This window comes from Helicobacter sp. NHP22-001 (assembly GCF_030270165.1).
Taxonomy (GTDB): Bacteria; Campylobacterota; Campylobacteria; order Campylobacterales; family Helicobacteraceae; genus Helicobacter; species Helicobacter gastrofelis.
This window is the reverse complement of the sequence record NZ_BSWS01000007.1, coordinates 1-57,671: the sequence shown is the minus strand read 5'-3', so window position 1 is coordinate 57,671 and position 57,671 is coordinate 1. Positions and strand designations below refer to the sequence as shown.

Genomic DNA, 57,671 nt, shown 5'->3' with positions numbered 1-57,671 from the left:
TTGGCCGCATTGAACTGGACACTGGTGTGGTATTCTAGACCAGAATTAGCAGTGTTGATCGTGCCTCCTGTGGCGACAGCCTTTTGGTTGTTGCCAATCACTAAGGTCGCATTGTCCCCGGTGATGTTGACAGTGGCACTAGAGTGTGTGCCTCCGCTATAAGTGGAGAGTGTGTGGTTTTTACAACCCTCATCGCCGGAATTACAAACATTGGGATTGATGTAGGCAATGCCATTGCCCACATTGTAGGTGTGCGCACCATTTAGCGGATACACCCCCATCCACACATCTTGGGGTGGCCTGCCTGTTAGAGTAAGAGAAAGGGCATTGTTGCTAAATTGTTCCTGAAATTGATAAGTTTGCCCATTTAAATTTAAATTAACCAAGTATGTGTCGTCGCCCTCACTTTTATCCAAAGTGGTGCTTGCTTGGCCAAAATGCACCATTTGCCATAGATTTTTAGCGTACTCTGTATCGCTAGCATAGTTAATAGAAGTTCCGCTTAGGAGCTGGTAGGCCTGGCCCACTTGAAACCCACTCAAGGCCTTCTTAATGTCAAAGCGCGCACCATTGCTAAGGGTAATCGCGCCTAAATGTGCTAAGGGAGACTGGCCGTTGTTGGTGTTGATTGTGGTTGTGCCCTGAAAAGTCGTGTTTTGTGTGCCGCCATCGCTGCTAAAATTATAATTGCTAAGCCCATTAAAGGTATCGTTGTTGAAGGTTAAGTTGTTGACTTTAAAGTTGCCCGTGCCATTTGTGGTGGGGTCTAGCTCAAAGGTGGTGTTGGTAAAGCTTGCCGTTTGGGCAGTAACATCGATGTCTTTAGCATGGAGAGTACTAGTGCCTGCATCGCTCAAGGTGTTGGTTGCGTTTAAAGAGACACTAGCCATACCATCGTTAAAACTGGTGTTGGTGAGGTTCAAACTTTGGCTAGCAGAAAGGCTGATGTTAGAGTTGCCTGTATTGTTGAAATTAACCCCTGTAAGAGCAATGCTCTTTGCTTGCATAGCAACTGAGCTTAGATTCCCTGTAAAGTTGGAGTTTTGCATGGTGATGGTGGGGTTTTGGCTTTGGTGATCGGAAGCATCAAAAACAAAATGGCTACCAGCCCCGTTAAAAATGCTGTTATTAAAAGTGCTGCTCACATCTCCATTAAAAGTAAGTGTGCCTCCGCTATTGGCATCAAATTTGGAATTTGTAACACTTAAGGCTTTATTAGCGGTAAAGTAATCCGTATCGTGATTGTATATAGCTGTGATGTGGTTAAAAAAGTGCAGATCGTTTAAGGTCAAATTATTATAGGCATGGAAAGTCATGTTCACCGTACCGCCCGCATGCCCTCCCCACTTATTGCCGGTTTGAAAGGTGTTTGTCATGTAAATATCATGGGCATTAAAAGTGCCGGTTATGCTGTTGGTATTCCAATCGTTTTCACCCAGCCAAATGCTTCCACTATTTTTTGTATAGTCTACAGGAGTGGGAGTTTGGTTGCCTAAAACTAAAGTCCCATTTGCAAAGTTTTCATTAGGATTAATATTGATGGTAAAGTTGTGGTTGTATGCCCCCCCAAAACTCTCAAGCTCATGGTTGTTTGAATCCACATAGCCTATCCCACCTCCTACCTCATAGTTATGTGTGCCCTCAAGGGAATACACCCCATCCCAAATGCTTTGGGGCGGACCAATAAAAGAGATCAAATGCATACTGATACTATTATTGTTAAAGGTTTCGCCAAAGATGTATTCTTTATCACCGACGGTGTAAGCGACATGGTAGAGCCCATTACCAGAAGTTGGGTTAGCTCCATCACCAGTATAGAGACTTCCTGTTGCATTTTGGTAGTGGATGAGATTCCATAAATGGCTGGTGTAGCCATTGTAATTAATCGTCTTTGAGGTACCTAGTAGGTTATATATGCTACTACCTAGACTTTTAGTAATATTAAAGATCGCATCATTGCTCAAAGTAATGGTACTGGCTAGATTGTTTAGGGGTGAATTTTGTTGCAGAGTAATGTGGCCCTGCAAACTAAGCGTGCCATTATCTGTAATGGTGCTGTTTGCGCTATTATTAAAGGTTACATTGTTAAAGGTAATGTTGCTGCTATTAAGATTAATTGCTCCGCTACCACTAAAGGTGGTGTTGGTAAAACTCTCATGGCTACTATCGTTGATATTGATGATCCCACCATTGGAAGTTTCTAGGGTGGCGTTATTGGCAGTTGTGCCGTGGTTGCCATGGGTGGTTAGGGTGGTGAAAGCTACGCTTAATTTGCTGGTAAAACTTACACTTTGGGCATTCCAATTATCTGTAAAATGTGTGCCATTATAACTTGTGATATTGACATTTGGAGGACTTCCCCCACCCCCTCCAATAGAGAGCTCTCCACTGCCTCCACTCCCATTAATTTGTAAATTAAGGTCACCTCCATTGTATTGGAGCTGGTGTAGAGTGTAGGTTCCTGCTTGGTTGCCTACTAAAGTAACCGAGCCATTACAATCCCAATTGGTGCAGTAGTAGCCATCAATACCACCACCACTATGGTAGTAGAATTTATTGTACACATTATGTGAGCCCCAACTCCACTGCCAAGTTTTTTTTTGGCTAAAGCTATTGCTTGACATATAGCCTAAAATGTTGTGTTGGCTATTGAGATTATGCGAACCAGAAATCCAATAAACAGTCCCTGCCCAGGCTTGCAACACCACAGGAGACATAGCTAACCCCCCTACTACAAACGCCCCCTTAGAGAGGGCTTTAGAAATGGACGAACTTTTGCGCTGGGTCTTAGGGACTTCTTCTTTAAACGCCAAAACGCCGGCGCGCTCGGCTTGGTTTGCCTTGATGCGCCTAGCGATGGCATGGACGATTTTAGATTTAAGAGAACTGGGTTTTTTCATGCACAGCATTCTAGTCAAAAATAACTTTGTAAGACTTAATGCAATAGAGTTAACGCAATATTGCTAGATTAATTTTGACTTTAGCTAAATCGGGTACAATAGCCCCCGTGGTGGGCAAGCACCCCTTAAACGGGGTGCCCCCGTTTTGGTTTAGTATAGTGGCAGTGGAAGTGCCATTATAACCACGAGAGCTGTGAGTATTTTCATATTGGCTTCTCCTTTCAGGGAAGCCACCACTACCTCCCTCAACCCTAGCTTACGCTATGCTCCAAATGTTCCACAAAGAAGTAGCCAACATGGTACCCGAAGTCCGCATTCTAACACAGCATCCTTTAAGCATGGCTTGAAAAATGACCATACATCATTCCCTTTGATGTCTCACAAACCCCAAATTTGGAATAAACTTTGCTTAGGATTTGGTAATTCAGTTAAAGGATCACCATGCTCCGCTCTTTATGGTCTGGCGTTAACGGGATGCAGGCGCACCAAATCGCCCTAGATATTGAAAGCAACAACATCGCCAATGTCAACACCACGGGCTTTAAATACTCTAGAGCTTCCTTTGTAGACATGCTCTCTCAAGTTAAGCTCATCGCCACCGCCCCCTATAAAAACGGCCTAGCAGGGCAAAACGACTTCTCTGTGGGTCTTGGTGTGGGCGTGGACGCAACCACTAAGATTTTCTCACAGGGCAATTTGCAAAACACCGATGTGAAAACCGACCTTGCCATTGAGGGCGATGGCTTTTTTGTCATCAGCCCCGATCGGGGCGTTACGCGCAACTTCACCCGCAGCGGGGAATTTCTCTTTGACGCACAGGGCAGCCTTGTAACTACGGGTGGGTATGTGGTGCAGGGCTGGGTGCGCGACCCTAAGGACATGGGCTCTAAGGGGAGTGAAACCGACTTGCTTAAAATTGACAACACCAAACCTTTACAAAATATCCGCATCGATCCGGGGATGGTGATGCCCGCACGCTCGAGCACAAAAATCTCCATGCGTGCCAACCTCAACGCCGGTCGCCACGCTGACCAAACGGGCAGTATCTTCATGCTCGACTCTTCTAGCCGCACGCCCTCTGATGGCGTGAAGCCCCAATACGACTCTTCCACGAATTTAACCCAAGTCGCTGAGGACATGGGTTCTTTGTTTAACGAAGATGGGGATGCGTTTTTGCTCAATGAAGATCAGGGCATTTGGGTGAGCTATAAAAACGCCACCATGAAAAGGGACATCACCGCCACCAACCAAAACAGCACCGTCGAGATCAATGGGACAAAAATCTCTTTTACCAACGACTCGGCTGTGTCTAAAATCAGCACCCTCTCCGCCGCCCAAAATGCGATCAACGCTGTAAAAAACAAAACAGGGGTAGAAGCCTATGTAGACAATGGGCAGTTGCGCCTCGAGAATAAAAACAATCTTGAGGGCGACAAACATGTGAAAAACATTGTCGTTACCGGGGCGGGCACGGGGGCGTTTTCTAAATTTGTTAAGGGGGATCAAAGTATCACCGCCTTTAGATACCGCTACACCAAGGGCATCGATGCCGACTCGACCACAGGGCAATTTAAAACCACGGAAGATTTGCGGGCGTTGATGCAACACGATGCCAACATCGTCAAAGACCCTAGCCTCAAAGCCAACTATAAAGACTCCACCGCCTCCGTGTCTGTCAAAGTGAATAAAAATGGCATGTTTGAAATCACCAATAAGGACGATGGTAAACCCCAAAAAGACAATTTAAGCATTTTTGTCACCAACTACACCTCTGCCAAAGTGACTAAAAATGTCCTCTTTGGCAAGACCATGGGGGCACTCAACACCGCTTCGCTCATTGAAGGCGGCATCTCCACCTCCACCTCCAAGCTCACCCACGCCACGCACGCAAGCAGCGTGGACTTAGTGGATAGCTTAGGCACCAAGCACACCATGCGCTTAGAGTTTTACAAAGCAGGCGGGGCAGAGTGGCGCTTTAGAGTGATTGTGCCCGAACCCGGCGAAATTATCGGCAGCTCGCCCGAGCGCCCCAATGTGTTTGAAAATGGGGTCTTGCACTTTAATAAAGACGGTTCACTAGCAGGCATGAATCCCCCCCTCTTGCAATTCAACCCCCACAATGGCTCGGATTCGCCCCAACGGATCACGCTCAACTTTGGTTCAGCCGGGGCCTTTGATGGGATCACTAGCGTGGATAAAATCTCTGAAACCTATGCCATTGAGCAAAACGGCTATGTGGCGGGGGATTTAATGGATGTGCGCTTTGACAATAACGGGACCTTGCTCGGGGCCTTTAGCAATGGCAAGAGTTTAGCCCTAGCGCAAGTGGCACTAGCGAACTTTGCCAACGATGCGGGCTTACAAGCGGACGGGGGTAGCGTGTTCTCAGAAACGAGCAACTCGGGTAAGGCCCTCATTGGGGCAGCCAACACGGGGCGCAGGGGCGGGGTGTCTGGCTCTAAGTTGGAGTCGAGCAATGTGGATTTGAGCCGCAGTTTGACAAATTTAATCGTGGTGCAGCGGGGTTTTCAAGCCAACTCTAAGGCGGTAACGACCTCAGATCAGATTTTAAACACCTTGTTAAACCTCAAGCAGTAGTTAGGGCATGCACGAGTATTCGGTCGTTTCTTCTTTAATGGATTTGTGCGAAACGCATGCCAGAAAGCACAACGCCACCAAAATCGAGCGGGTGGTGGTGAGCATTGGCGAGCGTTGCGGGATGGACAAACAACTCTTCATGAGCGCATTTGAAACTTTTAAAGAGGAGCTAGACATTTGCAAGGAAGCGATCTTAGAAATTGTGGATGAAAAAGTGGAGTTGGAGTGTTTGGAGTGCAAACAAACCTATGCCCCGCCCAATTTGGAGTATGGGGTGTGCGGGCATTGCGGGTCGCAAAAGGTGCGCCTAAGTAAGGGGACACAAATGCAGCTGCTGTCTTTGGAGATGGTGTGATTGATGCGATTTTTCAAGAATTTATCAAGAAAGCCCCTGAGATGAAAGAGAGTTGGGAGGTGGTGCAACTCTTTGAGGAGGAGCGACAGAAATTTCAAGAGGAGTTACAAGCCTATGAGGAGGAGATTGAGAACGCACGGGTGGCACTAAGGGATTTGCGGGCGCAAATCGTGCAGACCAAAGATCAGATCAAAGAGTTGCAGACCCTCCAAAAAAGCAAGGAAGAGGAAATCCAAGAAATCCGCCAAGAGTTGTTGTCGCATAAAATCAAGCGGGATTTATGGCAACTAGAAAAAGACAAGCCCGAGCTGCAAGACATCGATGAGCCCCTGCCCCAAGCACTAGAGGTCGTGGAGATTTATTTAAAAGACCACTCCATCGCAAGGGCACGCCCGGCCAAGCGCTATTTTGCCGACAATCTCTACCGACAATACCGCGTGCTTTTAAGAGAAAACCATGTGCTCAAAGACCGCGTTTTTGGGCTAGATTTAGAAAACAGCACGCTCAAAATTGAGCTAAGGGATCGCCAAACTCAAGACAAATTACAAGTCAAAGACCCCGAAGATCCGCAATGAAAATCTTAGTCAGTGCTCTAGAAGTGAGCTCCAACATCCATTTAAAAGCCTTGCGTCCCCACTTGCCTGAAGTGGAGTGGCTGGGCGTGTATGAACCCCTAAATGCAAGGGACAAGCCCATTTTATCGCCTAAAAATTTTTCTGTGATGGGTTTTAAAGAGGTCTTTGGGCGCTTGTTCTTTTTCTACAAGGCTCTAAAAACCATGGCACATTTAGCCGAGCAAGCCGACCTAGTGCTACTCATGGACTCATCCTCGTTTAACATCCCCCTAGCCAAGCGCATTAAAAAAGCGCAACCAAATAAGCCCATTTTATACTATATTTTGCCCCAAGTGTGGGCGTGGAAAGCGTATAGAGCTCCAATCATTGAAAAGTATTGCGACAAACTCGCCGCGATTTTGCCCTTTGAGCTCAGTTACTACCAAGAAAAGGCGCAGTTTGTAGGTCATCCGCTCTTAGATGAGATCAAATACCAAAAAACTGAGGTGGGGGGCGAGAGTGTGGTGTTTATGCCCGGCAGCCGCAAGCAAGAGATTGAGCGTATTTTGCCCATTTTCGTGCAGGTGGCGCAAAAAATTAGGGGTAAAAAAGTCTTGGTCGTGCCCGCAAGCTTTCAAGGGCAGGATTTAAATGCCTTGTATGGGGCGCATTTAAAGCTCTTTGAAGTGTCCTTTGACGCACACAAGAGCTTATACGAGGCGTCCTTTGCCTTTATTTGCAGCGGCACCGCCACACTAGAGGCCGCACTCATCGGCACGCCCTTTGTGTTGGCTTATAAAGCCCGCCCCCTAGATTTTTTCATCGCCAAAAACTTGGTGCATTTAACCTGCATTGGGCTTGCCAACATCTTTTATAATGCCCTGCACAATGAAAGCCCAGGCAGAGGACAAACCATGCTGCACCCTGAGATTATCCAAGACGACCTCAACGCCCCCAAACTCTTGGAGATTTACGATACATTAGATCGAGGGAAATTTTTACAAGAGTCGCAAAAAATCCGGGCGTATTTGCAACACGGAAGCGCACAAGTGGTTGCCGAGTGGATTAAACATGGCCTAAAGCCTTAAATTCTTGTATAATCATCGTTTTAGCACGCACTAGGAGTCCTTATGGCAGTTACCCCCAAAAAACCCGCTAAAGCAGCCCCCCAAGATGTCCCAAAGAGGCTACGTCGCGTAGGGCTGTTTGAAACCGCCCAAAACACGCAGATCGTGCCGGCGCGGGGGTTGTTGCAAGGGATCAATGACATCGGGCAATTCATTGTTAAAATGAAAAAGCATGTCAAAATGGGTGAAAAACCCGAAGTGGAATGGATCATCGATCAAATTTGTAACCATTGTGGGGGCAAGTTGCAGCACAACAAAGAGCTTGCCACTTGCCCCTATTGCCATTGGGCTCTGCATATTGAGAGCCTGACTTACCAAAATGGCACGCCCAAAAAGCCCTTAAAATGCCGTGTAGAGGGGCGCTCTTTGGTGGTGGACACTTCCATAGACCTAAACAACCCTTACCAATCCAGTTTTAAGGGGGATTTTAAAATCCGCTATTTAAACCACGCTTGTCTTTACATTGAGGCGGGGGGGGTGAGCTTGATCACCGATCCGTGGCTTTTAGGGCCTAGCTTTCTTGGCAGTGGGTATTTAGAAAAGGCAAGCTGCAAAGAAGCCGTGCATGCGCTTATGAAGGCAGATTTTATCTTCATCTCCTCGAACCGCTCCAGCTGTTTACACCCCCAAACTTTAGCCTTCTTGTCTAAAACAAAGCCCTTCATCGTGCCTAATTTTGCCTCTAAAAGTGTGGAAAAAAGCCTAAAGGGTCTAGGCTTTAACAACATCTACTCGCTGGAGTTTACCGAGATTTACGAGTTTGGCTCATTTTTCCAATTCAGCGTATTCGCCCCCCCCGATGGCACAGAAGAGAGTGGGCTGTATTTATGCTTGTCCGGGCACGATGTCATCGTCAACGCCTATGGGGGCTATCTCAATTCCTTTAATTTGCCAAGCGATTTGACCTTGCTTTGCACCGCCTTTAGTGGGGGAACTTCCGGCTTTCCCTTTTGCGTCAATAATTACGATGAAGCCACGCAAAAGAGCCTACACGCCAGCCATTTGGAGGGCTTTAAAAATCAACTAGAGAATTTAATTGCAGCCACTAAGCCCGCCTATGTGATGCCCATTGCCACGCCCTACAACCAAGACGCCACTAGGGATAGCGCCATTAAAGCCCTGAATTTAAAAAACCCCTTCAAAGAGGGGCAGCAAATTTGCGAAACCTACAGCCGCAGCCACAAAGAACAACCCGTGAAGTGGTTGCCCCCCGATGACAGCCTGACTTTGGAGTTTAAAGAGAGCGACTTGGTGCAGTGGAAGGAGGATGTCCATGCCTTAAAGAAGGAGACCCCACAGGCGTATGTCAATTTTTACACACAAAAATTCACCTACGACCCTACGGGTTTGATCGAGTATCTCAAGGCATCGGGCTACAAGGCAAAACAAATTGTAACCTTTGTGCCGATGAACGAAACCTTTGAGCGGGTGGTTGCCCCCATTGTGCAGGCCAATTTCGGCACACAAACTTTCCGCATTGTGCCCGTGCGGGCGATCGTTAGACAACAGGAGGGCTACCGCACCTTAGTGCTCAAGGTGCGGCCCGAGATTTTAGCCTGTGTGATAGCTCATGGGCTCTCCTTTGCCGAGATGGTTAGGGGCTTTCATTGCCGCCTAGAGCGTAGCCCCAATGTCTACGAAGCCCATTTTTGGCATCACTTCAGCCATCAATACATCGCCCCCAAACCCTACACCATTGAACTTGCCAAAGGATAATGTATGTTTTTAGCCGACACTAGGGGCGGGGGCGAGTTGCCCCTACTGCAGGCCCTAGCCCACCCCGCTAGCCCCACTAAGGGGCTTTACACCCTAAAGACAATCCCCCAACTTGACTTTGCCCCATGTCTAAATTACAGCTATCAAGAGCTCGCTGCCCACATTTGCGCCGCTTTGGGTTTAAGTGGAACAATGTTACAAAGGGCCCTAGAGCGTTACAACGCCTTTGCTCAAACCGCGCCTTTAAAGATTTTAAAGCCGAATCTAGCGGTGCAAGAGCTTTACCACGGCCCCACCCTTGCCTTTAAAGACATGGCGTTGCAGCCTTTGGGGGCTTTGCTTGGTTCTTTAGCAAAGGAGAGCCAAGAGAAGTTTTTAATTTTAGTGGCGACCAGCGGGGATACGGGTCCTGCAACTTTAGCTAGTCTAGCTGGGCTAGAGAACATTAAAGTCGTGTGTCTATATCCTGCCAAGGGCACAAGCCTCGTGCAAGCCTTGCAAATGCAAACCATGGACGCGCCGAATTTAAAGGTCTATGGCATTGAGGGTAACTTTGACGATGCCCAGAGTGCGCTCAAAAACTTGCTAAATGACCCTGAGTTTAACACGCAGCTGCAAGAAAAGGGTTTTTCTATTGGAGTGGCAAACTCGGTAAACTTCGGGCGGGTGCTCTTTCAAATCATTTACCATGTGTGGGCTTATTTAGAGTGGGTGCGCTCCAAAACCCTTAAGTTTGGAGATTTTATCCGGGTAGTGGTGCCTAGTGGCAATTTTGGCAACGCTTTAGGGGCGTTTTATGCTAAAGAAATGGGTTTGCCTGTGGCTAAAATTGCCATTGTGTCTAACGCCAATGATGTGCTTGCTGAGTTTTTTAACACAGGAGTGTATGACATCAGCCATAGGACACTGCAAAAGACTTACGCCCCCGCAATGGACATTTTAAAAAGCTCCAATGTAGAACGCTTGCTTTACGCACTTTTTGGCCATGAACGCACCAAAGAGTGCATGCAAAATTTAGACACCCAAAAGCGCTACACACTCGGCGCAAGCGAATTAGAGAAATTACGGGAGCATTTTGAGGCGATTAGTTGCACAGATGCAGAATGTCTAGGCTACATCAAACAAATTTATAAGGATTTTAACTATCTCATTGACCCACACACCGCCACCGCTTTTAAAGCCCTTGAAAGCCTAAAAAGCCCCTTGCCTAGCGTGATCGTCTCCACTGCTTCGTGGGCTAAGTTCCCCAAAACCACTTGTTTAGCTTTAGAAAACAAGCCTGCCAAAGATGATAAAGAAGCCCTAGAAGTTTTAGCCAAACAAGGGATTGTCCCTCCAAGCTGTGTTACAGACCTATTTAAGAAGCCCCCCATCCACACAGAAGTTTTAAAAGTCACTGAAATTGCTAGCCACATTAAAGCGTGGCTTTAATTTAGGTGCGTGTGCTTTGGGTGAGCGCATAGCTCCACACTACACGCCCGATCAGTGCACCTCTCTCCACACTTTTTGTTTCCAAAAGTAGGCAAGTAGGGTCATCACCGCAAAGAAGAGCATGATTTGGATACCTAGCCGGTGGCGTTGGTGGTGTTTGCTATCCCCCGTTTGCTCCAAGTAGTTGATCACTTGCTCTTGCGCTTTTTTGGTAAGACCCACTCTAGGCATGGCTGTGCCGTGCAAGAGTTTTTGTGGATCATTGATGAAAACTTCTAGTTTTTCACGCCCTAGTGAGCGGATCATCATGGACAAGTCGGGGGCGTTAGAGCCTAAGTAGCGGTGCAAGTCTTTATGATCGGTGATGGCGTAGAGCTTGTCGTATTTAATGTCGTGGCATCTTTGGCAGGCTTGCATAAAGACTTGTTTATCGCTTAAGTTTTTAGGCGCAATCGAAACCAAGTAGGCCACAATGTCTGCCAAATCCTGATCGCTAAATTGGGTAAAAGCGGGCATGGGATAGGGGTGATCGTCCTTATACTTGTGGGTGAGCAAAGCCGCCTTTGTGGGGTCCTTGATGAAGTGGGCTAAAAATTGCGGGTTAAGCACGCTGGCGATGTGGGAAAGATCGGGGGGCACCACACCAAAGCTTACCCCGGCTGCAGCCTTGTCCATGGGGGCGGGGATTTTTTGGCTTTTAAGGCTATGGCACGCCACACAATTTTGTGCCACCAAGTCCTTGCCCTTGCTCGCCACGCCCCTACTCAAGTCAATGGGCTTTAAGTCTTTAAAAGCAAAGTCAGCGGGCGCGGTTTTGGGCTCCATAATGGAGTGGGCGTAGGGTTCTACCCCATAGTAAAGTGCCCCGATGACAATGATCAAGATCGCCAAAATTTTTAATTCTTTCACCTTAAGCTCCTTTCTTTTCAGCCCGACTGATGAGGGGCAAAATGACAAAGAAAAGGGCTAAGAAAATGAGCGAGGCAACGAGGCCGACATATCTATTATTGCCCACAGGCGGGAGCTTGCCATAGATCGTCAGCACCACCATATCCACCACCAAGAGCCAAAACCACACTTGGAAGGCTTTGCGCTGGTGGGCGGGTTTAACTACGGGGCTGTTGTCTAAAAGGGGCAGTAAGAAAAAGATGATTTGCACGATGCCAAAGACCACAAGCCCCAAGTTGCCATTAAAAAAGAAGCCGCGTAAGACCTCATAACTCCACAAGAAATACCATTCGGGGTAAATGTGTGTGGGGGTTTTTAGGCTGTTGGCACGCTCAAAGTTGATGGGGTCCATGGCAAACTCATAATGGTAGCACACCAAGTAAAAGAAAAACACCATGAAAGCGCACACCACGAAAATATCTTTAGACAAAAACACGGGCCAAAAGGGGATGACTTTAGATTCTTTTTTATTGCCCTCTTTGTATTTTTTCTCCTCGGCTTCAAAGTCTAACACCTCACCCTCTTGGTTATTGACATGGGGGATGCGCAGTGAATAAAAGTGCATGCCTATAATCATAATAATGACAACGGGCAACAAGAACACATGCAACATAAAGAAACGGGTTAAAGTCGCGTCCGCCACCACATAGTTGCCCCGAATCCACATTAAAAGATCAGGCCCAATCACGGGGATTTTGCCAAAGAGCCCGGTGATCACCGAAGCCGCCCAATAGCTCATTTGCCCCCAAGGCAGCATATACCCACTAAACGCCTCGGCGCTGAAGATCACAAACAACAACATGCCGCTGATCCAAATCATCTCCCGCCCTCTTTTGTAAGAGCCATAGTAAATCGCTACGAACATGTGGATGTAGATGATGACAAAGATCATGCTCGCGGCGGTGGCGTGTATGTGCCGCCACAGCCACCCAAAGGCGACCTCTTGCATGATGGTGAAATTCACGCTGTCGTAAGCTAGTTTGGCATCGGGCTTGTAATACATCAAAAGAAAGATGCCCGAAACCACAAGGGCGGTAAACAAGGTGAGTAAGACCACCCCCATCGCCCACAAGAAGTTAATGTTTTTAGGAATCCAATACTCGGTCATCAAAACCTTGGTGAGTTTTTTGATCCCAAGTCTCTGGTCCAACCAATCCACAACGCCCTCTGCTTTTTTCATCTCCGCCATGTGTGATCCTTACGCCTTCATCATTGCTTGATACTCTTTGCCCACAGCCCCAAAGGTGATCTTTGTGCCCTCTAACTTGAAGGGGGGGATTTCAAAGGGGCGGGGGGGCGGCGTGCCTGCGATATTCACGCCATCGCTTGTGAAACGCCCCCCATGACAGGGGCATAAAAAGCCCTTGTCAATGGACTCAAAATTAGGGATACAGCCCAAATGTGTACAAATCTGCACCCCCACGGTGAAAACCCCATTGTTGAGCTTAAAATCCCGCTTTGTGTCAAAGGGCATGTGGAGGGTTTTGCGGATGATGTAAACGGGCTTGCCCCGCCACGCCACGCTGCTAAACTCCCCGTCCTTCATGTTGGAAATGTCCACGGTCGTAAAGCCCGCCGACACCACGCTAGGCAAGGGGTCCCATGTCTTTTTCATGGCAACCAGCCCTGCAAGTGCGCCCGCGCCCGCCACGCCTGCAAGCGCCATGCTCAAAAAATCCCGCCGATTCATCTCAGCCATCATCGCTCCTCTAGCATTTTTACAAAACATGTATTCTACACTGGAAAACTTAATATAGTGTCTAAAGTGGGGCTTAGGCCTTTAAATCCGCCCAGTTTGTCCCCAAACACACATGGCACTCTAGGGGGACTTTAAGTGGGTAAATCTCTTGCATGAGCGTTTTAAGCTCTTTGGCGAGCGTGTCCGCTTGGTCTTTAGGCACTTCTAAAATAAGCTCGTCATGCACTTGCACGAGCATTTTAAGCTCGGAGTATTTGTCCTTCACCGCCAACATAGCCAGTTTCATTAAATCGCTTGCGCTGCCTTGAAAAAGCGTGTTTGCCCCCTCTCTTAAATAGTCGGCGACAAGTTTTTGGCTTGCTCCTTGAAAGTTGAAGGCACGCACATGCCCTAGCAAAGTTTGCACCTGCCCTTCCTCTAAAATCCGCTCTTTCAAGCCCTCTAAAAAGCCCTTAATCGTGGGGAAGGCCTGAAAGTAGCGCTGTATGTGCTCCCTTGCCTCTTTGAGGCTGATATTGAGTGTGGTGGCGAGCCGGTTAGCCCCCATGCCATAAATGAGCCCGAAGTTGATCGCCTTGGCTAGCGGTCTTTGCGTGGGGTCGTTAAAAAGGGCTAGGGCGGTGTTTGTGTGGATGTCTTGCCGCTCTTTAAAGGCAGTGATGAGATTTGTATCCCCACTAAAATGGGCGAGTAGTCTTAGCTCCATTTGCGAGTAGTCTAGACCTAGCAACATGCAATTTTTAGGGGCGATGAAGGCTCGGGCAATCTGCTGCCCTAAGGGGGTGCGCATGGGGATATTTTGTAAATTGGGTTTGCTCGAGCTTAACCTTGAGGAGGCGGTGGTGGTTTGGTGGAAAATTGTGTGGATTTTGCCCTTAACTTGGCGCTCTAAGAGGGGCTTAACATAAGTGCTTTGCAGTTTAAAAAGCTCGCGGTATTCTAAAAGCGTGCTTAATAATTTAGACACCTCAACCCCCTGAATGCTCTGCCCCGTGTAGGCTTGCTGTAAGGCTTTGAGGCTGGCTTCATTGGTGGAGAGCCCGGTTTTAATCTTTATGGCGTGCTTGCTCTCAAGCCCTAAATGCGTGTAGAGAAACTGCGCCCATTGTTTGGCGGAATTGGGGTTAATGTCTGTGTGGGCTTGGGCGTGTATGCGTTGTTCCAGCTGCGCTAAAGTCTGTTTAAACTCAGCGTCTAAGCCTTGTAAATACTCTAAATCTAGCAAAAACCCATGCCCTTGCATTTCGCATAAAAGTCTAAGCAGGGGGTATTCTAAATTGTGGGCGAGCTCCCACAAGGGGGGGGTTAAATGTGCCTTGTAATGCTCATAGGCTTTTAAAATGATGGGGGCATTGTGGCGCATAGCGGCGGCGATTTGGGCTGTGTCACCCTCTAGGGGGGCTGGGGTTTCAAGGCGTAGGCTCAAGGCTAAGGCGTTTAAAGAGTTGTCCAAATAGCAATGATCGAGCCACGCTAATAGGCTAATGTCTTCAAAGTCCACGCCCTCTAAAACACCCCCTAGCAAACTAAAGACTTCTTTTAAGTTGTAGCCAATGAGCGCGCAAGTGTAAAGCTGTTGCACCAAAGCCGGGGCGAGCAAATCATTTAGTAGCACCGCCCTAAACTCCCCCTCAAAAAACACCCCAAGCAACACCCCCTCTTTAAGCCTTTGTGCTTGCACCACACAAGTAGGGCGGTTTGCTAGCTTGTCTAACAACTCTTGGCTAGAGCTTAAAGGCGTGCTTAAGGAGTTTAAATTGACCTTGGGCTGTATTTGCTTGAGTAGAGCAAACATTTCAAACTCCGCCAAAGCGTCTTGGATTTTTAGTAGGGGGTTTTGTGTAGGAAAATCAGGGGGGGTTTTAAAGTCTAGGGTTAAATCACTTTTAAGTGTGGCGAGTTCTTTACTTAAAAAAGCTTGTTCTCTATCCTCTCTTAGGGCGTTTTGCAATTTGGCGGGGAGTTTGTCTAAATGGGCATAGAGATTTTCTAAACTCCCCCACTCTTGCAAGAGTTGCACCGCCCCCTTAGCCCCAATGCCCCTAACCCCCTTATAACCATCGCTGCTATCGCCCACTAAGCCTTGATAGTCGGTGAATTGTTTGGGGTGTATCTTGTATTTTTCTAGGCAAAAATCCACGCCTTTGGTGCTTTGCGTGCTTAAATCAAAGAGCACCACCCGCTCGTTTACAAGTTGGAAAAAGTCCTTATCTGCGCTAAAAATACGGATTTGCGGCGCGTCAAAGTGCTGGCATAAGCTGGCAATGACATCATCGCTCTCATAGCCCGCCACGCTCAAAGCACACAGCCCCATGCGCTCGATCCACTCAAAAATAATAGGGAGTTGTTCGTCTAAATGGGGGGGGGCTTGGCGGTTGGCTTTGTAGTCTTGGTGTAGGTCTTTGCGGTGGTTACTCCCACTCTCTAGGGCGAAAATTAAACCATCGGCTTTGAAGTTGTAGAGCCTTTGTATAATGCGACAAAAGGCATTGAGCCATGCGGTGTTAAAGCCCTTAGAAGTGTGTAAGTCCTTTAAGGGATAGTAAAACTTAAAGAGTAGGCTAAAGGTGTCAACAAGGTGTAGAGTTTTCATGTTTTAGGCAATGGGTGAATAAATAGCGGTGATCTTCAGGCAAGGCTTCGTAAATCTTTAGGGCAAGGGTGCGGATCTCCCAAAGGGCTTTGCTATCCGTGCGTAGACTCAAAAAGTTTTGCAAACTGCGGGCATTGAGGCTAAAGGCGAGGCTGGTTTTATAACTCTCTGGCATGGCAAATTTGGCGTAATCGTTTTTAATGTTCTGCACGATCAAAAGGCGCAGATTTTCTAAAGCTTGCACGCTCGCCCTATCCACCGCCTCTACACCCGTAAAGACTAAAAACTTTTGTGCCCGCTCTAGGTTTTGTGGCTCTAGGGGGGTAAAGCTCTCTTCGCTTTTAAGTTCTCTTAGCGTGTAACGGCTGGATTTGACCGAAAAACTTGCCATGCGATGCCTTGCCAACTCTTGCAAGCACGCCCGAGAAATGCCCTGTATGTCAAAGTTATAGAATAAATGCTCTAAAGTGGAGTTGTGGCGGTATTTGTTTGCCACGCGGTCAATGAGCTCTAAATCTTTGCGCCCCCCTTGATCGCTGTAACCAAAGCTTTGGTAACAGGTGCGGATGGCTTCATAGCAACAAGATAGGGGCGTGGCGTGTTTTAAAAGCACTTGCATGGATAGCCTTAGTTGGAATAGGGTGTGAAGCCTAGATATTTAGGCGTGTAAAGGGTGTTGGTGTAAAGGATTTGCTGATCTTGCAAGGGTTCTTTAAAGTAGCGTTGCAAGTGAGGGTAAAAGTACGCAAGCATATTTTCTAAGCAATCCACACTCGCATAGCCCACCCAATCGTATTTTAAATCACTGTTGAGTAAAGCCGCCGTTTGGTTCAAATAAGGGTTAAGCTCGGCTAGGGCGTTTGTGATGAATAGATTTTGGCGATCTTGCGGTTGTGTCAACATAAACATAGACAAATTGAAATTGATTTGTGAGGAAAGCAACATTTGTGGGCGCTCACGGCTAGAGAGTGTGCCAATTTGGCTTAAGAGCATGCCCGTTTTGACAATGGAGGTGTTGAAAAGCACCACGCCATTTTTTAAATAACGCTTTTGGTGCTTGATCTCACGCCCAAAGGTGCTCGCTTTTTTAAAGGTGATTGTGTCCTCATAAACGACATTCGCCCCCAAATCCTTGAGGCTCTTACTCAACATTGCCCCCCTAAAGCTGTCATCGTCATAGACCACTAGGGGCTTGTGCTGACTCAAGTCTAAGAGCATCGCCACTTGTTTAGGAAAGTCGATCCCCCCAAAAATGAGAGTGGAGGGCAAGTCCATGCGCTTTTCTAGTTGGTGTTTATTCACCGTAGGGACAATGGTCGGCAAGGTTAGGGGGGTCTTTGCTGCCAAATTTTGCACACCCTCTTGGGTCAAAAGGGCGATGACGAAGGGGAAACCCTCTTGGATGATGTCTTGGTAAGTTTTTTTTAAGCTATCGGGGTCTTCACTTTGGCTGTCAAAGACTTTCAGCGTGAAGTCGTGGTTTTTGAGAGCCAAATAAGCCAAAAGGGCGTTGGTGGAAGTGTCGGCATAGCGCCCCACAACTTTTTTAGGCACGAGCAAAGCCACTTTATAAACTTCTCTTTGGTTTTGTGCATCCTCCTCTTTAGGCTTTTGTGCGCTCAAAGTGGGGTTTAGCAGATCGTCTATGATGGTGTAATTGTCCTGCAGCTGCGCATCCTGTGTGTCGGCGGCGTAGTGCGCCATAAACGAAAAGATTTGCCCGCTGGCATAGAGATTGTGTAAACACTTAGGGCTGCAGGGTTCTAAATTGATCACCATTTGGCGGGCAGGCGGGATGGGTGAGGGTAGGCGAGGGTGTGCCTTAGCCCCTAGTGTGCCCAAAAACACTAGGCTTAAGAGCAACCCCAAAGGTCTAATCTTTGTGCTTCTTGAAGACATGAGGGCTTAGCATGTTGGCGGGCTGGAAAATTTCATCCAACTGTTCTTGTGTTAAATACTTGCGTTCTAACACAATTTCATGGACGGATTTACCGGTTTCTAGGGCTTCTTTGGCAATAGAGGCAGATTTTTCATAGCCAATGTGGGGATTGAGCGCGGTAACAATCCCAATGCTGTTAAACACATAATCGTGGCAAATTTTTTCATTAGCGGTGATGCCTAAAATGCACTTATCGACCAAAGTATGGATCGCACGATCGAGCATTAAGAAGGAGTGGAAGAGTTTATAGGCGATCACGGGCTCGAAAACATTGAGTTGTAACTGCCCACCCTCAGCCGCCATCGCCACAGAGAGGTCGTTGCCAATCACGGAGAAGCAGACTTGATTCACCACTTCAGGGATCACGGGATTGACTTTGCCGGGCATGATGGAGCTGCCCGGTTGCATTTTGGGTAAGTTGATTTCATTTAAGCCCGCTCTAGGACCTGAGCTTAATAAGCGCAAGTCGTTACAGATTTTAGAGAGTTTGATAGACACTCTTTTTAGGGCTCCGCTCACTTGCACATATGCCCCCGTGCTTTGGCTGGCTTCAATGAGATTTTGGGCGATCGTGAAAGGACGCCCCGTAACCTCTTGGATTTTCTTTTCCACAATACCTTTGTAATCGGGGTGGGAGTTAATGCCCGTGCCAATGGCTGTGCCACCTAAGTTAAGCACCCTTGTCCAGTTGCGCGCATCCAGGACATGCTGGATGTCTTTTTCAACCATGCACGCAAAGGTTTCAAACTCTTGCCCCAAAGTCATAGGCACAGCGTCTTGTAATTGCGTGCGCCCCATTTTGAGGACATGGGCGAACTCTTTAGCTTTTGTGGTAAAAGCGTCTTTAAGGATTTTTAGGGTTTGTGTGAGTCTGTCTAACCTTTCATAGATAGCAATTTTTAAAGCCGAAGGGTAGGTGTCGTTGGTGGATTGCGAGCGGTTGACATGGTCGTTGGGGTGGCAATATTGGTATTCGCCCTTTTTATGCCCCAAAAACTCCAAAGCCAAGTTGGCGATCACCTCATTGACATTCATGTTTGTGCTCGTGCCCGCTCCGCCTTGGATCATATCCACCACGAACTGATCCACATGCTCGCCATCGATGATCCTATCGCAGGCATTGCAAATTGCGTCCTTGATCTTCACATCAATCAGCCCTAATTCGGCGTTGGCAAGTGCGGCTGCCTTTTTCACCTGCGCGAAAGAGCGGATAAACACGGGGTAATTGCAGAGGCGATCGTGCGTGATGTTGAAGTTCTCCACCGCCCGCATGGTTTGGATGCCGTAGTATAGGTCGTCTTCAATCTCCATCTCTCCGATAAAATCGTGCTCTCGTCTAGTTGCCATGAACTCTCCTTTGGGTGAAATAAAGTGGCATTGTATCCATTTAAAATTAATATTAACACTTTAACACCAAATCATGTTATCATAATCTCAAACCGAGCAACTCTATTTTCAAGGACCATTGGTATGCAAGTGAGCGACATCCAAGAGCTGATGGCGGCTTTTGATAAAAGCCAAATCGGCTATTTGAAACTCAAGGTGGAGAGTGTGGAATTGGTGCTAGACAAGTCGGGTAAGAAAGGTGTCTCTACCCTTGTGACAGAAAGCACCCCCCACCATTCCTTACAAACCCCCACGGCTAGCGCATGTGCTATCAACACTACGGCTGGAGCAGCCAGCGTGGGACAAAAAACAAAAGAGGATTATATTTTATCCCCTATGGTGGGTACTTTCTACCACCGCCCCAGCCCCACTGCTAGCCCCTATGTGCAAGTGGGCGACACCATTAAAAAGGGGCAAGTGATCGGCATTGTGGAGGCGATGAAAATCATGAATGAGATTGAGGCCGAGTGTGATTGCAAGATTTTAGCCATTGAGGTGGACGATGCAACCGCCGTAGAATACGGCACGCAGCTCATTAAGATTGAGAAACTTTAAGGTGCGGCATGGAGAAAGAGATTCAGCGCATTTTGATCGCTAATCGGGGGGAGATTGTGCTAAGAGCGATACAAACCATCGCCCAAATGGGCAAACAATCCATCGCCATTTACTCCAGTGCCGACAAGGACGCACACTATCTAAACACTGCCGATGCCAAGGTGTGCGTGGGTGGGCCCAAATCGGCAGAGAGCTATCTTAATATCCCGGCGATCATCAGTGCTGCCGAGCTCTTTGAAGCGGATGCGATTTTCCCCGGGTACGGGTTTTTAAGCGAGAATCAAAACTTTGTGGAGATTTGCACCCACCACGGACTAGAATTTATTGGACCGAGTGCAGAGGTGATGGCGTTGATGGGGGACAAATCCAAAGCCAAAGAGTGCATGAAAGAGGCGGGCGTGCCCGTGATCGAGGGTTCAAATGGGATTTTAAAGAGCTATGAAGAGGCTTTAGAGGTCGCCGAACATATCGGTTTTCCCATCATCATTAAGGCGGCCAATGGTGGGGGTGGGCGGGGCATGCGTGTGGTGGAGAAAGCCAACGCACTTAAAAATCTTTACTTGGCCGCTGAAACCGAGGCACTGAGTGCTTTTGGGGACGGGAGTGTATATATCGAGAAATTCATTAAAAACCCCAAGCACATAGAGGTGCAAATTTTAGCCGACAAACACGGCAATGTGATCCATGTGGGCGAGCGGGATTGCTCCACCCAGCGCCGCCAGCAAAAGCTCATTGAAGAAACCCCTGCCCTAGTCTTGCAAGAAGAGGTACGCCAAAGACTCTTAAAGACCGCTATCAATGCCGCCAAGCATATTGGCTATGTGGGGGCGGGGACTTTTGAGTTCTTGCTAGATACGAATGGACAGGATTTTTATTTTATGGAGATGAACACCCGCTTACAAGTGGAGCACACGGTGAGCGAAATGGTGAGCGGCTTAGACTTGGTGGAGTGGATGATTAAAATCGCTCAAGGGGAGAAGCTCCCCCCTCAAGAATCGATTGTTTGTAAGGGGCATGCCATAGAGTGCCGCATCACCGCCGAAGACCCCAAGACATTTACGCCCAGTGCGGGTAAAATCACCTCTTGGATCACTCCCGGGGGGATGGGGGTGCGCTTTGACACCCACGCTTATGCGGGTTACAGCGTCCCACCCCATTACGATTCGATGATTGGTAAACTCATCGTCCACGCTCCCACCAGAGAGCAAGCCATTTCTAAGATGAAGCGGGCTTTAAAAGAGTTTTATGTCGAGGGGATCAAGACGACTAAGGATTTTCATTTAGGCATGCTGGATAACCCCGACTTTAGACGCAACGCCATCCACACCAAGTATTTGGAAACCCAACAAAAGGAATCTTGATGTACGCAGACAGAATCACGAAAATTGCCCCTTCACAGACCATTGCGATCACCACGCTGGCACAAGAGTTAAAGGCACAGGGCAAGGATATTTTAAGTTTCAGTGCGGGCGAACCTGACTTTGACACCCCCCCTTGTATTGAAGAGGCGGCCAAAGCGGCGATCGACTCGGGCTTTAGCAAGTACACAGCTGTGAAGGGTATCCCCGAGTTATTGCAAGCCATCGCAAAGAAGTTTCAAAGCGAAAATGGCTTGGACTACAACGCTGACGAGGTCATGGTGAGCAATGGGGCGAAACAATGTCTTTTTAATGCCTTTCAGGCTCTCATCAACCCAGGCGATGAGGTCATCATCCCCACCCCCTATTGGGTGAGTTACCCCGAGCTCGTCACCTACAGCGGGGGTAAGAATGTCTTTTTATCCACTAGTGCCGCCACTGAGTTTAAAATCACCCCCGATCAGTTGCAAAAAGCCCTAACCCCCAAAACCAAAATATTAGTGTTGACCACCCCCTCCAACCCCACAGGGATGATTTACACTAAAGAGGAATTACGAGCTTTAGGGGAAGTGCTAAAAGACACTAAAGTTTGGGTTTTGAGTGATGAAATTTATGAAAAGCTCGTGTATGAGGGCTCTATGTTCTCTTTTGGGGCACTAGAGGGGCAATTAGAGCGCACGATCACGATCAATGGGCTAAGTAAGGCGGTGAGCATGACCGGTTGGCGCGTGGGCTATTTAGGCACGAAGGATAAAACCTTGCTAAAGCACATGCTTGCCTTGCAAAGCCACAGCACTTCTAATATTAATTCTATCGCCCAAAAAGCCGCTCTAGCCGCCTTGCAAGGTTGCGCTGACAAGGACATTGAAAACATGCGTCTTGCCTTTAAAGAACGCAGGGACACCGCTTATGCTGGGCTCAATGGCATTAAGGGCTTGAGTGCTTTAAAACCGCAGGGGGCGTTTTATCTATGGATACAAATCCCCGGGCAAAATTCGATGGAGTTTTGCCAAAAACTCTTAGAAGAGCAAGGCGTGGCCTTGGTGCCCGGCATTGCCTTTGGGGTTGAGGGCTTTGTGCGCATGTCTTATGCCTGCTCTTTGGAGCAAATCCACGCCGGTCTAGAGCGGCTTAAGAAATTTATGGCTTGAGTTTCTACATGTATCTTACACCAAGAGTGCTTTTGTTGGTGGTTAAAGCTAGAAAAGTTTTGGATATACACGACTTTTTTAGAAAGTAAGCAAAAAACCAACGAGGGAACACACCGAACCCACAATAACACAGAAACACAGGATAATAACGAGAGAGATCGAGCGGATAAACTTAGATAATTAAGCCACCCCGGCAAAGCCGGGGGTAAGGGTTAACCCTCGTGTCCGTTGTGGTGATGGTGGTGTTCACCGTCTCCGTGATGGTGGTGATGATGGTGGTGGTGATGCCCACTGTAGTAGTGGTGATGGTGGTGATGGTGGTGGTGTTCACCATGCCCTTCGTGATCGTGGCAGCACCCACCCTCAGCGTGATCGTGACAGCATTCGTCTGACATAAAATCCTCCAAAAAATAAATTTTACACTAGATCGCTCTAGGTGGGGTTATTCTACACTAAAAAAGCCACTCTTTGGTAAATCGTTTAAAAAAGCCATGCATTCTTTTTCAAGGGTATAGAGTGTGTAGCGCAAGGTTTTAAAACTAGGGGCTTTAGGGTTGGAAGGGTTCAGGTATTTAAAACACTCTTCAAGCACCCGTGCACTCTCCTGCGCGCGTTTAAAATTGGCCTGCAACATATGCAAACATGAAGACCCCTTGGGAGGTGAGTTGTCGTAAGGGCTTAGGACATCATTTAAACTATCGCGCTGGGCGTAGAGCCATAAAAAACTGATGCCATTTTGGATAAAAACTGCGGTGGCTTGGTGACGGACTTGTTTTAAACGGAAAGCCAAATCCTTGTTATCATAGAGATAGCGCAGAGTGTCCTCGACCACCCGCACCCCCTCTTTAAAGCGGTTTAAGTTCGCGTCTAAAAGACGGCCGATGGGCTCAGTCGTTGCGCCCTCCCATGATGCCTAGGATTTGCAAGAGGGACACAAAGATGTTTAAGAAATCCACATATAAAGCCACCGCCGCTTCTACAGGGCTTTCATAAGCCCCTTTGATGATATTTTGGGTGTCGTAAGCCACAAAGAGGCTAAAGAGCACCACACACACGCCCGCAATCGCCACTTGCATCATGGGCGAGCCTAAGAAGAGGTTGATTAAAGAGGCCACCATCACCACAATCACGGCGATGAAAAGCATTTTGCCCATGCTCTCAAAGTCGCTCTTGGTTTTAATGGCGTAAATACTCATCACGCCGAAAACAATGGTTGTCATGCCAAGAGCTTGCCAAATGGCACTCGCCCCTGAGCGTGCGATCACAAAGCCTAGCAAAGGCACCAAGGTGATGCCCGATAAAAAGGCGAAAGCAAAGAGCATGAGCAAGTTAACCGTGGGCATTCTGCGGGTGAACATGAGTCCAAAGAAAGCGGCGATTTCGCCGATGAAAAACGCCCACTTATATTGCACGACCACCTGAAAGTGCATCATGCCAATGAGCGCACCAATGGTGGCCAAGAGTAGGCTAGCGGCAAAGAATTTATAAGTGGTTTTGACAAAATTAACTAAGGCAGTTTCATTTTGTTCTGCGTAAGACGATGACACGCCTTCGCGTACTTGTCTGTCGTACAAGGCCATGGAGGTCTCCTTTTATATCAAAAAAGTAACGGGATTCTAGCTAAACACCCTTAATACCTTGCTTAAATACGGATTCTTACAACATAAAGATAATTTGCTAGAAGGAAATTGCTTGGTAGTCGCTGATTAATGGTTTTAGGTGAATCTGTCGGCGCGCAGCACGGATTTTATACGCTAAACACCCATAGGGTCTTGGCAACAAACAATGATCTCACTACCTAAATACCTTAAACTATCTCTTTTAAATGCGACAGCATGCATGGACTCTACTCCTCAAGAAGTGAAAGCCAAGAGAGGGGCAGCTGGTTGTGGGTAACCAAAAACCGCCTTCCCTTTGATTGTGCGCACTAAAAACTAAGAATTAGACCCATCATAGGGACACACTGCTAGAAACTCTTTGGTGTTTTTATATCCCAAAGGCTTTAATGACCTTTCATACCACTAAAGAGTGTTGAGACTCTCCATCATGGAGGGATGGGTGTAAATCATCTCTTTAAGGGTAGAAAAGCTTAGATTTTGGTTTATGGCGAGGCTAAATAGGTTGATGTATTCATAAGATAGGGGGCAGTGTAAACTTGCACCCAAAACGCGTTCTGTGCCTTCTTCTACCAAGACTTGTAGTAGCCCCGTGGTGTCCTCTAGCACCCTTGCCCCGGGGATGGCTGTCGTCTTAAGGCTGTGGGTGTCAAAAGTCTTGTCTTTGATTTCATGTGCCCTTAAGCCCACATGGCTATAGGGGGTTTCAATGTAAAGCACTTCGGGTAAAACATTACGGTTATGGATCGATCGCCTTTTTGCACCAAAAAGGTGATCGTAAACGATGCGGTAGTCGTCTAAACTGACGTAAGTGGTGAGCATTGCGCCACCTTTGACATCACCGATGGCGTAGATATTGCCTTCACTTTGGGCGTTTGCCACCAAAAACTCATTGGTTAAAATTTCTTGTTGTGCCCCTAGCTCAATACCCGCCCGCTCAAGTTGTAAGGTGGCGGTGTTGGGGGTGCGCCCTATGGCGAGTAAAATTGCATCGGCTTCTAGGGTTTTTTCTTGGTCGCTTTGGGTGTAGTGGATACAATCGCCTTCAATCGTTTTGAGATCAGCACCACAGAGGATTTTAACCCCCTTTTGGCTCAAGGATTCGTAAATGCTCTCTCTAAACGCGGGGTCTTCTTTGGGCAAAAGGGTTGCCCCGCGCACGAGCACGCTCACTTTAGTGGTGTTTTTGCTAGGGGTGCGTCCAAACAAATTGAACATGCTGGCAAATTCTAAGCCTATGTAGCCCCCACCAACCACAACTAAATGCGCCGGCAAGGTGCTCAGTTGCATTAAAGAGGTGCTGTCATAGACTTTATCGGAGTGGATGGGCACTTGGGGGGTGATGGGGAGCGAACCCGTGTTAATGACAATATAATCTGCACTGATTTCTTGGCAGCTGTCATTGTGATAGAGCATTAAAGTGTGGCTGTCCTTAAAGCTTGCCGTGCCATCAATCACCTGCACCTTCGCGTCTAGCAGGGCTTCATAGTTTTTTTGGCGCAAGAAGGCAACCATTTTATTTTTGGCTTCTATGGCTTCCTTGTAGCCACTCGCCCCCTTTTTATGGGTCGCTAAATGCAAGAGGGCTTTAGAGGGGATACACCCGATATTAATACAAGTCCCGCCATACATTTCCTTACTGGCTTCAACGAGAGCGACTTTTTTGCCTAGCTTTGCGGCGGCGGCAGCTAAAGTCTTGCCCCCTTTGCCAAACCCGATCACAACCAAATCATACGCAAATCGCATTAAATCTCCTTCGTTTTCACAATGCTAGCATGCTTGTTACAACCACTGGACTAAAGTTGCCCCCCATGCAGGTATTGTTAAAAACCCCTAAATCGTAATATCTAGGACATGCGGGTCTACAAGCTGCTCGAGCTCTTCGGTGTTCTCCACCGCCCGCTCCAGCTCGCTGTCGCTGTAATAATGCCCATGGTAGCAATGCTCTTTGTCCTTGTCTTTTTGGTAGCGGGTGTCGGCATCGCCTTGGGTTGTGCTTTGCTCTTGGGACTCCTGCTCTTGTTTGGGGGGTTGGTGGGGGGGGTTTTCCTTGTCTGGGCTGATGGCCTTGTTTTCTTCAAGGGCGCGGGTGGCTTCCACTTTTTGCAGCCGTTCTAAAAAGACCTGCTGGTCGATTTGGGAGATTTTAGGCAAAGCGTTTTGGTTGACAATGGAGCTGTAGGGGGCGTTTTGGTTGATGTAGGTTAAATTACCGGGGATGGATACGGGCATGCAAACTCCTTTAACTAGGTCAAGCCTAGTTTGGCTAACGCCTAGCTTTATATCGGCAGTTTGCTTTAGCGGTGGACTTTGCGCAAAATAAAGTTGAGTAAGTCGTAGCTGTCTAGGGACACGGTGAAGTAGACTTGGTAGGAGGATTGCGTGGTGTGGTAGTTGCTCATGGTGTTGTAGACAAATTGGGTTTTAATGCTGGCAAAGGAGCTTCTAAATTCGTAGTAAATGTCCAAGCGGTTGTAAAGCGGGGCTTGGAAAAAGGCGACCCCGCGGTAAATGGGTGTGGGGCAGTAGTTTTTAGAGGCCGTACAAATTTCGTCTATGTAGAGATTGTTGTATTTGTCCTCGTAGGCGTTTTGTCCATATTTGCTTGCAAAAAAGAGATCGCTGATCCCAAAGCCCTTGAATTGCATGTTGGCTTGGGCGAAAAAGCCATTGCTTATCTTAAAATCGGTCGACATCTCCATTTTGCGCAAGCGCTCTAGATTCGCAAGCACCCCTAGAGAAAAATCTAATCTATCCATAAAGGGGGCAGCGTTTAATAGGTCGCTCTTGGCGTAGAATTGGTAGTAGAGACGATCAAGCAAGTAATGCCCGCCACGGGGGATATTGCCCGAAGTGTTGGGCCAATTTAACAAGAATTGGTCTTCCACATGGAAATACTCGGCATTGCCTCCCAAAATCAAAAACCCCTTTAAAGTCTTTAATTCGCTATAACCCATAAAACTAAAGCGGTCCATGCCATTGTGTGCATCGTTGTGCCCGAACTTACAAGTGTAGCAGTTGCCCCCAAACCAATCGAGCATGAACTCGGCTTCTAGGTGGGTGGATTTGTAGGGGTTTTTGGGCGGTCTGTATTGCAATAAAAAGCCCCGTGCATTGGGGTCTATGAACCAATAGTAGGGCGCAAAAACATTTAAAGGATAGTGTCCGTTGAGGTATTTTCTAGGGAAAATCCCCCCATAGAAGTTAAAAGAATGTCCCCTTGCTTGGTAATAGAGTGTGGGGCCCCACTTGGAGGGGAAGTTCATCTGGTAGGTGTGGATGTTTTGGAAAAAGAACGCCCCCACCATGAGCTTTTGCTCCACGCTTTTGGTGTTGAAAGCAAAGCCAAATTCGGGGGTCAGGCGGGTATTTAGCGTGGTGTTGGTGTCCGGCCAATAGGTCGTGTAGCCCTCGTGGTCCATGATGAATAAATTAAAGCCCAAATTGTAGCGCAAGTGTTCAGCGATATTAGAAGCGTGCAGACTAAGGCACAAGAGAGAATAAAAAAGCCAAAAAATGCGGGGTTTAAGGGAGAACATGGCAATCCTTTAAGCCGATAAAAGGCACGCTATACTATAATGACTAACCTTATTAGTTTATTAGAAAGGAGAAAGAGATGTTCCACGAGTATAGGGAAGAAATCAAGGAACTCAGCAATAAAAACCCCCACTTCCATAAGATTTTTGAGGAACACAATGCCCTAGATGATGAAATCAGTGCTTTAGAATCGCACAGCACCGATGAACTCAAGGTCGCTGCTCTCAAAAAGAAGAAATTGCACCTGAAAGATGAGATCTACCGCATGATCCAAGAACATAAGGGTGCGAACTAGCTACAAGTTCTTCAAAACTTTGTAGGCTTCCGTCACTTCTAAAAAGCGTTGTCTGCGGATGTTGTGGTGGGGCTTTTTGGAGGGGGCAGTGTCGGGGTGGTAGAGCTTGGCCAACTCTAAATAGCGGCGTTTAATCTCTTCTTTAGAGTGCATCACACCTAGCCCTAGCGTGCGCAGAGCTTTTAAAATTAATTCTTCTTGTTTTGTCAAAAAAAGCTTTTGCGTGGGGTAGATGAATTGTATGTAAGCGTGCTTGAAGTGCGGGTTTTTCAGCGACATCAACACCTGCAGGGCGTCCAAATGGGCGTGGGTTTCGTGTAGAAAGCTCTTTTTATTGCTTTTATCTTTGAAGGGGGTTTCAAGCAAAATAAAGGGTGCGAACACGCTATGTAAAAACTCCCGAGCCAAAAAATGCGTGTAGTAAAACACCAATCTAGAGTGCATATAAATGGCTTGTATCTCCACTTTTGGCACGAGGGCCAATAGGGATTTAGACTTGATTTTAGAGGTGTAACTCTCTTTAAACACCACGGGCAAATGGGCGTTGCTTAGAATTTTCTCTAGTAAGAGGTTAAACATATCAGGGGAGTTAAAGGGGTGCAAGGCGTATTTGGCGTAGAACAAGCGGTTGAGCAAGTAGGCTTTTTTGAGACCTGCCTTTTCAAGTAAAATCAAGGTGTGCTTGAATCTGACATGCTCGGGGAAGTGTTTTCTTAGATACAAGCTTGTTTTGGCATACAAAGAGGAGTCTAGGCACACCTCAATAAACTGATTAGCAGACGTGGCTCTTTGGGGAGCTGGGAGGGTTTTTGCTAACTTCGTTTTGATTTGCATGGCGTATTATAACATGTTTTTTTCTAGGGTGTTTTTGTGAAAGGTCCCCCTTTGGCGTTCATAACGCACCACAAATACCGCTACGATTAGAGCCAAGAATTGCGAAAGCGGGTAGGCGACCCAAATCCCCTTAAGCCCGTAAAAATAACTTAAAATCGGCAACAAGAGCACGACAAACACGATGGTTTCGCAAATGGTGATAAGAAACGAGCTCTTGGTACGCTGTATGGATTGAAAAAAGATGGCAGAAAAGAGGTTGACTCCTAAGAAAATATGCCCGAAATAATAAATATCCATGGCACTCTTGGTGTCGGCTAAAAAGGAAAAATCTTCTAAGAGGCGTGTTTTATCCACATAAAACCTAATGAGGTAGCTGTCAAAAAAGTAAAACACAATGTAAAGCCCCACGCCCGCGCACAGAGCCACCTTAAGCCCAAAGCTAAAGGCAGCACGCACACGATTGAGCCGCCCCGCCCCATAGCTAAAGCTAGCGATCGGTTGTATCCCCTGCCCTATGGAAAGCAGGGTCGTCCAAAACACAATCCCATTATACATGATGATGGCATAGATCGACACCCCCCGCTCCCCCGCAGTGTGCATGATCATCCAATTAAAGAGCAACATCACCACAGCGGCGCTAAACTCGGACACACTTTGGGGCACACCGCTTTTGGCTGAAGAGATCACGCTCGCCCAGTTGAAACGGCGCACAAAGTATAATTGCCCTTTTTTTAAAAGAAAATGCGAAAACAAAACAAAGAACCCCACCGCATGCCCGAGCACCGTGGCGATCGCACTCCCGTGTATGCCCACTTCAAACACATAGAGCAAGAGGTAATTAAACAGCACATTCGTAAGAGAGCCCACCAGCATGGCGACCATCGCCAAGATGGGGCGTTTATCATTCACCACAAAGACATCGGCTAAGGGGTGCAAGACCATAAAAACCGCCCCCATTAAAATCACCTTGAGATAGATCGACACCATCGGTAAGAGCAGATTAGAGCTACCTAGCATTTTGGCGATATGATCGGTGAAGGGCACGAGAGTCCAGCTAATGACAACAATGCTGATCGCCACAAAATAAAAAACCGAGCTAAAGACCAAGCGGGCGTGCTTGATGTGATCTTTGCCTAAAAAATACGAGGCGATCGAGGCTGCCCCCAGTCCAAAGAGCAACTCATAGGCGATCAGGGTGGGGAAAATGGGCCAACACACCCCGATCGCAGCAAGAGCATCTTTACCCAGCTTGTTGCCCACAAACATACCATCGATCATGGAATAGGTAGACAAAGAAATCATAGAAAAGGCGAGGGGGATAAAATAGTAGAAAAAAAGCCTAGGGATCGGCGTGGTTTTTAGATCAACAGCCACACACCCCCCTTGTGTGCTCCCTAGCGTTTAGAGAATTGTGGGCTGCGGCGTGCCTTGTGTTTGCCATATTTTTTGCGCTCCACCACGCGAGAATCCCTTGTGAGTAAGCCTTTGGGTTTTAAAATTGCCCTAAAGGCACTGTCGTAGAGATTCAAGGCTTTAGAAATGCCATGCCTTAAGGCTTCAGCTTGTGCACTGTAACCGCCCCCAAAGACCACCGCTTTCACGCTCACCAAGCCCTCTTGTTTGGTGAGCACTAAGGGCTGCATGACCTTCATTTTAATGGACTCATGCCCACCTAGCCAAGTGTTTAAATCCATGCCATTGATGTCTAGCTGCCCGTCCCCATGCGTGAGCCAAACTTTGGCGATCGCGCTCTTTCTTTTGCCTGTGGCGTAAATTTTTGTCATCTACTTAATCCTTCTTGCCCACTTGAGCCGTGTGGGGGTGTTTTTCATCTTTATAGACCTTGAGTTTCTTGATCATGGCACGCCCAAGTTTCGTCTTAGGCAACATGCCCCGCACCGCTAGATAAAAGAGTTTTTCGGGGTTTTTTTCTAGCATTTCTTCTAGGGTTTTGCTTTTCGTGCTACCAAAATAGCCCGAGTGGGTGAAGTACTCTTTATCTTTGAGCTTGTTTAAACTTGAAAACTTCACATGGCTGGCATTGACGATCACCACAAAATCCCCACAATCTACATTGGGGGTAAAGCAAGGGCGGTGTTTGCCCCTAAGTAGGGTCGCCGCTTTGGTGATTAGTCGCCCAAAAACTTGGTCTTTTGCATCCAGCACGACCCAATCGCGCTTGATGTCTGTATTTTTCATGGACTCAGTGAGTTGCATCCCGTATTCCTTGTCAAATATCAAAAGAGCCTATTCTAGCCTTTTTACCTTAAGATAACTTGAATTTAAGCGAAATTAAAGCTACTTTTTAAACAAACGCATTTGATAGGTCAACGCTCTTTGGCTCTCAGCGTCTAGGCTATAGCGTTTGTCGTAGGCGTTTTGCACAGCGATTTTTAAGATGTCTTTTTGGTCTTGATAAACCTCATTGTTCCACATGTCTAAAACAATGTGGTAAAGCTGTATGTTTTGCACCAACAGCTCAAATACCCGCATGCGGTCTTTCAAGTACAAGTGTTCATCTAGGGCGTAATCGGCGATGTTCACGCAAATACGCTCAAAAACCCAAGTCGCCAAACGACCATTTAGCATGCTTTCGAGGTAACTTTTAGCCTTCTCCAATTGCGCTTGCAAATTGCACCGATCTGAAAAGAGCAGCACGGATAAGATTAGAATATAAATATTTAAACGTTTGCCTAAAGAGCGGGTTTTCCACTTGACAAGCCATTTTCTGACCTTAGACATTTTATTAGAAGGATTTTGCATGCATTGCCTTTTTGTCTATCTTAGCATCTTATTGTAGGGTTTATGTAGCGAAAGTAAGGGTTTCTTGTGTTAAACTACACTCTCAAATCTATTTTATCGGGGACATTTTGTTTAAAGTTTTTTTGGTGCTGTGTGCTTGTCTTTGCTATCTTGTAGGACAAGAAAATACACAAATCCAACGCTTGCAAGAAGAGGTAGGACATTTAGATCATAAGCTCCAAACGAGCGATAACATTTGGCTAAAAAAATTCAGTAATTTTGAGAGTTATGAGCAAATTTACGAGGAAATCCAAACTATCCAACAAAAACTCAAAACCCTTAAAAATAAAAAAAACAAGAAAAACAAAGACACTCTCCAAATCAGCACCCTAAACCATACCTTGCAAGCCCTAAAATACCAAGAGGAGCTGCTCGAGCAGTACAAAATGAACCCTTTTAAAGAATTGGTGGAAAAGCCCAGCATCGCCAACATCCCCAACATCACCAACCCCATCGCCATCGTTACAGGGATTTCTTTTATTAAGCAAATCAAAGCCAAATACACCACCATGAAGCACCACAAAAAGAGCTTGCACGAAGTCTTGACATTGATCAATCAAAAGTTACAGGTTTTAACACAACTAGAGAAGTTACAAAGGGGGCAAGAACAAGAACACTTAGCTAAGAAAATTTACCAAGAGCAGGTTAAAAAGATCGAATTGCAAGGGGCGCAAAATCTCTTAAAAACGAGCATGGATGTTTACCTAAAGGACATTGAAGAAACCGAGTCCAACATTAAATCCCAAATCAAGGACCAAATCTTTAAACTGATCTATGTGGTGCTGATCGCCCTAGTCAGCATTGTTTTAGCGTGGGTGCTCAAGGTCATCAGCCATAAATACATCCACAGCAACGAGCGCGCCTACACGATCAACAAGGCGATCAACTTTGTCAACGCCAATGTGGTGGTGTTGATTTTTCTTTTCGCCTACTTGGAAAATGTGTCCTACCTTGTAACCGTGCTGGGCTTTGCCAGTGCCGGGATCGCCATTGCCATGCGCGATTTATTCATGAGCGTGCTAGGGTGGTTTATGATCCTCATTGAGGGCAATATCCATGTGGGCGATCGCATCAAGGTGGTGAAAGAGGGGCACGCCTATGTGGGCGATGTGCTCGACATCTCTGCCCTTTACACCACGATTTTAGAGGATGTCACGCTCACCAGCTACAAAAATAACGATTGCCGGGCGGGGCGTATCATCTTTATCCCCAACAACTACATCTTTAGCAATCTACTTTGCAATTACAGCCACTTTGGCATGAAAACCGTTTGGGATGGGATCGTCTTTTGTGTTACCTTTGACTCGAATTACAAAAAGGCCATGCAAATCGCCCTAGACATCGCCAACACCCAAGCCAAGCAATACACCGAAATGACCTATAAACAAATGAACAACATGCGCACCAAATACTCCCTACGCAACACCAGCGCCAACCCACGGGTGTTTATGGTGCTCGAGCAGGAGGGTATCCACATCAGCGTGTGGTACCAAACCAACTCTTACGCCACGCTTGCGCTCAAATCTAAGATTTCTAGTGATATTATCGAGGCACTTTTAAAAGAACCGGATATTTTCATCGCCTACAGCACGACTAAATTCGTGCAGAGCGCGGGCGATGGGTTTGGGAACAAAAACAGCGTTTTTGAGAGCAAGGAATTACGCCTATGAAACAAAAAGTCTATTTTAAAACCTTTGGTTGCCGCACCAATTTATTCGACACGCAAGTCATGCTCGCACATTTAAAGGATTTTGAGCGCACCACAAGCGAGGATTTAGCGGATATTGTGGTTTTAAACTCTTGCACTGTTACCAATGACGCAGACTATAGCGCAAGGGCGTATGCCAAAAAAATGCACACTTTGGATAAAAAAGTCTATTTTACCGGTTGCGGGGCAAATAAAGAGGGACGCAAACTCTTAGAAAACAAGCAAGTGAGTGGGGTGTTTGGGCACGATCATAAAACCCAAATCAACCGCCTTTTAAGCCAAGAGGGTTTTTTTTACGAGGATAAACAACAAGAGCTAGAGGGCACGCTTTTAAAAAGCTTTGTAGGTAAAACCCGTGCTTTTGTCAAAATCCAAGAGGGGTGCGATTTTAAATGCAGTTATTGCATCATCCCCCAAGTGAGGGGCAAGTCGCGTAGTTTAGAGCGCGCACACATTTTAAAGCAAATAGACTTGCTCGCCGATAGTGGGGTTTTAGAGGTGGTTTTGACGGGCACGAATGTCGGCAGTTTCGGGCTAGATTATGGGGATAGCCTAGCCAAACTCATTAAAGAGATCGCCAAAACCCCCATAAAGCGGGTGCGTATCGGCAGTCTAGAGCCCGCCCAAATGGATAGCGAGTTTTTAGAGCTACTTGATCACCCCATTTTAGAAAAACATTTACACATCGCCCTGCAACACAGCCACGACACCATGCTACGCTGGATGCGCCGGCGCAACCGCACACACATGGATTTAGCCCTTTTGCAAAAAGTCGCTTCTAAGGGCTTTGCCATTGGCACGGATTTTATCGTAGGCCACCCGCATGAGGACGAAACCATTTGGCAAGAGGCACTAGAGAACTTTAAACAACTCCCCCTAACACACATCCACCCTTTCATTTACAGCGTGCGCGATGGCACGCCCTCAAGTAAAATGCCTAATCGCGTGAGAGGCGACATTGCCAAAGCCCGTTTAAGGCAGATCAAAGAGTGCGTGCAAGAAAACAACCTAGCCTTTAGGCAAAATTTAAAGGATCGGGACGTGGCTTTAGAGGTGCTGGTGGAGGGGCTTAAGGGGGGCTTTTACTTAGGGCATGATCAATTCTTTAACCCCATACGCCTAAGCTCTAACGAGGATTTACGGGGGCAGTGGGTGCTGTTGAAAGATTACGAGGTGGAGCTTGATTCAAACTTTGCGGCGGTATAAAAAGGCGATCATCGGCTGCTTTGCGCTCTTGGTGGGTGTGGTCTTTGTGGTGTTTTTGTTTTTTAGAGAACCTACTAGGCTGGTGAGTATCCAAGACTTTAACGCCCTGTTACGCAGCGAAAAAATCCAAAGCATTAAGATCGACAGCCGCTACATTTACCTAAAAACCCACTTTAAGGTGTATAAAACCGCCCGTTTGGGCTGGACGGACTCCATGCAATTTCCTACGAATATCCCCATTGAGGTGTTGCCCGAGGACAACACCACGCAAGAACTCTTAAATGTCGTGATCATCTTTTTCTTTTTAGTGCTCTTGGCGGTGGTTTTGCGCTTGGCTTGGAACAAAAAGGCACTGCTGCAGCCCTCTGTGGACGCTACCCAAGCACACCCAAGCACCCCACAGCCCCCTTTGCACGCCACTTTGCCCAGTGTCCGCTTTAAAGATGTGGCGGGCACGAAGGAGGTCAAAGAGGAATTATACGAGATTGTGGATTACTTGAAAAATCCCAAAAAATACCAAGATTTAAAGATCAAATTACCTAAGGGGGTGCTCTTGGTGGGCCCACCGGGGGTGGGTAAAACGATGATCGCCAAGGCCCTAGCCGCTGAGGCGAAAGTGCCCTTTTTCTACCACAGCGGGAGCGCCTTCGTGCAAATTTATGTGGGCGTGGGGGCTAAGAGGGTGCGAGAACTTTTTGCCAAAGCCAAAGCCTTTAGCCCGTCCATTGTGTTTATCGATGAGATCGATGCGGTGGGTAAGGCGAGAGGACACCAGCGCAACGATGAGAGAGAAGCCACGCTCAACCAGCTTTTAACCGAGATGGACGGCTTTGAGGAAAGCTCTCAGGTGATCGTGATCGGGGCGACGAATAAAATCGATGTGATGGACGAGGCTCTTTTAAGAAGTGGCCGCTTTGATCGGCGTATTTTTATTTCTCTGCCCGACTTAGAAGAGCGGGTGCAGATTTTAGAGTCTTATTTGCAAGACAAACAACACAATTTAGATTGTTTGGAGGTGGCAAAAATCTGTGTGGGCTTTAGTGGGGCGATGCTCTCTTCTTTGGTGAATGAAAGCGCCCTAAATGCTTTAAGACGCAACGCGGCACAAATTAGCATGAAGGACATTTTAGAGGTCAAAGACAAAATCGCCTTTGGTAAAAAGAAAAATGTAACTTTGAGCGAGCAAGAAAAGAATTTATACGCCCTTTATCAAAGTGCCAAAGCCCTTAGTGCCTACTGGCTAGAGGTGGAGTTTGATAAGGTGCTCTTGGTGGGGGAGTTCTTGGTGGCAAGCGATCGGCGTATTTTGAGCAAGAGTGAGATGAACAACAGCATTAAGGTGCATTTAAGCGGGATGATTGTGCTGGATTTATTCTTTAAAGAAAGTTACACTTTGGCTAAGGACGATTTAAAGCACGCCCTAGAAACCGCTAAAAAGATGTGCGAAGAGTATGGCATGGGGCATAAGTTTATCGGGGATCGAAGTGATGTAGAGGCTCTCTTAAGCACGCTTTATGCGGAACAACGAGAGTTTTTAGGCAATTTTAGAGCCCAAGTACAGGCAATGGCACAGGCTTTATTGGATAAAGAGAAGCTAAGTAAAACCCAAATCCAAGAGATTTTGCGCTCTTTTGTGTGATGGTGTATTTTAGTGGCTTTGGCTTTAGGGGGGAGAGGGGGCTGTTTGCGTGGATTTTAAAAGATTGTGGGGATTACGACATGGCGGGCTTTAGCTATGGGGCTCTTAAAGCTTTAGAGTGTGCTTATGGCAAAGCCAAAGAAGGGCAAAGGGTGCAAAAGCTCATGTTGATTTCGCCTTGTATGTTGGCACTCAAACCCCCCGCCTTTAAACGCCTACAAGTTTTAAGCTATAAAAAAGACCCTAAAGGCTACATGCAAACCTTTTTTAAAAACATTGGCTGGGCGGATATGTTACAAAAAAACTCAAATCTAGAAAATTACACGCATTTAGGCAGTGCTGAGGATTTAGAGGATTTGCTCTACACCCCCCTAGACCCTAAAAAACTAGAGTTTTTGCAAAGCAAGGGTGTTTGTGTGGAGGTGTTTTTGGGTTTAGCCGATCCGCTCTTAGAGCCTAAGGAGGCACTAGGGTTTTTTAAGCCCCATGCGTGTGTGTGGCAATTTAAGGGTTATGGGCATTTCCTACAAGAAAATTCTTAGGAATACTAATTTTTGTTATAATGGACCTTTTGCTTTTCTAACATAATTTGTGGAGTCTTGATGGGTTTAAATATAAGATTGGGGTTCAAGACAAAAATCATTTCAGTGTTGGCGGTGTTGCTCATTTTGGTGTTTGGCACCACCATCGTGATCATCGGGGTGAAAATCCGCAACAACTTAACTCAGCAAGCGCAAGCCTCGCTCAAAACCAATATCAATATTTTATCTTCCACGATTAAAGAATGGGATCGCAATACTCTCTCTATTTTGCGCCAGACCGCCCATTCTTTTGAAAAGATGTCTTTAAATGACACTGGGCAGGTGAAACAAGTTCTAGAATTCACAAACGACAACATGAACTCCGCCGACATGTATGTAGCCTTTGAGGACGGGCGTATCATTAAATTACAAGGCAATGAACCCACGGGATACGACCCACGGATACGTAGTTGGTATCAAAATGCCAAGGCCGCTATGGATGTTTCCATCTCTAAACCCTACATAGACGCTTACACAAAAAAAATCGTTGTTACCTATTCTTTGGCCTTAAGACAGAAAGGTATTTTTAAGGGTGTGCTGGCTTTGAATGTTGATTTGGATAGTCTTTTGGTATCCATCATCAATACTTATTTTAATAAGCAAAGGGTGCATCTCTTGGATAAAAATGGGGTTGTACTGGGCTCATCGGTTTATCAAGAGGGTAGTGAGTACCATGCCAATGACCAAGGGTTGCGCCGGCAGATTTTAAGCACTTCTTCTGGTTTCATTGAGAGAAACGGCAAGGAGGGGGTGAAGTTGTACACCTATAGCACCATTGATGGTTTAGGTTGGAAAGTGGTTTCTGTTGTCTTTAAAAAAGACGCACTTAAAAATCTACATGGCGTCCAATCGACGATGCTTTTTATTTCTGTCATCGCCTTAGTTTTAGTGACTTTTGTTCTTTTTGGAGTGATTGAAGTTTTGTGCCGCCCACTCATCCAGTTGCGTGATTTGATCATCCAATTGGTTTCAGATGATGGGGATTTGACCAAACGCCTACAAATTAAAGGCAAGGATGAAATCGCCACCATCTCAACCAATATCAACCTTTTATTAGAAAAAATACAAGGTATGGTTTCTAAAATAAAAGAGTTGGGCGTGCAGAATAATCAAATCGCCAATGTCCTTTACACAAGTGTAAACACCGTGGAACAGCACACCCAAGAAGCCAAAGATCTTATCCACACTGCCCTAGAAAACGGCGATCGTGTCATTGACAATATTTTAAGAGGAGTGGAAAATGCAGACAAAAACAACCAAAACCTTCTGCAGACGGACAGCACTCTAGAAAAAATCCGCTCCCAAATCCAAACCTTTAGCACAAATCTAGCCAACAACGCCCAGTTAGGCACGGAGTTTTCTAGCCGCTTGGATGAAGCCTCCAAGAACACCGAGAACATTAAAGCTGTTTTGACTTTGATTGCAGATATTGCAGGACAAACAAATTTATTAGCCTTGAATGCGGCCATTGAAGCGGCGCGAGCAGGCGAACATGGCAGAGGTTTTGCGGTGGTGGCTGATGAGGTTAGAAAACTAGCTGAAAAAACCCAAAATAGCTTAACTGAGATCACCAGCACCATCAACGAAGTGGTGCAGAGTATAGGCACTATCAGCCAAGATTTACACAGCAACGCCCAAGAGATTTTAAAAATCTCTAAACTTGCACGCTCTTTACAAGAAATGGTCGATTCAAATGTGGAAAATATCCAAAGCGTGATCAGTGCCACTAGTGAAGATGTGCGGGGGTTTAAAGGTGTGGCTAGCACCACAAAAATGATTGTGCAGAGCATCCAAGAGATCAACCGCCTAGCCGTACTCAACTACCAAAGTGTGCAAGATGTGGGTAAGGCTAGCCAATCCTTAAATAAAGTAGCGCAGGTGCTCGATCAAGAATTGGCTAAATTCAATGTCTAACATGCGCTCTACTGCGTGTGGCTGTATTTTTAAGCCCTAGATCCCCTACACCGCTATCACCTACAAGCCCAGTTTAAGCATGTGTATTTTTTGGATCTTGTAAACAGAGCTCAAGAGCAAAAAAGCGGCTACCCTAAACCAAATGGCACTTAAGGTAACAAGGCAGCGATCCTATGTGGCTTGAGTTTTGTATTTTTTGTGCTTAATAAAAAATTTAGTTAAGATATCTTTGCTTTTATAAGTTCAGTACAAAGGAGTTACATGCTTTTACGAAAAGCCATGGTTGCTTGTGGTGTGTGTGTATGTGTGTCGAGTCTTGGTGCTGAAAAGAGCGGAGCGTATGTGGAAGGAGGGTTCCAATATTCTAATTTCTCGGGGATACGTTCGGTAGACAACACGCCCCTTCCAACGCCTAAGCGTGTTACCACTAATGGATTTACGAACACCTACGGCGAACATGGCAGAAATGTGATGGGTGCCCTTTACAATGGCAACCTCTATGGCGTGGATCTGCAGTTTGGCTATAAGCAATTTTTCGGCAAGAAAAGGCATTTTGGCTTGCGCTATTATGGCATGTTTAGCGGACAAGGAGGAGAATTTAGCGGTATGGGTTCAGCTCTTGGAACCAGCTATGTTAACCAGCCCTCTGCAAACTTGTTTTATGGCGTGGGCATGGATGCACTCTTTAACTTGTATGAGAGGGGCGATCGCACCTTTGGGTTCTTTGCCGGTGTGATGATTGGGGGGAGCTCATGGTTAATGGGTCAACCATCCGGAAATGCTAGCTGTAGGTGGGAAAAGATCCAGCTGAAGGCACCGGTTGTGGGACTATGAACCAATATATGGGGAACTTGGCAAAGGTCAAAGATCCTGATCTCGCACTCAAACACTCGCCCAACTATGTGCAATTCGTGGTCAACATGGGCTTTCGCACCAACCTCACCAAGCACCAAGGGTTTGAATTTGGTGTGCGTGTCCCCACCATTAATGACCCCTACTTCACGGCGACATTCACCAAAGCCGACAGCAGCAGTTGTGGATATGGCACTAGTCCTTACTGCGGTGGCAAGGGCAGTAAAATAACCCACACTTTTAGGCGTAATGTGTCCATCTACTGGAACTATGTCTACAACTTCTAGAAGTGTTTGGGGTCTGTAGGTTTGGCGTGTGGCTGTCTAGTCATCTCTGCCCTACTAGGACTGAAGTTAAATTGAGCGGTCAATGTATTCGTTAGGGCTGCAAAACACATCAGCGGCCCCTAGAGCTCGGGATGAGCGTGGATCCCGCCCTTGCTCCTTTTTGGGTTTAAAACTCATAACTTAGATAGGCTGTTACAGAACGCCCCGGGCCGGGCTGGTAGCCAGCGGGGCTTGTGCCGATCCCTCTAAAATAATACTTCATGCCAAAAATGTTATTCACTTGTAAGCTCCCCGTGATTTTATGCCGTCCACTTTGCCAAAACACTTGGCTCACTTGGACATTCCACACCCAATACCACGGCAAGAGCCCCACGCTGTTACAGCCCTGAGAAATGCCCGCATTCTTGCTCGGGTTAAGCTTAAAACAAGCGGTTTGGGTTCTGGCTTGGTTGAGCACAGAGGAGTAGGCGCGGCTGTAAAAGTAGCTAGAGAGCCCAAAGGTGGTGTGCTTGTAGGTGTAGCTCATATCAAAAATGAATTGATGAGGGCTTACATAGGGCAATCTTTTACCCTTGAGGTTAAAGGGGTGATCGACGATCCCTACAAAGTATTTGGTCTTGTCTAGGGCATTGGTGGTAACGCGTGCGTCCGTGTAGGTGTAGGCTAAATGCATTTGTAGCCCTCTAATGGGGGCGTAGTAAAGCTCCAATTCCACGCCTTGACTTCTAGCGTTTAAGGGTCCGGGGCTATAGCCGCCGGAGTAATAGTTTTTGGCAAAAATCACAAAGTAATTAGCGTTGAAACTAAGGATATTTTTATAGCTGTAGCGTGAGCCACCCTCTAGTTCGTTAAAGGTTTGGGTGTAGTCAGAGGAAAACGCCCCGATGGTGGTCATGTTAAATTGTGGGGGGATGAAACTGCGGCGGTAGTTGCAATAGAGCAGCCACCCGTCTAAGGGTTTGTAGCCGATGTTGAGTGCGGGGCTAAATTGGTTGCCCGGCTCCTTGGTGGTGTTCCATAGATTGAAGTTATGCTTGGTGGGGATGCTTTTATGGATGTTTAAAAAAGTGTAGCGCAAGCCCGGGGTAACCACGACTTTGCCACCTAAAAAACTTAGTTTGTCGCTCAAATACACGGCGGTGTAGTTGTTGTCCATTTTGACATTTTGGCTCGGGCTTTTGATGAGCACATAAGGGCTCATGGTGCAAGAGCCATTAGCCCCCTCACAAGTGGATTGCAGGGTTTTAAAAAGCATGTTGCTTTGCATAAAACGCATGCCGACCTTGATATCTTGGCTCACAATAGGGTGGCTAAAATGCAGGTTTAAGGCGGGCTCAATGGCGTTAATAAGGTAGGTTCTGGCGTGGTTGGCGATGAAAAACCCGCTGTAATTTTCATCGGTGTAAATGTGTCCTACGGCAGGGTTGGTATTCACGCTTAAATAGTTGGAGTCTAGCTGAAAATCGCGGCTCATGGTGTGCCCGTAGTAGGTGAGCGTGAAGTCCCCGTCAAAGTGGCGGGTTTCAAAGAAATTTTGGTAGCGCACGCTCCAAAGCATCGCTTTACCGCTCTTAGCGTTGTTGGGGCGGGTGTTGGCAAAGCGGTTTTTTTGATAATCAGCTAAAGCCATTGACCCCGGGTCTGCCATGTCAAAGCTGTAATATTGGTAATTGGCGGTGATTTTGTTGTTCTCGTTGATCTGGTAGAGCAAGTCTAAGAGGTAGTTTTGTATCGTGCTAGGGCTGTTTGCTCTAAAGCCCTGCCCTGTGATGTAGTTGGCTTGCGCCTGCACGCCAAAGTGCTTGTTGATCATGCCTCCACTCTTTAAATAGGTGTTGTATAAAAAGTTATTGGCTAGAGTTTTGATGAAAGGTTGCCCCTTACTCTCTGGCCCCACAAAGCCCCCATTGCTCGCCCTGCCCCACGCTGTCATGCGTTCAGCCACTTGGTTTTGCCATTTATAGGGAATGGGCTTAGTGATGATGTTGATGACCCCCCCAAAGGCGTTAGGGCCATACTGCACGCTCTCGCCTCCTTTAACCACACTAATGCGGTCGATCATTTGGAAAGTGGCAGGGAAAATGGGAATAGAGATGTCGGCATAAGGGGCGGCATAAACGGGGATGCCATTAACGAGGATAAAGCCCGTGTTGCTGTTGCCTGAGCCCCCGCCCCCAAAGCCCCGCACCGAAAATCTGGGTAGTGCTCCGATCCCCGTGGCGTTTCTAATGTGGATCCCGGGGACATTTTGCAAGGCTTCCTCAATGCTTTGGTTAGCCTGCTGGGTGAGTTGTTTATGTGAAATGATCGTTTGGCTACCCAAATAATTTTTCACTTCTTCACTGCGCCAGCTTTTGGGGGCTTCTTCATTGACCGACCTACCCGTGGCTTCCACCCTTTGCAAGCGGTGGGTTTTAATGCTTTGTTGTGCCCCTAGCACTAGACAACTTCCACACAATAATGTCAAACACCTATGCATACAACACTCCAGTAGAGAAATAATAGAAAACAAACGCTACTTATACAACAACAATTATAAGAATAATATTAAATACTATAATTGATGTTGCGAGGGTCGTGATCTATTTTCACAGCATAAAAGTTCGTATATGGAAATTGCGCCATATAAAAATTCTTTTTCTTCCAGAGCACGCACCAAATCCATATAAACCTCACTTGAGGGTATATAATTGATACTTTAGAGAACAAGCAAAGCGTGTGGAGTGATTCTTACCAACTGATATAAGACATATCTAATGGACAACAAACTACAGAGATACTTAGGATACCCCGGCATAGCCGGGAGATGAAAAGCTAGGCTTGATGTTCCTCATGCCCATGGTGATGGTGTTCATCTGCATGATGGTGGTGATGGTCTCCACAACAATGATGGTGGTGGTTTTCTTCGTGTTGTGCATGCCCTTCGTGATTGTGGCAACATTTATCAGCGTGTGTCATTGCGTATCCTTTGCAATTAAAATATTACCTAGCTCTAACTAGGCGGGGGTATTTTATCTAAAATTTGTGTTTTATTTCAATTTAGAATAATCAAGGTTACTCTATCAGAGATCGTAACAAGCGATTCAAAGTTTTAAGACCAATGTGTCAAAATTTTAGGGTGCGTTGGTCTAGGGGTTTGCCCAAAGATTGCGCCACTAAGCAGATCTTTTTTTGCCTTAATGAAAGCCATTTTGTGAGTTTTAGTGTGAAATAGCGTAGGACATCGCCCTTAAAAACTTTAAGCCCACAAGATAAAGCAATAGGTGAGGACTTAAGTATCCATGGCATTGCTTTAAACGATGGGACTTCCATCCTTATCTATTGGTTTTATGGGCGTTTTTTTGATTTTTTTATGCTGAAAACACTAAGAGAGCTTGTAAAGATTTTGTAAGAATCTTTTTAAGATGTTGGGAGCTTCGTATACAGCGTGGTTACGAGTTGAATAAAAGTTTAATGCATGGAGAGAGGCAAACCTAAACACGATGTCTATGGCTATCAAGGCAATGTGATTACCAAAGACACGGGTAAAAAACGCATTGAACCTAGAATTTACGCCCAGCTCATGGAGAAAGAAAAAGGCGCGCGTCAAAAGTGGCTTATAATTCTCTTTAGCTTGCTCTTGGGGTCTGTAGACAGTCTTAACTTTATGGTGCGTTAAAGCCATTCGCTAAAGTGTCTATGCAGTTTCTTGGCAATAAAGTCCATCGGGGTTAAAGCTCTAAAGAGCTCTTTCTTTATTGCGCTCATTTGCACTTGGTTTTAGCACGCTTGGGCGTATGTCAATAACCCGATCGTTTCAAACTTTCAATAATTTTCTTTGACCCCTTTCGGTTGATTTAGTAAGCTCCACCATCAAAAGTCCATGCAACACCCCACCACCACTCTTAATAGCTACATCTTTTAGAACCAAAAAACATTTCTATTCGTTAGATAGGGTGAGAGCTAATGAACACTTCGGTTTGTGTTTGAGATAGGTATCACCAAATAGCAAAAGTATGTAAGGAGTTTAAGATGACATTAAGAAGCTTCCATGGTTTGCACCTTTAGGGGAATTGGACCATAACTTTAGACTATACTTATAGTAAAGCAAAAGTTTATGGGTTTTTAGATTCTGCAATATCCTCATTAAAGTCTATACAAAAGTAACTTCTAGGCTAGACTTGTATTTCAAGATGTAAGAGAGTTTTAATGGAATAACCGATGGACTGTTTTTTTAGTCCACGAGATTAATTCATGAAAGGATGGGCAAGAACAGCGTATTCTAGCTCAAAGTTGGATCATTCCCAAAGACCCGTTTAAAAATTTGGTCTGTATGTCTTAGGTAATGCGCTGTTTCAAAACAAGCTTTAAGCTTTTTTGGGTCGATGTCTTTTAGTCTAGGGTCGACAAGTAAAGCGTTTAAGAAACCCTTTTTGTGGTGCTTGTCCTCTTGCAAGTCTTGCCACACCTTAGCAGCGTTTTCTTGCACGATGTCATAGCTTTGCTCTTTGCTAAAGCCTAGTTTTGGTAGTTCTAAAAGCACTCTTTGCGAATACACTAATCCACCCGTGCGCTCTAAATTCGCTTGCATGTTTTTGGGGTAAATGACAAGGGTCTTTAGTAGGTTTGTCAAGCGGTGCAGCATAAAATCCGTGGTGGTGAAAATGTCGGGGAAGACAAAGCGCTCCACGGAACTGTGGCTAATGTCGCGCTCGTGCCACAGAGCGACGCTCTCAAGCATGGGCACAGCATAACCTCTAATGACCCGACACAATCCCGTGATGTTTTCGCTCAACACGGGGTTGCGTTTATGTGGCATAGCCGAGCTGCCCTTTTGCCCCACGCTAAAGTATTCCTCCGCCTCATAAACTTCTGTGCGCTGGTAGTGGCGGACATTAGTAGCGATTTTTTCGCAGCTGCTGGCCAGCACGGCTAGGGCGTTGATGAGTTTAGCGTGCCGATCCCTTGAGATGACTTGATTGGTGATTAAGGCAGGCTTTAACCCTAAAATCTCACAAGTTTTTTCTTCGAGCTCTAAAGGGGTGTGTGCCATATTTCCCATCGCCCCGCTCACCATGCCCACGCTCACTTCCTCGAGCACCCCCTCTAAAGATTTCACATGGCGGCGCATTTCCTCAAACCACAACGCCCACACCAGCCCAAAGCTCATCGGCTCGCCATGGATGCCGTGGCTGCGCCCGATGATGGGGGTGTCTTTAAACTCAAATGCCCGATTTTTCAGCACCTCTAAAAGCCCTTGCAAGTCTTGCAAGATGATTTCTAGGCTTTCTTTTAGTATTAAAGCTAAGGCAGTGTCTATACAATCGCTAGAAGTGATGCCGTAGTGAAAAAAGTGCGCCTCTTCTCCCAAGTTTTCACAAACGGCATTCACAAAGGCGATCAAATCGTGTTTAGTGGTTTGCTCGATTTCATAAACCCGTTCTAAGCTAAAACTAACTTCTTGGATTTTTTGGCAACTCTTAGCGTCTACCACGCCCAAGGCGTGCCACGCCTGCACAATCGCCTTTTCAACTTTTAAGTAAGTGTCAAACTTGTTTTGTACGCCCCAAAGGCGTGCCATCCCCTCCAAAGCATAGCGATCGACCATTAAACTTTGGCTTCTTCTCTGCGCTGTAAGTATTCCCAACGGGCATCGACATCTTTTTGCAACGCCTCAATGATGTGTTCATTCTCTTTTTTGAACAAGTGGGCAAAGCGTTTTTGCACACCTAAATAATCGCGTACGGGCAGAACATTGCGGGGGCGGTAGGTGATTTTTAGTTCATGCCCATTAAAGATTTCAAACAAGGGGAAGATCAAGCAATCCACCGCTAGATCCGTCATTTCAATCGCCAAAGAAGAGTGGTAACGCCACTCGGTGGGGCAGGGGCTAAGGGCGTTGATGAAGCAGGGACCCTCAGTGTCTAGGGCGGTTTTGATTTTCTTGTTCATGTCCTTCCACTTGTTGGGCGCAATTTGGGCGGTGTAGGGGATGCCATGGGCTGCCATGATGAGGGGTAGGTCTTTTTTGCGCTCTTTTTTGCCAAAGCTCACCTTGCCCGCAGGGGTGGTGCTAGTGCTTGCGCCCATAGGCGTGCTGCCGCTTCTTTGCCCCCCCGTGTTGGCGTAGTTTTCATTGTCTAGGCAGATGTAGGTCATGTCATGCCCGCGCTCCAAGCACCCGCTGATGAATTGAAACCCGATGTCATAGCTTGCGCCATCGCCCCCAAAGGCGACAAATTTAGGGCGTTGCCCTTTGTATTTGCCCTTGCGCTCTAGGGCTTTGTACATGCTCTCTGCGCCGCTGATAGCAGTAGAGCCGTTTTCAAACCCGATATGGATCCAAGGCACATCCCAAGAAGTGTGTGGATACACTGCTGAGCACACTTCTAAACAGCCGGTGGAGTTGCCTAGCACAATGGGCCCATCCACGGCGTTGAGCACCTCCCTCACGATGATCCCATGCCCGCAACCAGGGCAAAGGAGGTGGGAGCCTTCAAACTTTTCCGCTGATTGGCTAAAACTCTTGAGTGTTTTGACTTCTTTAACCATGTGTTCTCCTTAAAAGTAAGACAATTTAGGTCCAGCAAGCCCGATGAATTGCTGGGTGGGGTGGGTGAGCGCACCTTTTTGTGCGTCTTGGCTCAACTCCTCAAAAATATGATCCAAGTCCGCTTGGGTCAAGTCGCGCCCGCCTAGCCCGTAAATGTAGTTGCTAAGCACGGGGTGGCGTGAACCTTGCACTTGGTATAAGCTAGCAGCGATCTCATTAAAGAGTGCACCCATAGCCCCAGAAGGCGAGCTTTTATCCATGATAGCCACAGCCTTAGCCTTTTTAAAGACTTCACCCAAAGCCACAAAGGGAAAGGGGCGTAGTAGGTGTGTGGTTACCACGCCCGCTTTAATACCCTTTTCCCTAGCTTTCTTAGCCGCCACAATGGCAGACTCCCAAGTGGTGCCAAGCGCAAAAATCGCTACCTCAGCGTCTTCCATGTCAAAGGTTTCTAAAATATTGTATTGCCGTCCTGTGAGTTTGGCAAAATCATTAAAGATATCTTCAAGCACGCTACTAGACTCCATAATGGCGTGGTGTAACTTGGCTTTGTGCTCAAAGTGCCACTCTTCCTCAGCCTGTGCCCCGTAGCTTACGGGTTTGTCAAAGTCAAACATGGGATGCACGGGGACATAATCGCCCACGAATTTATAAGCGATATGGTCGGCTAGGGGGCGGACATTTTGTACGGTGTGTGAAGATAAGAACCCGTCTTGGTGCACCATCACGGGCACCCTCACCCCCATGTGCTCGGCGAGTCTAAACGCCATGAGCGTAAAGTCATACACTTCTTGGGGGTTGCAGGTGCAAAGGCTGATCCAGCCGCTATCGCGCCCCAAATACATGTCCGAGTGGTCGCAGTGGATGTTTAAAGGCGAAGCCAAAGCGCGGTTAGCGACATTCAGCACAATAGGCAGACGCATGCCAGCGGCTTGGTAAAGCACTTCCACCATAAGGGCAAAACCTTGTGAGCTTGTGGCGGTGCTCACACGCCCGCCTGCAGCCGCTGCCCCCACGCATGCGCTCATGGCGGCGTGCTCAGACTCCACCAAAACAAACTCGCCATCAATATAGCCATTGTCTTTAAAAGAGCCGTAGTTTTGGATAATGGGCGTGGAGGGGGTGATGGGGTAAGCCGCCACGACATCCACTTGTGCCTGTCTTAGAGCGTGTGCGCTCGCCGTGCAGCCATCCCACGCCTCCACACCATTTAAGTGGTAACTAGAAGCCATTATAACCCCCTTCTGTGCGGTAGCTTTTCTTTTTCAAACCCTCTTTCTTTTCAGGCCATTTGCCAAGAGCCTCCTCTAGGGGCTCTAAATTATCAAACATTAAAAGAGATTTGGGGTTAGTGGGGCAGACATCCACACACACGCCACAGCCCTTGCAGTGCTCGTAGTCGATCCCACTCATTTTTCCCTCACGGGATAAAATGGACGCATCGGGGCAGTAAACCCAACAATTAAAACAATTAATGCAAACATCCTTGTTATGCACGGGTTTTTCCACCCGCCAATGCGCCACGCTCGCAGTGAATGAGCTGTCCGTGGTGTAGGTGCGCTCGTTATTGTGTTTGCTTAATTCCTCCTGTCCTTGTTTTTCAAAGGGGAAGAGCACCGCCCCCATTTCAAATTCTTGCCAGTTTTTCATGTTTGTCCTTTATTGCACTTGGGCGTAAGCGTGGTCGATCGCGAGCATGTTCGCATCGATCAAGGCTTGGGGCATTTTTTTACCCAAAACTTCTTTAAAAGTGTTTTTAAAAAACTCGAGTTCGAGCATGCCAGAAACTTTCATTAAAGCCCCAAGCATAGGGGTGTTTGGGATGGGGCGTTTAATCGTGTCCATTGCGATTTTAATGCAATTTAGGGTAAACACCTTTTTGTTTGCCAACTCGGGTTTTTTTTCAAACAATTCATCCTTGCTTAAATGCGTGGTGATGATGTAGGTCGTGTCGGGTTTTTCATGCTCGGTGATGTCGGCGATGAAAGTGAGCCCTGGGTCGATCACCAAGACATAATCGGGGTGCATGAACTTCTCGTGGTTTAAAATGGGCTCGGAGTCGATGCGGTTATACGCCGTCATCGCCGCCCCCCTTTTTGCCGACCCATAGACCGCAAAACCTTGTACCTCTTTTCCTGTGGTGGTGAGCACATCGGCTAAGCCCTTTGCGCCCGTAACCGCGCCTTGCCCAGCGCGTGCGTGCCATCGAATTTCTAGCATCGTTCTCCTTCCTTAAAAATAGACAAAAAAGTCCGTATTGCGGGGGGATTATACAAGATTTTAAGTAAACCTACGCAAAATGAGGGAGATTTTAAGAATATCGTCCTCTTCAATTACCAAAGCCCGCTAAACAACCCCTTTAACTCATTTGTGCGCCGCTCTCGGCGTTTTGTAGCCAAATGAAGACCTCCACCACGCTTGCGTAAAGTTCGGGCGGGATGGGCGTATCTAGGTGCACATCTAAGAGCGAGTTCACTAAGGCTTCATTGCAAAACAAGGGGACATCAAAGGCTTTTGCTTTTTCCATGATCGCTTTGGCAATTTGGCCTACCCCGCTAGCCACCACTTTAGGCGCGCTATCCTGCCCGATGTTATAGGCTAGGGCTACGGCTTTTGGCATTCCCATTAATAGCCCATCACCAACGAGTCGCACACCGCCCATGAGAGCGGGTTTTGGCGTTTGTTAAGGTGTGCCACCGCACGCACGAGCATGTCGCTTTCAATGTTCACTCTGCGCCCGGGCTTGTAGCTATTAAAGAGGGTGTTTTTAAAGGTGTGGGGGATGATGACCAAAGAAAAGCTGTCGTTTTGCACGCCCGCCAAGGTCAAACTCACCCCGTCTATGGCAATCGAGCCTTTGGGGATACACAGCTCTAAAATAGCCGGGGAGGCTTTAATGGCGATGTCCACTTGACTTTCCCCCTTTCGCACACTCTTAACCACCCCCACCCCATCGATGTGCCCTTGTACGAAATGCCCATCAAAGCGATCCCCTGCCTTTAGGGCAAGCTCAACATGCACTCTTTGGCCGGCTTGGTAGTTTTCTAAAGCGATGTGCGCCTGTGTGTGTGCGCTCATCTGTGCACTAAAGCCCCCCTTGAAAAGAGCGATCGCTGTAAGGCATGCCCCATTGACAGCAATGCTGTCGCCTATTTTGGGCTTATGGGCGCTTTTTAGGCTCAAAACCCCATTGCTGAAACTAAGGATTTGCGTCACTTCGTGGATCAATCCGCTAAACATGTGTGCCTTTTTTATCGTTTTTTAGGGTATCAACCCCTTAATTATAGTACAATGGAGCTTTTTTAACTGTATAAGGAACTAGATGTTAGATCTTGTAGACACCCATTGCCACTTAGACCACGCCCACTACCTTGCTGATGTGTGTCAAGTCTTGGATAACGCCAAAGAAGTCGGGGTCAACACCGCCATTATCCCCGCCGCCAGCCCCAAAGACCTAGGGCGCGCCATCGCACTTTGTGAGAGCCACCCCAACCTTTACTTTGCTGTGGGCGTGCATCCTTTGGATTTACAAGACTTTCAGTTGGACTTCTTAAAAGCGCATATCCAGCATCCTAGATGCGTGGCTGTGGGCGAGTGCGGGCTAGATTACCACTACCAAAACGACCCCACCACCAAAACTAAACAACAAGAGATTTTTCAAGCCCAAATTGCTTTGGCTTTAGAGTTTAACAAGCCCCTAATCGTGCATATACGAGAAGCCAGCGTAGACGCACACGCCATTTTAAAGCAGTATCCCGAGCTTAGGGGCGTGTTGCACTGCTTTAATGGCGATGGCCTTTTGCTAGAGCTAGCGGATAATTTTTACTATGGCATTGGGGGCGTGGCGACCTTTAAAAACGCCAAAAATTTAGTAGAAACCCTGCCCCAAATCCCCCTAAAGCGCTTGCTCTTAGAAACCGATGCACCCTACCTTGCCCCCCACCCCTTTAGGGGACAGCGCAACGAGCCTAGGTACATCCCCTTAATTGCTGAAAAGTTAGCTCAGGTGCGCCAAATGGATGTGCAAGAGCTAGCCCACAGCACCACACACAACGCCCAAACTCTTTTTAATTTAAAGGTACACTTATGATTTTTAAATCCTTGTTACAACCCTTGAGTTTCGTTTGCCTGCTGAACCTGTCTTTGTATGCCGCCCCGCCCACGATCAACAGCACTAGCCTAAAGACTTTGAACGCCTTTGGCGTGGATGCCGACTTTCTAACAAATAGGGCCAACACCGATGCCTTAGGGAGCGTGCAACAAACCTTTGATAAATTGCTCCAACACTACGATGCTAATGGGGTTTTCATCCCCACCATCAAAAACATGCTCTTGCAAGCAAATGTCCCCATAGAGTTTTTGTTTTTAGCGATGGCAGAGTCTAGGTTTTCGGCGAGAGCCTACAGCGTGAAAAGGGCGGTGGGCATTTGGCAGTTCATGCCAAAAACCGCTAAAATGTTAGGCTTAAAGGTCAACACTCTAGTGGATGAGCGGCGCGACCCGATCAAAAGCACACAGGCGGCGATCACCTACTTTAAAATGCTCTACAAGCAAACCCACCAATGGTATTTGGTGGCGATGGCGTATAACTATGGGCTTAGGCGCGTGCTAGAGGCGATCCAAGTTGCGGGCACGGACAATATCAATGTCTTGCTCGATGAAGGTAAAAAATACCTACCCCTAGAAACCCGCCACTACATCCGCTCCATTTTGAGCCTAGCCATCGCTTTCAATAATTTAGACACAGAGGGCAACAAGGCGTATCTACTCAATAGGGGGGCGCGCCAAACACTAGCTAGCGTGTCTGTTAAGGGGGGGACTTTATTGAGCCAAGTCGCCACGAGTGCGCATTTATCCCTAGCCAAACTTAGGGCTTATAACCACCAGTTTAGATATAACTTTTTGCCCACAGGTGCGCCTAGCATGGTCTATATCCCCTATGAAAACCTTGCCTACTTTAAGCAACACTATAAGCCCAAGAGCTACATTGTGCGCGTTCTTAGCCACAAGGTTAAGCCTAGAGAAACGCTTTATTCCATCGCTAAAAAGTTCCACAGCTCTGTTGCCCTTTTGAGGTATACAAATAACCTCAAAGGTTTTTACTTGAGCCGCAGACAAAGGCTTATCATCCCCGTTTTAGGCCACAAAACCCGCCGCTTTAAAGTGGCACAAAACGAGGTTAAATGAAATTGTGTTGTCAAGTTGTTTTAGTCAGCTTGGCGTTTATAGGGTGTGCCAAAAATGTGGAAGGACAACAAAGCTACGCTTTTTCTAACAAGCATGAAAGTTTGCGTGCCTATGAAGATGCTAGGGACTTTAATGGCACCATCCCGCCCAGAAAACACTTTTCTTTTTTCCACCGCCATAAGAATAAGCACCTAGAAAACAAAAGCTACGACACTCCCGTATCTAAAAGCAGTTTGACAGCGGGTATGATCGATTCAGCGGCGATGCAGCGCGCCACCATGCGCCCCTACAGAGTGGGTGGCAAGACCTACTACCCCACACAGGTAAAGGTCGGGCAGACTTTTGATGGTTATGCGAGTTGGTATGGCCCCAACTTCCACGCTAAGAAAACCAGCAGTGGTGAGATTTACAACATGTACGCCCACACTGCTGCTAATAAGATCTTGCCCATGAACACGATCGTTAAGGTGACCAACAAGGACAACAACAGAAGCACCATTGTGCGGATCAACGACAGAGGACCTTTTGTAAGAAATAGAATCATTGACCTCTCCAACGCTGCCGCACGCGATGTCGCTATGATCGGCAAGGGAGTAGCCCCCGTGCGCCTAGAGGTGATCGGCTTTGGAGGGGTGGTGGCGAAACAATACGCCCCCTCTTTAGAGCAAAATAAACAAGCTAGAGCCTTGCAGAAAGAATTTAAAGTGGGCGAGAGCCAAAAAAGTTACAGCGGGGGCAACTTCTCCTTGCAAGTGGGGGCGTTTTATAATCAACAAGGGGCCATGCACGCTAGAGACTCCTTGCAAGTGCACTTAAAAAACACAAATTACTCTAGCGTTATTGTAAATGGAATTAAAAACGACAGACCCATTTATCGGGTGTTTATCAGAGGCTTTAAAAGCCAAGAAGAAGCCAACGACTATGCACAATATCTAAAAAAGTCTAGTATTTTGGTGCGTGAATAGGTGCGTGCGAACCCCGTTTGGCTGTTTTTTATCGGCTTGGCGGTAGCAATGGGGGGGTTGATTTTGTTTTTCTTACGCCCCCAAAGACAAGCCCCCACCTTTAACGGAGATTTTGCCAAAATTGAATTGCGTGGCTTTAGTGCTTTTGAGGGCAATGCCACTAGCACGGATTTAAACATTAAGGGCAGTCATGCTTTACAATTTAGCGACCACGAAGTCCTTTACGACTTTGTTTTGAGTAAATTTGACAACGATAGCCAAGTTTTAGAACACGCTAGAGGGGAGGTTTTGGTGCGCCGTGGCGATTTATATTCTTTTCCTAAAGGGGTGCTTTACACGACCAGTAACCATGAAAGTTTTTGGAGCCAAAAAGGGGTTTATAACCACGCTAAACAGATCTTTCAAGGGGAGGGCAATTTTTTATTAAATGGACCTGAAGGGCATGTAAGCGGGCAAAACATCGCCTACAACCACAAAACCCAAGTCTTGCAAGCGCAGGGTATCCACGCCATCATCAATTTAGCAGAGGCTGAGCACCCCAAGGGACGACACACACAAAGGTTTAAGTTTTGAAAAAGCTCGGTTTCTCCCTTTTTATTTGTGGTTTGTTGTGGGCTGTGCCTTTAAAAGAAACTTTAGAGGTTACAGCGGATAAATTCCTAGCCAATGATCAAAAGAAAACCACGATCATTCAAGGCAATGTCCATATTAAAAAGGGCAAGGACACGCTGACGGCTAACAAGGTCATCATTTACACCAATAACAAGCGTAAACCCACTAAATACGAGGCGATCGGCGATGTGCATTTTCATTTGTTTACAGAGGATGGTAGAGAGGTTAAGGGGCACTCGGATCGCTTGATTTATGATGCGCTCAAGCAAGAGTATCGCTTGTTACAAAACGCTGTGGTGAACGAAGTGGGCAAGGTAAACTCTGTGAAAGGTGAAGAGATCATTTTAAGCAAAGAGCATGGTTATGCGGATGTGCTCGGGGGTAAGGACAAACCTGCGACCTTTATCTTTGACATGGAGGACATCCAAAAAGAGCAAAAAAAGCAAAAGGCAAAAAAGCATGCCAAACAACAATCTAAACCTTAAAGTGTTAGAAAGTCGCTTCATGTGCTCGGCAACAAATATGGCGCAAATCCCCCCCACTAGCTTGCCTGAAATGGCGTTTTTGGGGCGCAGCAATGTCGGCAAAAGCTCGTTTATCAACCAGCTTTTGGGGCGTAAAATCGCCAAAAGTTCGGCTACGCCCGGCAAAACCCAAATGGCAAATTTTTTCACCACCACTTGGCAATTAGGGGCTGAAAAAATCGCCTTTGGCTGCATTGATTTACCCGGTTTTGGGTATGCCAAAGTGTCTAAGAGTTTACAAGAGGAGTGGGGGGCGTTTTTATGCACCTTATTACAGCAACGCTCCAGTATCAAATTATTCTTACACTTAATAGACGCGCGCCATTTACACTTGAGCCAAGATGAAAATGTGCAAGTGTTCTTGCAAAGTTTTGTCAAACCCGACCAAAGTATCCGTTGTGTTTACACAAAGTTTGACAAACTCACCAGCCATGCTAAACACGCCCTACTGCAAGAACACCCAAATGCTCTAGTGAGTGTGCTAAAGCCAAGCACCCTTAAGTCCAAATTTGGCTCTTTGAAACACTTGCAAATCACTTTGCTAAACGCATTGTTGGGGCGCATATGATCTCAAGATTAACTTACACCCACTGCGTCTTATATGTGTTGGGCTTTTATCTTTACAACAATTTACAGGTCCTTTACCCCATTTTGCCTCCTCTCCTTGGCCTTCTTTTTATGTTATACAAAAATAGGGGAGTGGTGCGCTCGCAAAACCGCTATATCCTCTCCATTTTTGCGTGTTTGCTGCTCTTTGAGGCGATCAACCAAGAGCCGCTTGGGGTATTGATTTTGCTCTTTATCCTCTACGAGAAGATCGTTTTACAATTCGTTTTAAGGGCGTTTGAAGAGCATATTTTATGGGAGGCCTTCCATATAGTGGCGATCTATGTACTTTACACTTTACTGCTTGCCACCTTGCACGACACACCCCTAGTCCCTTGGGATCGGCTCCTAACTTATGGTGCGCTTGAGTTCATTTTGTGGAGAGTGTATGCAAGGTCTTAGATTCCGTTTCATCTTTGGCTTTTTGGCACTCGTGTGGGCGATTTTGCTCTTGCGCATTTTCATTTTAACGATCAAGACCAACGACTACTTTGAGCAGCTTGCCCTGCGCAACATGACTAAAAAAGAAATTTTAGTCCCCACAAGGGGGCTAATCATGGATCGTAACCACCAACTGCTCGCCATAAACGAGCTGGGCTTTAGCATTTCACTTGCCCCCGCTCTTAAAAAAGACCAGTTGCAACAAGAATTAGAGTTTTTACAGCACCACTTCCCCACTCTAGATACTCAAACCGCCGCCCAAAACTACCATAGACAGAACTCCGTCTACAACCACAACGCCATACAGATTTTAGAGTTCATCCCCTACGCCCAAATGCAGACCTTGTATCCTCAATTGATCCTCGATCCCAAAATCACTATAACCCCTGCCAACAAACGCCACTATCCGGGCAACGCCCTAGCCTCCCATGTTTTGGGCTACTTAGGTGCAGCGGATACTAAGGATATGCAAAGTGATCCCAAGAGCCAATACACCCACACCATTGGTAAAACTGGTTTAGAAAAAGAGTATAACGACCTCTTACAAGGGGAAATAGGCTATAAACTCGTGAGCGTGAACGCTTTAAACCAAGAATTAAAAGTCTTAGAAGAAAAACAACCCAAAACTAACAATGACTTGGTGTTGACCTTAGACAAACGCTTACAAGAGAAAGCCGATGCGCTGTTTGTGGATAAAGTGGGAGCGGTGGTGGTGATGGATATACACACAGGAGCGATCTTAGCTGCGGGTAGCTACCCAGAGTATGACTTAAATGACTTCATCGGCGGGATCAGCGTAGCAAATTGGAAAAAACTCCAAGAGAATATTTACAATCCCCTATTAAACCGCCTCATCAATGGGCTTTACCCCCCCGGCTCTGTAGTGAAAATGGGTTCGGCTTTGAGCTTTTTAGAATATCTACCCATCACAGAGCGAACAGAAGTCTATGCTCCCGGTTACATTGAAGTGGGCAAGCGCAAATTTAGAGATTGGAAAGCCGGTGGGCATGGCAAGACAAATTTATACAAGGCGATCAAAGAATCCGTAGATGTCTACTTTTACAAATTCGCCCAAGATATTTCGATCGACAATTTAGCCAAGACTTTTCGCCAAATGGGCTTTGGACAAAAAACAGGTGTGGATTTGCCCAACGAGTTTATCGGGATTTTGCCCGATCCTGGTTGGAAGATGAAACGCTTTGGTGGCATTTGGAACACTGGCGATACGCTCATCACTTCTATCGGGCAAGGTTCGTTTTTAACCACGCCTATGCAAGTGGCAAACTACACGGCTTTGATTGCCTCGGGCAAACTCCCCACCCCCCATTTTGCGCTCAAGGGTAATTTTAAAGCCAAAGATGTCTTGGATAACTTCCAAAAATCCAAACTCCCCGTTCTAAGGCAAGGTATGTATGAGGCGTGCAGCACACAGGGGGGCACGGGCTATTACAGCACAAGGGGGGTTAAAGTCGCCCTGGCGTGCAAAACGGGCACGGCGCAGGTTGTGGGCATCGACCAAGACACCATCAAGCGTGTGAAAGAAGATCAAATGGAGTACTTCCACCGCTCGCACGCGTGGATGACCGCCTTTTTGCCTTTTAAAAACCCTAAATATGTCATCACTGTTTTAGTGGAACACGGCGAGGGAGGCAGCAAGAACGGCCCGATTGTTAGGGCAATGGCAAATGCTCTTGTGGACTTGGGCTACATTAAGCCTTAGTTTGTTAATCAAAACATGCTAGATTAGGGCATTTATTTCTAAGGACTTTTAGATGCCCTTATATGACCTACTCAAACAAGTGAGCGTTGTAGATAATCGGGGGGGGGGGGGGGGAACTCTACCTCTATAATTGGTTTAATGATATCGGCGTTGCTATTGAAGAAAGGTACATCGCTGAATTAACCCAGCACCAAATCGCCTTTACAAACGACTTTCCCACTAGGCACCTCGGGTTTTTAACCCAAAATAACTTTTTTGCCCCTACCCACAAAGGGGACTTTTACGAACAAGAGTTTGACAAGCAAATCAAAAGAGAAGGGCAAGAATTGCATTTAATCTTGCTCCCCGCCGGGGATGCGTGCAACTTCCGCTGTGTCTATTGCTATGAAAACCATTTAGACACCGCCCGTTTTAAACAGCTGAACAGCGATAAAATCTTTGCCCTTTTAGAAAGCAATCAAGACAAACGCATCCGCATCGAATACTTCGGGGGCGAACCGCTTTTAAACCTCAAGTGGATTTTAGCGTTTCAAGAGAGAATCGCCCACATCCCACACAGCGCATCCATGACCACCAATGGCTACCTTTTAAGTAAAGACAATATGCAAGCCTTGGTGCAGCGCAATGTCAAGGCCTTTCAAATCACTTTAGACGGGCTCAAAGAGCAGCATGACAAAATGCGCCCTAAATGCGGCGGGGGCGGCAGTTACGATCAGATCATGGCAAACATCCACGCCATCCACACGCTTAAAGAAAACTTTAAAATCATGCTGAGGTGTAACTTTAACCAGCACAGCTCCAGCCCAGAGCAAAGAGTGCAATTTTTTAAAAACCTTGCATTTTTAAAGGGGGATTTGCGCTTTGCCCTGCTCTTTAGACCCATCGGTTTATACTCCGAGGGCAACAACACCACCACACCCGAGCGCAGACAAGCGTGCCACAGCGGTGCACCCAACATGCAAGGCATTTGGGAGAGCGAGGCGCAAGAGCAGGGCTTTTTATTGGGGGATTTAGGCATGCTCACCCAAATTGCCGGCTCGGTGTGTTACGCGTCTAAATCCTCAAACCTCACCATCAACCCCAATTTAGAAGTCTTGAAATGCACCATTGCGCTCAACCAAGAGCACAATAAATTCGGGGATTTGCAAAAGGGCTTGAGGCTTGAGGCGCATAAACTAGAGGCGTGGAAGGAGTATATCCGCTTTGACCCTGCTTGTAAGGATTGTTTCTTTTTCTTCCAGTGCATGGGGCGCGCTTGTGTGCTGAAAAACTACCTCAGCAAGTCTAAGAAATGCCCTGTTATGCCCAAAAACGTCCCCTTTTTAGTGGCAAAAATCCGCAAACAAAAGGAAATCTTAAGAAAGGCGGTGAGCGATGGAAAAAACCTTTGAGTTTAAAACTCTCCGGCAGAAATCCCACTCGTCTTTAGCGGGTGGGATGAATGCCCTCTACCCTTGATTTTCTATGTATCTTTTGATAGTTTCTGGGTTAGCTTCTCCTATG

General features: G+C 46.8%; 55 protein-coding genes (1 of these 55 running past the window's edge). 28 read left to right on the top strand and 27 right to left on the bottom strand.

Annotated features, from left to right (window positions below; all coding sequences use genetic code 11):
* A protein-coding gene (locus QSJ47_RS06170; protein WP_285602774.1) for a vacuolating cytotoxin domain-containing protein crosses the window boundary here: on the bottom strand, positions 1–2,900 show its beginning. 7,414 nt of this gene lie to the left of the window's left edge; 2,900 of the gene's 10,314 nt are visible here — the first part of the coding sequence; the start codon lies at positions 2,898–2,900; its stop codon lies beyond the left edge, outside the window.
* A gap of 441 nt (positions 2,901–3,341) precedes the next feature.
* Between QSJ47_RS06170 and flgE the strand changes: the two genes are divergently transcribed.
* From flgE to thrC, 6 genes are read left to right on the top strand one after another with little or no spacing between them, the layout of a single operon-like run.
* Complete coding sequence (gene flgE, locus QSJ47_RS06165; protein WP_285602773.1) at positions 3,342–5,498, top strand: flagellar hook protein FlgE; 2,157 nt, start codon at positions 3,342–3,344, stop codon at positions 5,496–5,498.
* Positions 5,499–5,505: 7 nt separating this feature from the next.
* Positions 5,506–5,853, top strand: a complete 348-nt coding sequence (gene hypA, locus QSJ47_RS06160; RefSeq protein WP_285602772.1) for a hydrogenase/urease nickel incorporation protein HypA — start codon at positions 5,506–5,508, stop codon at positions 5,851–5,853.
* Positions 5,850–6,428, top strand: coding sequence for a nickel-binding protein Mua (mua, locus tag QSJ47_RS06155; RefSeq protein WP_260321686.1), 579 nt, complete (start codon positions 5,850–5,852; stop codon positions 6,426–6,428). The genes hypA and mua overlap by 4 nt, the downstream gene beginning before the upstream one ends.
* Positions 6,425–7,495 carry a lipid-A-disaccharide synthase gene (gene lpxB / locus QSJ47_RS06150; protein ID WP_285602771.1) on the top strand — a complete coding sequence of 357 codons (1,071 nt, stop codon included), beginning with the start codon at positions 6,425–6,427 and terminating at the stop codon, positions 7,493–7,495. The genes mua and lpxB overlap by 4 nt, the downstream gene beginning before the upstream one ends.
* 42 nt (positions 7,496–7,537) lie before the next feature.
* Positions 7,538–9,250, top strand: coding sequence for an MBL fold metallo-hydrolase (locus tag QSJ47_RS06145; protein ID WP_285602770.1), 1,713 nt, complete (start codon positions 7,538–7,540; stop codon positions 9,248–9,250).
* Positions 9,251–9,253: 3 nt separating this feature from the next.
* A complete protein-coding gene (gene thrC, locus QSJ47_RS06140) occupies positions 9,254–10,681 on the top strand; it encodes a threonine synthase (protein WP_285602769.1) in 1,428 nt (475 codons plus the stop codon).
* 51 nt (positions 10,682–10,732) lie between these two features.
* Here the strand turns inward: thrC and QSJ47_RS06135 are convergent, their stop codons facing one another.
* From QSJ47_RS06135 to aspA, 7 genes are all read right to left on the bottom strand, one after another.
* Entirely contained in the window at positions 10,733–11,590 is an 858-nt protein-coding gene (locus tag QSJ47_RS06135; RefSeq protein ID WP_221272441.1) for a c-type cytochrome, read from the bottom strand.
* A gap of 1 nt (position 11,591) precedes the next feature.
* The gene (locus QSJ47_RS06130; protein WP_285602768.1) at positions 11,592–12,818 is read right to left on the bottom strand and encodes a cytochrome b; all 1,227 of its coding nucleotides are present in this window, start codon (positions 12,816–12,818) and stop codon (positions 11,592–11,594) included.
* 9 nt (positions 12,819–12,827) lie between these two features.
* Entirely contained in the window at positions 12,828–13,328 is a 501-nt protein-coding gene (locus tag QSJ47_RS06125) for a Rieske 2Fe-2S domain-containing protein (protein ID WP_221272443.1), read from the bottom strand.
* Positions 13,329–13,401: 73 nt separating this feature from the next.
* Positions 13,402–15,921 carry a DNA polymerase gene (locus QSJ47_RS06120; RefSeq protein WP_285602767.1) on the bottom strand — a complete coding sequence of 840 codons (2,520 nt, stop codon included), beginning with the start codon at positions 15,919–15,921 and terminating at the stop codon, positions 13,402–13,404.
* Complete coding sequence (gene thyX / locus QSJ47_RS06115; protein WP_221272445.1) at positions 15,899–16,540, bottom strand: FAD-dependent thymidylate synthase; 642 nt, start codon at positions 16,538–16,540, stop codon at positions 15,899–15,901. Before thyX ends, QSJ47_RS06120 begins: the two co-directional genes overlap by 23 nt.
* Positions 16,541–16,548: 8 nt before the next feature.
* Positions 16,549–17,790, bottom strand: a complete 1,242-nt coding sequence (locus QSJ47_RS06110) for a type 1 periplasmic-binding domain-containing protein (protein WP_285602766.1) — start codon at positions 17,788–17,790, stop codon at positions 16,549–16,551.
* 4 nt (positions 17,791–17,794) lie between these two features.
* Positions 17,795–19,207, bottom strand: coding sequence for an aspartate ammonia-lyase (gene aspA, locus QSJ47_RS06105; protein WP_221272446.1), 1,413 nt, complete (start codon positions 19,205–19,207; stop codon positions 17,795–17,797).
* Positions 19,208–19,330: 123 nt separating this feature from the next.
* Here aspA and accB point away from each other — a divergent pair, with 123 nt between their 5' ends.
* The 4 genes from accB (at position 19,331) to QSJ47_RS06085 (ending at position 22,702) form a co-directional block, all read left to right on the top strand.
* A complete protein-coding gene (accB, locus tag QSJ47_RS06100) occupies positions 19,331–19,801 on the top strand; it encodes an acetyl-CoA carboxylase biotin carboxyl carrier protein (RefSeq protein ID WP_221272447.1) in 471 nt (156 codons plus the stop codon).
* 8 nt (positions 19,802–19,809) lie between these two features.
* The gene (locus QSJ47_RS06095) at positions 19,810–21,162 is read left to right on the top strand and encodes an acetyl-CoA carboxylase biotin carboxylase subunit (RefSeq protein WP_285602765.1); all 1,353 of its coding nucleotides are present in this window, start codon (positions 19,810–19,812) and stop codon (positions 21,160–21,162) included.
* A complete protein-coding gene (locus QSJ47_RS06090; RefSeq protein WP_285602764.1) occupies positions 21,159–22,310 on the top strand; it encodes a pyridoxal phosphate-dependent aminotransferase in 1,152 nt (383 codons plus the stop codon). Before QSJ47_RS06095 ends, QSJ47_RS06090 begins: the two co-directional genes overlap by 4 nt.
* Before the next feature lie 221 nt (positions 22,311–22,531).
* Positions 22,532–22,702: a hypothetical protein gene (locus tag QSJ47_RS06085; RefSeq protein WP_285602763.1), complete on the top strand. Its 171-nt coding sequence runs from the start codon at positions 22,532–22,534 to the stop codon at positions 22,700–22,702.
* Positions 22,703–22,752: 50 nt separating this feature from the next.
* Here QSJ47_RS06085 and QSJ47_RS06080 read toward each other — a convergent pair whose 3' ends face one another.
* The 5 genes from QSJ47_RS06080 to QSJ47_RS06060 form a co-directional block, all read right to left on the bottom strand.
* Entirely contained in the window at positions 22,753–23,193 is a 441-nt protein-coding gene (locus QSJ47_RS06080) for a thiamine-phosphate pyrophosphorylase (RefSeq protein ID WP_285602777.1), read from the bottom strand.
* Between the two features lie 4 nt (positions 23,194–23,197).
* Positions 23,198–23,890, bottom strand: coding sequence for a Bax inhibitor-1/YccA family protein (locus QSJ47_RS06075; protein ID WP_221272451.1), 693 nt, complete (start codon positions 23,888–23,890; stop codon positions 23,198–23,200).
* Positions 23,891–24,331: 441 nt separating this feature from the next.
* Positions 24,332–25,672 carry an FAD-dependent oxidoreductase gene (locus QSJ47_RS06070; protein WP_285602762.1) on the bottom strand — a complete coding sequence of 447 codons (1,341 nt, stop codon included), beginning with the start codon at positions 25,670–25,672 and terminating at the stop codon, positions 24,332–24,334.
* Positions 25,673–25,759: 87 nt separating this feature from the next.
* The gene (locus QSJ47_RS06065) at positions 25,760–26,158 is read right to left on the bottom strand and encodes a hypothetical protein (protein ID WP_221272453.1); all 399 of its coding nucleotides are present in this window, start codon (positions 26,156–26,158) and stop codon (positions 25,760–25,762) included.
* Positions 26,159–26,223: 65 nt separating this feature from the next.
* The gene (locus QSJ47_RS06060) at positions 26,224–27,465 is read right to left on the bottom strand and encodes a hypothetical protein (protein WP_221272454.1); all 1,242 of its coding nucleotides are present in this window, start codon (positions 27,463–27,465) and stop codon (positions 26,224–26,226) included.
* Positions 27,466–27,542: 77 nt separating this feature from the next.
* Between QSJ47_RS06060 and QSJ47_RS06055 the strand changes: the two genes are divergently transcribed.
* Positions 27,543–27,758, top strand: coding sequence for an HP1242/YdcH family protein (locus tag QSJ47_RS06055; RefSeq protein ID WP_221272455.1), 216 nt, complete (start codon positions 27,543–27,545; stop codon positions 27,756–27,758).
* On the opposite strand, the gene QSJ47_RS06050 is transcribed toward QSJ47_RS06055, so the two are convergent.
* The 5 genes from QSJ47_RS06050 to QSJ47_RS06030 form a co-directional block, all read right to left on the bottom strand.
* Positions 27,759–28,592, bottom strand: a complete 834-nt coding sequence (locus QSJ47_RS06050) for a J domain-containing protein (RefSeq protein ID WP_221272456.1) — start codon at positions 28,590–28,592, stop codon at positions 27,759–27,761.
* A 6-nt stretch (positions 28,593–28,598) separates the two neighbouring features.
* Positions 28,599–29,966: an MATE family efflux transporter gene (locus tag QSJ47_RS06045; protein WP_285602761.1), complete on the bottom strand. Its 1,368-nt coding sequence runs from the start codon at positions 29,964–29,966 to the stop codon at positions 28,599–28,601.
* Between the two features lie 20 nt (positions 29,967–29,986).
* The gene (gene rpsI, locus QSJ47_RS06040) at positions 29,987–30,376 is read right to left on the bottom strand and encodes a 30S ribosomal protein S9 (protein ID WP_285602760.1); all 390 of its coding nucleotides are present in this window, start codon (positions 30,374–30,376) and stop codon (positions 29,987–29,989) included.
* Between the two features lie 4 nt (positions 30,377–30,380).
* A complete protein-coding gene (gene rplM / locus QSJ47_RS06035) occupies positions 30,381–30,809 on the bottom strand; it encodes a 50S ribosomal protein L13 (RefSeq protein WP_285602759.1) in 429 nt (142 codons plus the stop codon).
* Between the two features lie 81 nt (positions 30,810–30,890).
* On the bottom strand, positions 30,891–31,355 hold the full coding sequence (locus tag QSJ47_RS06030) for a hypothetical protein (RefSeq protein ID WP_285602758.1): 465 nt from the start codon (positions 31,353–31,355) through the stop codon (positions 30,891–30,893).
* A 104-nt stretch (positions 31,356–31,459) separates the two neighbouring features.
* On the opposite strand from QSJ47_RS06030, the gene QSJ47_RS06025 reads away from it, so the two are divergent.
* The 7 genes from QSJ47_RS06025 to QSJ47_RS05995 all read left to right on the top strand — a co-directional run bounded on the left by QSJ47_RS06025 (position 31,460) and on the right by QSJ47_RS05995 (position 39,581).
* A complete protein-coding gene (locus QSJ47_RS06025) occupies positions 31,460–33,064 on the top strand; it encodes a mechanosensitive ion channel family protein (protein ID WP_221272569.1) in 1,605 nt (534 codons plus the stop codon).
* Positions 33,061–34,308 carry a tRNA (N(6)-L-threonylcarbamoyladenosine(37)-C(2))-methylthiotransferase MtaB gene (gene mtaB, locus QSJ47_RS06020; protein ID WP_285602757.1) on the top strand — a complete coding sequence of 416 codons (1,248 nt, stop codon included), beginning with the start codon at positions 33,061–33,063 and terminating at the stop codon, positions 34,306–34,308. The genes QSJ47_RS06025 and mtaB overlap by 4 nt, the downstream gene beginning before the upstream one ends.
* Positions 34,295–35,947: an AAA family ATPase gene (locus tag QSJ47_RS06015; RefSeq protein WP_502875127.1), complete on the top strand. Its 1,653-nt coding sequence runs from the start codon at positions 34,295–34,297 to the stop codon at positions 35,945–35,947. The genes mtaB and QSJ47_RS06015 overlap by 14 nt, the downstream gene beginning before the upstream one ends.
* On the top strand, positions 35,947–36,489 hold the full coding sequence (gene bioV / locus QSJ47_RS06010; protein ID WP_285602776.1) for a pimelyl-ACP methyl ester esterase BioV: 543 nt from the start codon (positions 35,947–35,949) through the stop codon (positions 36,487–36,489). Before QSJ47_RS06015 ends, bioV begins: the two co-directional genes overlap by 1 nt.
* Before the next feature lie 78 nt (positions 36,490–36,567).
* A complete protein-coding gene (locus QSJ47_RS06005) occupies positions 36,568–38,442 on the top strand; it encodes a methyl-accepting chemotaxis protein (RefSeq protein ID WP_285602755.1) in 1,875 nt (624 codons plus the stop codon).
* Positions 38,443–38,703: 261 nt separating this feature from the next.
* A complete protein-coding gene (locus QSJ47_RS06000) occupies positions 38,704–39,276 on the top strand; it encodes an outer membrane beta-barrel protein (RefSeq protein ID WP_285602754.1) in 573 nt (190 codons plus the stop codon).
* A gap of 17 nt (positions 39,277–39,293) precedes the next feature.
* Positions 39,294–39,581 (top strand): outer membrane beta-barrel protein, encoded by a 288-nt coding sequence (locus QSJ47_RS05995; RefSeq protein ID WP_285602753.1) that lies wholly within the window; start codon positions 39,294–39,296, stop codon positions 39,579–39,581.
* A gap of 166 nt (positions 39,582–39,747) precedes the next feature.
* Here the strand turns inward: QSJ47_RS05995 and QSJ47_RS05990 are convergent, their stop codons facing one another.
* Both QSJ47_RS05990 and QSJ47_RS05985 read right to left on the bottom strand, forming a co-directional pair.
* A complete protein-coding gene (locus QSJ47_RS05990) occupies positions 39,748–42,048 on the bottom strand; it encodes a TonB-dependent receptor family protein (protein WP_502875126.1) in 2,301 nt (766 codons plus the stop codon).
* Between the two features lie 313 nt (positions 42,049–42,361).
* Positions 42,362–42,499 carry a hypothetical protein gene (locus tag QSJ47_RS05985; RefSeq protein WP_285602751.1) on the bottom strand — a complete coding sequence of 46 codons (138 nt, stop codon included), beginning with the start codon at positions 42,497–42,499 and terminating at the stop codon, positions 42,362–42,364.
* Between the two features lie 539 nt (positions 42,500–43,038).
* On the opposite strand from QSJ47_RS05985, the gene QSJ47_RS05980 reads away from it, so the two are divergent.
* Positions 43,039–43,239, top strand: a complete 201-nt coding sequence (locus tag QSJ47_RS05980; protein ID WP_221272465.1) for a hypothetical protein — start codon at positions 43,039–43,041, stop codon at positions 43,237–43,239.
* Between the two features lie 603 nt (positions 43,240–43,842).
* Here the strand turns inward: QSJ47_RS05980 and purB are convergent.
* From purB to ribE, 7 genes are all read right to left on the bottom strand, one after another.
* A complete protein-coding gene (purB, locus tag QSJ47_RS05975) occupies positions 43,843–45,168 on the bottom strand; it encodes an adenylosuccinate lyase (protein ID WP_285602750.1) in 1,326 nt (441 codons plus the stop codon).
* Positions 45,168–46,112, bottom strand: a complete 945-nt coding sequence (locus QSJ47_RS05970; RefSeq protein WP_221272466.1) for a thiamine pyrophosphate-dependent enzyme — start codon at positions 46,110–46,112, stop codon at positions 45,168–45,170. Before QSJ47_RS05970 ends, purB begins: the two co-directional genes overlap by 1 nt.
* 9 nt (positions 46,113–46,121) lie before the next feature.
* Positions 46,122–47,345, bottom strand: coding sequence for a 2-oxoacid:ferredoxin oxidoreductase subunit alpha (locus QSJ47_RS05965; RefSeq protein WP_221272467.1), 1,224 nt, complete (start codon positions 47,343–47,345; stop codon positions 46,122–46,124).
* Complete coding sequence (locus QSJ47_RS05960; protein ID WP_221272468.1) at positions 47,335–47,763, bottom strand: 4Fe-4S dicluster-binding protein; 429 nt, start codon at positions 47,761–47,763, stop codon at positions 47,335–47,337. Before QSJ47_RS05960 ends, QSJ47_RS05965 begins: the two co-directional genes overlap by 11 nt.
* Before the next feature lie 9 nt (positions 47,764–47,772).
* Entirely contained in the window at positions 47,773–48,333 is a 561-nt protein-coding gene (locus QSJ47_RS05955) for a pyruvate flavodoxin oxidoreductase subunit gamma (RefSeq protein ID WP_221272469.1), read from the bottom strand.
* A 139-nt stretch (positions 48,334–48,472) separates the two neighbouring features.
* Positions 48,473–48,739: an EscU/YscU/HrcU family type III secretion system export apparatus switch protein gene (locus QSJ47_RS05950; protein ID WP_221272470.1), complete on the bottom strand. Its 267-nt coding sequence runs from the start codon at positions 48,737–48,739 to the stop codon at positions 48,473–48,475.
* The gene (ribE, locus tag QSJ47_RS05945; RefSeq protein WP_221272471.1) at positions 48,739–49,353 is read right to left on the bottom strand and encodes a riboflavin synthase; all 615 of its coding nucleotides are present in this window, start codon (positions 49,351–49,353) and stop codon (positions 48,739–48,741) included. The genes QSJ47_RS05950 and ribE overlap by 1 nt, the downstream gene beginning before the upstream one ends.
* A gap of 82 nt (positions 49,354–49,435) precedes the next feature.
* On the opposite strand from ribE, the gene QSJ47_RS05940 reads away from it, so the two are divergent.
* From QSJ47_RS05940 to QSJ47_RS05900, 9 genes are all read left to right on the top strand, one after another.
* The gene (locus QSJ47_RS05940; protein ID WP_285602749.1) at positions 49,436–50,203 is read left to right on the top strand and encodes a TatD family hydrolase; all 768 of its coding nucleotides are present in this window, start codon (positions 49,436–49,438) and stop codon (positions 50,201–50,203) included.
* The gene (locus QSJ47_RS05935; protein WP_502875125.1) at positions 50,200–51,300 is read left to right on the top strand and encodes a lytic transglycosylase domain-containing protein; all 1,101 of its coding nucleotides are present in this window, start codon (positions 50,200–50,202) and stop codon (positions 51,298–51,300) included. Before QSJ47_RS05940 ends, QSJ47_RS05935 begins: the two co-directional genes overlap by 4 nt.
* On the top strand, positions 51,297–52,265 hold the full coding sequence (locus tag QSJ47_RS05930) for a septal ring lytic transglycosylase RlpA family protein (protein ID WP_221272473.1): 969 nt from the start codon (positions 51,297–51,299) through the stop codon (positions 52,263–52,265). The genes QSJ47_RS05935 and QSJ47_RS05930 overlap by 4 nt, the downstream gene beginning before the upstream one ends.
* A 48-nt stretch (positions 52,266–52,313) precedes the next feature.
* Entirely contained in the window at positions 52,314–52,838 is a 525-nt protein-coding gene (locus tag QSJ47_RS05925) for a hypothetical protein (RefSeq protein ID WP_285602748.1), read from the top strand.
* Positions 52,835–53,362 (top strand): lipopolysaccharide transport periplasmic protein LptA, encoded by a 528-nt coding sequence (gene lptA, locus QSJ47_RS05920; RefSeq protein ID WP_221272475.1) that lies wholly within the window; start codon positions 52,835–52,837, stop codon positions 53,360–53,362. The genes QSJ47_RS05925 and lptA overlap by 4 nt, the downstream gene beginning before the upstream one ends.
* A complete protein-coding gene (yihA, locus tag QSJ47_RS05915) occupies positions 53,337–53,969 on the top strand; it encodes a ribosome biogenesis GTP-binding protein YihA/YsxC (RefSeq protein ID WP_285602747.1) in 633 nt (210 codons plus the stop codon). The genes lptA and yihA overlap by 26 nt, the downstream gene beginning before the upstream one ends.
* A 134-nt stretch (positions 53,970–54,103) precedes the next feature.
* Positions 54,104–54,409 (top strand): hypothetical protein, encoded by a 306-nt coding sequence (locus QSJ47_RS05910; protein WP_221272477.1) that lies wholly within the window; start codon positions 54,104–54,106, stop codon positions 54,407–54,409.
* Positions 54,396–56,168: a penicillin-binding protein 2 gene (gene mrdA / locus QSJ47_RS05905; RefSeq protein ID WP_221272478.1), complete on the top strand. Its 1,773-nt coding sequence runs from the start codon at positions 54,396–54,398 to the stop codon at positions 56,166–56,168. The genes QSJ47_RS05910 and mrdA overlap by 14 nt, the downstream gene beginning before the upstream one ends.
* Before the next feature lie 326 nt (positions 56,169–56,494).
* Complete coding sequence (locus QSJ47_RS05900) at positions 56,495–57,559, top strand: radical SAM/SPASM domain-containing protein (protein ID WP_285602746.1); 1,065 nt, start codon at positions 56,495–56,497, stop codon at positions 57,557–57,559.
* The last annotated feature ends 112 nt before the right edge of the window (positions 57,560–57,671 follow it).

Coding starts and splice junctions, on each gene's coding strand:
- flgE (WP_285602773.1), top strand. CDS start 3,342: ATGCTCCGCTCTTTATGGTCTGGCGTTAACGGGATGCAGGCGCACCAA.
- hypA (WP_285602772.1), top strand. CDS start 5,506: ATGCACGAGTATTCGGTCGTTTCTTCTTTAATGGATTTGTGCGAAACG.
- lpxB (WP_285602771.1), top strand. CDS start 6,425: ATGAAAATCTTAGTCAGTGCTCTAGAAGTGAGCTCCAACATCCATTTA.
- QSJ47_RS06145 (WP_285602770.1), top strand. CDS start 7,538: ATGGCAGTTACCCCCAAAAAACCCGCTAAAGCAGCCCCCCAAGATGTC.
- thrC (WP_285602769.1), top strand. CDS start 9,254: ATGTTTTTAGCCGACACTAGGGGCGGGGGCGAGTTGCCCCTACTGCAG.
- QSJ47_RS06130 (WP_285602768.1), bottom strand. CDS start 12,818: ATGGCGGAGATGAAAAAAGCAGAGGGCGTTGTGGATTGGTTGGACCAG.
- QSJ47_RS06125 (WP_221272443.1), bottom strand. CDS start 13,328: ATGGCTGAGATGAATCGGCGGGATTTTTTGAGCATGGCGCTTGCAGGC.
- QSJ47_RS06120 (WP_285602767.1), bottom strand. CDS start 15,921: ATGAAAACTCTACACCTTGTTGACACCTTTAGCCTACTCTTTAAGTTT.
- thyX (WP_221272445.1), bottom strand. CDS start 16,540: ATGCAAGTGCTTTTAAAACACGCCACGCCCCTATCTTGTTGCTATGAA.
- aspA (WP_221272446.1), bottom strand. CDS start 19,207: ATGGCAACTAGACGAGAGCACGATTTTATCGGAGAGATGGAGATTGAA.
- accB (WP_221272447.1), top strand. CDS start 19,331: ATGCAAGTGAGCGACATCCAAGAGCTGATGGCGGCTTTTGATAAAAGC.
- QSJ47_RS06095 (WP_285602765.1), top strand. CDS start 19,810: ATGGAGAAAGAGATTCAGCGCATTTTGATCGCTAATCGGGGGGAGATT.
- QSJ47_RS06075 (WP_221272451.1), bottom strand. CDS start 23,890: ATGGCCTTGTACGACAGACAAGTACGCGAAGGCGTGTCATCGTCTTAC.
- QSJ47_RS06070 (WP_285602762.1), bottom strand. CDS start 25,672: ATGCGATTTGCGTATGATTTGGTTGTGATCGGGTTTGGCAAAGGGGGC.
- QSJ47_RS06065 (WP_221272453.1), bottom strand. CDS start 26,158: ATGCCCGTATCCATCCCCGGTAATTTAACCTACATCAACCAAAACGCC.
- QSJ47_RS06060 (WP_221272454.1), bottom strand. CDS start 27,465: ATGTTCTCCCTTAAACCCCGCATTTTTTGGCTTTTTTATTCTCTCTTG.
- QSJ47_RS06055 (WP_221272455.1), top strand. CDS start 27,543: ATGTTCCACGAGTATAGGGAAGAAATCAAGGAACTCAGCAATAAAAAC.
- QSJ47_RS06050 (WP_221272456.1), bottom strand. CDS start 28,592: ATGCAAATCAAAACGAAGTTAGCAAAAACCCTCCCAGCTCCCCAAAGA.
- rpsI (WP_285602760.1), bottom strand. CDS start 30,376: ATGACAAAAATTTACGCCACAGGCAAAAGAAAGAGCGCGATCGCCAAA.
- rplM (WP_285602759.1), bottom strand. CDS start 30,809: ATGCAACTCACTGAGTCCATGAAAAATACAGACATCAAGCGCGATTGG.
- QSJ47_RS06030 (WP_285602758.1), bottom strand. CDS start 31,355: ATGCAAAATCCTTCTAATAAAATGTCTAAGGTCAGAAAATGGCTTGTC.
- mtaB (WP_285602757.1), top strand. CDS start 33,061: ATGAAACAAAAAGTCTATTTTAAAACCTTTGGTTGCCGCACCAATTTA.
- bioV (WP_285602776.1), top strand. CDS start 35,947: ATGGTGTATTTTAGTGGCTTTGGCTTTAGGGGGGAGAGGGGGCTGTTT.
- QSJ47_RS06000 (WP_285602754.1), top strand. CDS start 38,704: ATGCTTTTACGAAAAGCCATGGTTGCTTGTGGTGTGTGTGTATGTGTG.
- QSJ47_RS05985 (WP_285602751.1), bottom strand. CDS start 42,499: ATGCACAACACGAAGAAAACCACCACCATCATTGTTGTGGAGACCATC.
- QSJ47_RS05980 (WP_221272465.1), top strand. CDS start 43,039: ATGGAGAGAGGCAAACCTAAACACGATGTCTATGGCTATCAAGGCAAT.
- purB (WP_285602750.1), bottom strand. CDS start 45,168: ATGGTCGATCGCTATGCTTTGGAGGGGATGGCACGCCTTTGGGGCGTA.
- QSJ47_RS05970 (WP_221272466.1), bottom strand. CDS start 46,112: ATGGTTAAAGAAGTCAAAACACTCAAGAGTTTTAGCCAATCAGCGGAA.
- QSJ47_RS05965 (WP_221272467.1), bottom strand. CDS start 47,345: ATGGCTTCTAGTTACCACTTAAATGGTGTGGAGGCGTGGGATGGCTGC.
- QSJ47_RS05960 (WP_221272468.1), bottom strand. CDS start 47,763: ATGAAAAACTGGCAAGAATTTGAAATGGGGGCGGTGCTCTTCCCCTTT.
- QSJ47_RS05955 (WP_221272469.1), bottom strand. CDS start 48,333: ATGCTAGAAATTCGATGGCACGCACGCGCTGGGCAAGGCGCGGTTACG.
- QSJ47_RS05950 (WP_221272470.1), bottom strand. CDS start 48,739: ATGGGAATGCCAAAAGCCGTAGCCCTAGCCTATAACATCGGGCAGGAT.
- ribE (WP_221272471.1), bottom strand. CDS start 49,353: ATGTTTAGCGGATTGATCCACGAAGTGACGCAAATCCTTAGTTTCAGC.
- QSJ47_RS05940 (WP_285602749.1), top strand. CDS start 49,436: ATGTTAGATCTTGTAGACACCCATTGCCACTTAGACCACGCCCACTAC.
- QSJ47_RS05935 (WP_502875125.1), top strand. CDS start 50,200: ATGATTTTTAAATCCTTGTTACAACCCTTGAGTTTCGTTTGCCTGCTG.
- QSJ47_RS05930 (WP_221272473.1), top strand. CDS start 51,297: ATGAAATTGTGTTGTCAAGTTGTTTTAGTCAGCTTGGCGTTTATAGGG.
- QSJ47_RS05925 (WP_285602748.1), top strand. CDS start 52,314: ATGGGGGGGTTGATTTTGTTTTTCTTACGCCCCCAAAGACAAGCCCCC.
- yihA (WP_285602747.1), top strand. CDS start 53,337: ATGCCAAACAACAATCTAAACCTTAAAGTGTTAGAAAGTCGCTTCATG.
- mrdA (WP_221272478.1), top strand. CDS start 54,396: ATGCAAGGTCTTAGATTCCGTTTCATCTTTGGCTTTTTGGCACTCGTG.